Origin of the sequence: Pseudomonas sp. RGM 3321 (genome assembly GCF_022836805.1) — a bacterium.
Classification (GTDB): Bacteria; Pseudomonadota; Gammaproteobacteria; order Pseudomonadales; family Pseudomonadaceae; genus Aquipseudomonas.
Window position 1 is genome coordinate 1 of the sequence record NZ_JALHBH010000082.1, and the last position, 51382, is coordinate 51382.

The following is a 51382-nucleotide window of genomic DNA, read 5'->3' on the forward strand; positions in this document are numbered from 1 at the left end:
TACAACTCAAGCGCTGGTCATGCTCGCCCGAAAGTTAGCTCGAGTAGTCTTCGCTCTGTTAAAGAACCAGAGCGAATATCAAACAAAAGTGGCTTGAGGGCTTTCCCAAAACCATAGAATCTCCTACGTTTGGGCATGGGAGCCGGATGGCTTTTGTAGGAGCGAACTTGTTCGCGAAAGCTTTGTTTTCAACGCCAAATCTTCTGCGACTGTACGGGCCCTTTCGCGAACAAGTTCGCTCCTACGCTCGAGCACAGGCACAGGCTGATACACAAACAAAAACGCCCCGATCATCTCGGGGCGTTTTTCGTCGCCGGGTAGCCTTACGCGGCGATCGACGTCTTGAGCTTGTTCATCGCGCTTTTTTCCAGCTGACGAATACGCTCGGCGGAGACGTTGTACTTCTGCGCCAGATCGTGCAGCGTGGCTTTTTCTTCTGCCAGCCAGCGCTGGTAGAGGATGTCGCGGCTGCGTTCGTCCAGCACGTCCAGCGCCTGATGCAGATTGGCGGTGGAGTTGTCGGCCCAGTCGGAATCTTCCAGTTGCCGCGCCGGGTCGTAACGGTGGTCTTCCAGATAATTGGCCGGCGACTGGAACGCGCTGTCGTCATCCGCTTCGGCGGCCGGGTCAAAGGCCATGTCATGGCCGGTCAGACGGCTTTCCATCTCCCGCACTTCACGCGGTTCGACGCCCAGGCTTTCCGCGACGCGATGCACCTCGTCGTTGTTCAGCCAGGCCAGACGCTTCTTCTGGCTGCGCAGGTTGAAGAACAGCTTGCGCTGCGCCTTTGTGGTGGCGACCTTGACGATGCGCCAGTTACGCAGGATGAACTCGTGAATCTCGGCCTTGATCCAGTGCACGGCAAAGGACACCAGACGCACGCCCATTTCGGGGTTGAAACGCTTCACGGCCTTCATCAGACCAACGTTACCTTCCTGAATCAGGTCAGCCTGAGCCAGACCGTAACCCGAATAACTGCGCGCGATGTGCACGACAAAGCGCAGGTGGGCGAGGACCATTTGTCGGGCCGCGTCCAGATCCTGCTCATAGTAGAGACTCTCAGCCAGTTCACGCTCCTGCTCGGGCGTCAGCAAGGGAATGCTGTTGACCGTGTGCACATAGGCCTCAAGGTTCGCACCCGGGACTAAAGCATAAGCAGGTTGCAAAGAAGTGGTCATACGAAAAAACCTCCAGCGCACAGGTTATGTGCAGTTCAGCAATAGCCAGATTGACCCGGAACCGCTAACCAAGTTCCTTGATTTTCAGAAGCCAGTCTGGTGAACAAAAATTTGCCTCTAACGGGGCGCCAGCTCACGCAAGTGACGAGCGACCGCAATCCAGGCACCGATATACCCTAACAGAACAGCTCCAAGCAAGAGCGAAAGACCATCACCCATCGGAACACCTGCCAGCGCAAAGTCGCTTCCATAGAGACCTGCCAGCCCGACGACCGCACCGTTCAGCCAGTTCAGGCCATAAGCCAGAACGCCCCAGGACAGGATACCTGCCCCGAAACCGTACAGCGCGCCCATATAAAGGAAGGGTCTGCGCACGTAGCTGTCAGTACCACCCACCAGCTTGATGACTTCGATTTCGATGCGGCGGTTTTCAATATGTAGACGAATTGTGTTACCAATTACTAACAGCAAAGCCGAGACCAGCAAAACCGTCAAGCCGAAAACGAACCGGTCCCCCAGCTTGAGGATCGCGGCCAGCCTTTCGACCCAGACCAGGTCCAGCTGCGCCTGCTCGACTTTAGGCAGTTCTGCCAAGCGCGTGCGCAAGGCTTCCAGCGCAGGTTTGTCCACTTCATCCGGCGTTACCAGCACCACACCCGGAAGCGGGTTCTCTGGCAATTCCTTTAGCGCCTCGCCCAGACCAGACTGCTGCTTGAACTCGCCCAATGCCTGCTCGCTACTGATGTACTCGGCATCTGCCACGCCGGGCATCGACTTGATTTCATCACGCAAGCGAGTGCCATCAGCGGTGCTGGCATCCAGCTTCAGGTAGATGGAAATCTGTGCCGCGCGCTGCCACGAACCACCCAGACGCTCGACATTGCTCAGTAGCAATGACAGGCCCATCGGCAGGCTCAAGGCAATCGCCATCACCAGACAGGTAAAGAAACTGCCAATCGGTTGTTTTCCCAGACGTCGCAGGCTGTCCAGCAGGCTGGAGCGATGGCTTTCCAGCCACGCCGACAACAACGCACTGAAATCCGGGCCGTCATCATCATGGTCGTGACGCTGCTTTTTCTTTTTCGGCGGCACTGGATCGGCGGCCTTGGGCGCAACGCGTTCGGAAACCTTGGGGCTGCGTGTAGCACTCATACTCCGGCCTCCCCGTCACCGATCAGACGACCGCGCTGCAGGGTCAACATGCGATGGCGCATGCGGGCAATCAATGCAAGGTCGTGACTGGCAATCAGCACACTGGTCCCCAGTCGGTTGATATCTTCAAACACGCCCATGATTTCCGCCGCCAGACGCGGGTCGAGGTTACCGGTCGGTTCATCGGCCAGCAGCAAGGCCGGGCGATGGACAATGGCGCGGGCAATCCCGACGCGCTGTTGCTGACCGGTGGACAGGTCGCCGGGGTACAGCTCGGCCTTGTCGGACAGCGCCACACGCTCAAGCGCCGAGTCGACCCGCTTGGCAATCTCGGGCTTGGACAGGCCAAGGATCTGCAAGGGCAACGCAATGTTGTTGAACACCGTGCGATCGAACAGCAACTGGTGATTCTGGAACACTACGCCGATCTGACGACGCAGAAACGGGATCTGTGCGTTGCTGATTTGCCCAAGGTCCTGGCCGGCCAGCATCAGTTTGCCGGTGGTTGGACGCTCCATGGCCAGCAACAGGCGTAACAGCGTGCTTTTGCCGGCACCGGAATGACCAGTGACGAACAAAAACTCGCCGCGGCGTACTCGAAAGCTCAGTTCATGCAACCCGACATGTCCATTCGGGTAGCGCTTACCGACCTGCTCGAATCGAATCATGGACGCTCCCGCTCCGCAAACAGTGCCTGAACAAAGGGTTCGGCCTCGAAGGTACGCAAGTCATCGATACCTTCACCGACGCCGATATAGCGAATCGGCAAGCCGAACTGCTTGGCCAGGGCGAAAATAACGCCGCCTTTGGCTGTGCCATCCAGCTTGGTAAGCGCCAGCCCGGTCAACGTGACCGTCTGGTTGAATTGTTTGGCCTGATTGATAGCGTTCTGCCCGGTACCTGCATCAAGAACCAACAGAACCTCGTGAGGGGCATCCGCGTCCAGCTTGCCGATCACCCGGCGAACCTTCTTCAACTCCTCCATCAGGTTGTCCTTGGTGTGCAGGCGACCGGCGGTGTCGGCGATCAACACATCAATGCCACGGGCCTTGGCGGCCTGCACGGCATCGAAAATCACCGAGGCGGAATCGGCACCGGTGTGCTGGGCGATCACCGGGATGTGGTTGCGCTCACCCCAGACCTGCAACTGCTCGACGGCCGCAGCGCGGAAGGTGTCACCCGCTGCCAGCATGACTTTCTTGCCTTCCAGTTGCAGCTTCTTGGCCAGCTTGCCGATGGTCGTGGTCTTGCCCGCGCCATTGACGCCGACCACCAGAATTACGAACGGCTTGTGTTCTGCCTTGATCACCAGCGGTTGCTCGACAGGCTTGAGCATCGCGGCCAGTTCGCCCTGCAATGAGGTGTACAAGGCCTGGGCGTCGGTCAATTGCTTGCGGGCGACTTTCTGGGTCAGGCTCTGAATGATGACCGATGTCGCCTCAACGCCGACATCGGCGGTCAGCAGACGGGTTTCAATTTCTTCCAGCAGGTCATCATCGATGGCTTTCTTGCCCAGGAACAGGCTGGCCATGCCTTCGCCAATGCTGGCGCTGGTTTTCGACAGCCCCTGCTTCAGGCGAGCAAAGAAGCCGACCTTGCCGGTTTCAGGCTCTTGTACCGGAGCAGGGGCCAGAGCAGGAACCACTTGCGGAACAGGCGCTACCGGTTGTGGCACAGCCTGCGCTACGACGGGTTCTGGTTCTGGAACAGGCTGCACCAGCAGCGGCTCGGGAACACTCAGCGGCACGATATCTGCCACAGGTTCCGCTGCGACCGGCTCGGGCACGGCATGAGCCTGATTTTGCTCTGGGATTGGCGGGGTGATGTGCGGCTCGCGCTCGTCACTCAGTGCCACGGGCTCTTCGGTTACCGGCAAGGTCAGCCACGGCTGAGGCGACGGCGCACCTGGCTCAACGTGACCTTGCTGCGAATGCGCAGCCGGTTCGACGATGCTCTCGGGTACAGATTGCGAGGCAACAGGAGGCTCAACCTGCGGCGTGGTCACAACCGGGTCGTGGACCGGATCGGGTTGCGTCGGGGATGATTCTTGTGGCGCTGGCTCGGCTTGCTGCGGTTTCTTGCGCAGCCATCCGAACAGGCCTTTCTTCTCTCCAGCCTCGGCTGGGGTCTTCTTGTCGTCGTTGGAACCAAACATGGAGGACGGCTATCTCAAGGTTGCGGGGCGCCAGAGGGCGACCCGGAAAAATTCTGACATGCAAAACAGACTGCGTTTAGGACTTCTTGTTCACTCAACGGCCGCTTGAAGCGCTACCTTTACCTGCGTTTCAGACAGGTTTCACTCGCAATCGGCCAGTGAAGGCTGTCTCTGAAGCAAACGGATCAGTATCCTAACACCCCCGCGCCCGCCGACGCTAAGTTCACGCGGGCCGTCCTACAGGTTCAAACTACGAATGAATGCTCTAGCCCGCCGCGCCGCAGGCCTGCTGCTCAGCACAATTTGTCTGCCCTTGACAGCATTGGCTGCTGATCCGCAACCGACCCATGAATTTACCCTGGACAACGGCCTGAAGGTTGTCGTCCGCGAAGATCACCGCGCTCCGGTGGTGGTTTCCCAGATCTGGTACAAGGTCGGCTCCAGCTACGAAACACCCGGCCAGACCGGCCTGTCCCATGCGCTCGAACACATGATGTTCAAGGGCAGCAGCAAGACCGGGCCGGGTGAATCCTCGCTGATTCTGCGCGATCTGGGCGCTGAAGAGAATGCGTTCACCAGCGATGACTATACCGCCTACTATCAGGTCCTGGCCCGCGATCGCCTGAGCGTCGCGCTGGAACTGGAAGCCGATCGCATGGCAACCCTGAAATTGCCCGCCGACGAGTTCAGCCGCGAGATCGAAGTCATCAAGGAAGAGCGCCGCCTGCGCACCGATGACAAGCCGATGGGCAAGGCGTTCGAGCGTTTCAAGGCGATGGCCTACCCTGCCAGCGGCTATCACACGCCGACCATTGGCTGGATGGCGGACCTGGAGCGCATGAAGGTTGAAGAGCTGCGCCACTGGTACGAATCCTGGTATGCGCCGAACAACGCCACGCTGGTGGTGGTTGGCGATGTGCAGCCGGACGAGGTCAAAGCCCTGGCAGAGCGTTTCTTCGGCCCGATCCCGCGCCGCGACGTGCCGCCCTCGAAAAAACCGCTGGAACTGGCCGAGCCGGGCGAGCGCAAGATCACTCTGCACGTCAAAACCCAATTGCCCAGCCTGATTTACGGCTTCAACGTGCCAAGCGTTGCGACCGCTGAAGACCCACGTTCGGCGAATGCCCTGCGCCTGATTGCAGCACTGCTCGACGGTGGTTACAGCGCACGCATTCCCGCACGCCTGGAACGTGGCGAAGAGCTGGTCTCCGGTGCCTCGTCGCGTTACGACGCGTTCGCTCGCGGCGACAGCCTGTTCATGATCAGCGCCACACCCAACCAGCAGAAGAAGAAAACCCTGGCCGATGTGGAAGCCGGGATCTGGCGCCTGCTCGATGAGCTGAAAACCAAGGCACCGTCCGCCGAAGAACTGGAGCGCGTTCGGGCTCAGGTCATTGCGGGCGTGGTTTACGAGCGCGACTCGATTACCAGCCAGGCGACCATGATCGGCGAGCTTGAAACCGTCGGCCTGTCCTGGAAGCTGATGGACAATGAGCTGGAAGCCCTGCAGAGCGTGACCCCGCAGGACATTCAGAAAGCAGCCAACACCTATTTCACCCGTGAGCGCCTAAGCGTTGCGCACGTTCTGCCTGAGGAGAAAGCCAAATGATCACGCGCAATGCTCCACGTCATGCGCTGCTTGGCCTGATCCTGGCCGGTTCGCTCGGTGCCTTTTTCGTACTGCCGGCCCTGGCCGACGACGCCCCTGCCGAGCAGGGCCAGGCCGCTCCCGCGCTGGGCAGCAGCCTGCAGACCCTCAAGGAACTGGACGGCAAGGCTCCGGCCCGTCGCGCCCTGAATATCCAGACCTGGAATACCGCCGAGGGTGCCAGGGTCCTGTTCGTGGAATCGCGTGAGTTGCCGATGTTCGACATGCGCCTGACATTTGCCGCAGGCAGCAGCCAGGACCAGAAATCGCCCGGCATTGCCCTGTTGACCAATGCCATGCTCAATGAGGGCGTCAAAGGCAAGGACGTCAACGCCATCGCTCAGGGCTTCGAAGGCCTGGGAGCGGATTTCAGCAACGGTTCCTACCGTGACATGGCGGTCACGTCCTTGCGCAGCCTGAGTACTGCCGACAAGCGCGACCCGGCCCTGAAGCTGTTCAGCGAAGTCGTGGGCAAGCCCACCTTCCCTGCCGATTCTCTGGCCCGTATCAAAAACCAGTTGATCGCGAGCTTCGAGAGTCAGAAACAGAACCCCGGCGCTATCGCCAGCAAGGAACTGTTCAACCGTCTGTACGGCGACCATCCCTACGCTCACCCGAGCGAAGGCGACGCAAAAAGCATCAATGCCATTACCCTGGCCCAGCTCAAGGCCTTCCACGCCAAAGGCTATGCGGCAGGCAATGCGGTGATTGCTCTGGTAGGCGATCTGTCGCGAGACGAAGCGCAAGCCGTCGCGGCGCAGGTTTCCGCTTCGCTGCCCAAAGGTCCGGCGCTGGCGAAGGTCGCTGATCCAGTTGAGCCGAAGGCAGGCACCACGCATATCGAATTCGCGTCCAACCAGACCCACCTGATGCTCGCGCAACTGGGCATTGACCGTAACGACCCGGATTACGCGGCGCTGACCGTTGGTAACTCGGTACTGGGTGGTGGCGGTTTCGGCAGCCGACTGATGACCGAAGTGCGGGAAAAACGCGGCCTGACCTACGGTGTATCGTCAGGCTTCACCGCCATGCAGGTTGCCGGACCGTTCATGATCGGCCTGCAGACGCGTGCAGAAATGAGCGAAAACACCCTCAAGCTGGTGCAGGACATCGTTCGCGACTTCCTCGCCAACGGCCCGACCCAGAAAGAAGTCGACGATGTGAAACGCGAACTGACCGGCAGCTTCCCGCTCACCGCAGCCAGCAATTCGGCCATCGTGGGCCAGCTAGGTGCGATCGGCTTCTACAATCTGCCGCTGACCTACCTTGAGGACTACATGGCAGCCGCCCAGAGCGTGACCGTCGAACAGGTGAAAGCTGCGATGAGCAAGCACCTGAGTGCCGATAAAATGGTCATTGTTACCGTTGGCCCGACCGTGGAGCAAAAGCCACTGCCAGCGCCGACCGACAAACCCACCCGCCAGCCTGTAGGGGTCCCGGAACACTGATGGCCAATCCACGTCCGAAGGGCCACAACGGCCTGGGTCAGTTGCGTATCATCGGCGGAGAATGGGGCAGTCGTCGCCTGACCTTCCCCGACGCCCCCGGCCTGCGCCCGACGCCTGATCGCGTGCGCGAAACCCTGTTCAACTGGCTGGCGCCCTACATCGCAGGTGCCAGGGTGCTGGACGTTTTCACCGGCAGCGGCGCACTGTATTTCGAAGCCCTGTCCCGTGGCGCCAGCATGGGCCTGGCGCTGGACAGCAACGCGGCGGCCATCGCCAGCCTGCGCCAGAACCTCAACGCACTGAACTGCACCAGCGGCCAGGTCTCCCAGACCGACGCCCTGCGCCATCTGGAAACCGCCACGGCATCGCCCTTCGACGTGGTTTTCCTCGACCCGCCCTTCCATCAAAGCCTGCTGGCTTCAGCCTGCAACCTGCTGGAAAGCCACGGCTGGCTGGCCGACACCGCCTGGATCTACACCGAAAGCGAAACCCCGCCATCAACCACCGGTTTGCCGGGCAGCTGGCGATTGCACCGCGAGAAAAAGGCCGGGCAGGTGTATTACGCGTTGTGGCAGCGGGGCTAGGGCTGACAGCTCACGTATCAGTGCTCCGCGCTTGGCATGCAGCTCTGAAAGTTCCGCGTCCTGTTGACGACGCATAGCGTCATGAAAGGCATTCCCACCCTGGAGCAACTACAACTATCGTGCGACGCTCCGCGTCGCATGCAGTTCTGGGCGCTCCGCGTCCTCTTGACGACGCAGAGCGTCGTGAAAGGCATTCCCACGCTGGAGCGTGCGGAACGATAACCTCGACTATCGTGCGACGCTCGGCGTCGGCATGCCGTTCTGGACGCTGTGCGTACTCTTTTGCGATGCAGAGCGTCACGAAACGCATTTCTATACGCAACGACACCGTCAAGCCACTTACATCCCAGGCCACTTAATGGCAACGTACAGCTTCAGTCACTGCACCGATCGTTGAGCAAGCACGTGTCCACACGCCCTACCTTTCTATCCCATGCCAATCCATTCGTCCCGGCCGCAGGCATGGGCAATCCGCATTTGCAGACGCTGTGGGGGCCGCTGCTGCGCAAGCCGACGCTGCTGGCGCGCACTCGCGAGCGGTTGTGGTTGAAGGATGGGGATTTTCTGGACATGGACTGGCATGGTCCGGATGAGCCCGATAAACCCCTGGTTCTTGTACTGCACGGCCTGACCGGGTCGTCCAATTCGCCGTATGTAGCCGGTCTGCAAAAGGCCATGGCGGCGCAGGGATGGCCCAGTGTGGCGCTGAACTGGCGCGGGTGCTCGGGAGAGCCGAACCTGCTGTCACGCAGTTATCATTCCGGCGCGAGCGAGGATCTGGCCGAGGTGATCGCTCATTTGCGTTCGCTGCGGCCATTGGCTCCGATTTATGCGGCGGGGTATTCGCTGGGCGGCAATGTGTTGCTCAAGTACCTGGGGGAGTCCGGCGCCAGCAGTGATCTTCGGGGCGCGGTGGCGGTGTCAGTGCCGTTTCGGCTGGACGAATGCGCCAACCGCATCGGCCAAGGGTTCTCCAGGGTTTATCAACGACACTTCATGCGCGAAATGCTGGCGTATATCCGTGACAAACAGTATCGCTTCCAGCATGAAGGCATCAGCGAGGGGCTGGCCGAACTCGCCGCGCTGGGCTCACTGGAAAACATGCGAACGTTCTGGGACTTCGATGGACGGGTGACTGCACCGCTGCATGGTTTTACCGACGCCACGGATTACTACCGCAGGGCATCCAGCCGCTACTATCTGGGTCAGATTCAGACGCCGACACTGATCATCCAGTCCAGCGACGACCCGTTCGTGTTCCCCCACAGCCTCCCCGAACCGAGCGAGCTGTCGTCCTGCACCGAGTTTGAGCTACACGCCAGAGGCGGGCATGTCGGTTTCGTCGACGGCTCGCTGCGCAATCCGGGCTATTACCTTGAGCGCCGCATCCCGCTATGGCTAAGCGCTGCACATCAGCGCGAAAACGCCTGATCAGGCTGACGACGGATCAAGCGGCGCCAGTGGCAATTTCATGCTCAGGATCGTTGATCCACTCACTCCACGAGCCCGCATAAAGCGTTGCCAACGGGTATCCGGCAAGGCACAGGGCGAACAGGTTATGGCAGGCCGTGACGCCTGATCCGCAGTAGGACACCAGACTTTCCGGCGGACGACCCTGCAGTTTTTCAGCGAAACGCTTCCTGAGCTGCTCATGTGGCAAAAAGCGTCCATCCGGCCCGAGGTTATCGGTGCAGGCCGCACACTGGGCACCGGGAATGTGCCCGGCTACGGGGTCCAGAGGCTCTACGTCACCTCGAAAGCGCGCTTCGGCGCGGGCGTCGATCAAGGTCATTTCCGGGCGACCGAGGCGGCCATGCAGGCGACTGCCGCTGAGCACCATCGACATGTCCGGCTCACCGCTGAAACTGCCCGGTTCACGATTCGGCGCGTCGAGGCTCAACGGCAGCCCAGCAGCGTGCCAGGCTTTCAGCCCGCCATCGAGCAGGTAAACACCTTCGCGTTTGCCCATCCAGGCCAGCAACCACCAGGCGCGCGCGGCATACATTCCTGGTCCGTCGTCGTACAGCACGACATCGCTGTCAGCATTGATGCCCCATGCCTGAAAACACTGTAACAAGGCGTCGGGCTCCGGCAGCGGGTGGCGGCCTGTTTTGCCTTTGATCACGGGCCCGCTGAGGTCGCGCTTCAGATCGGCAAAGGACGCGCCCTCGATACGCCCCTGGGCGTAACTGCGCTGACCGTAATCGGAATCTTCGAGCGCATAACGGCAATCGAGAATCACCAGACCCGGGGTTTTCTGTCGTGCAGCCAGTTGCTCGGGGCTGATCAGTTGCGCAATGGACATGACACACTCCTGTGGCAGAGAACCGACAAGCGGGTCGCTCATCGGCTCTGAATTTCACATCAGAACCTCAGGCAACGGCGAATGAAACGTTTCGCACAGCGTGTCGAACGCTTCGCGAGCCTGAGGCGCGACAAACACAGATTCGAGCATAAGTACCTGATAGACGCCACGTCGAATCGCCGATTCGTTCAACTCTGTAGAGTTTTCCCGGTTGGTGCACAGAAAGCGCACCCACGACGTCAGAACGATCCAGGTGTTGAGGCTGGTCCACTCGATCTGCGATTCATCCATTTTCAGGATGCCGGCCTTGATGAACCCTCGATAGATGGTCATCGCCTGCATCAGGCAGCGATACGAAAAGCGCCGGTAACGCCTCGCCAGCTCCGTATCCGACGTCAACAGGTGCTCAAGGTCGCGGTGCAGAAAACGATAGCGCCACATGGCGCCCATTATCGCCAGAAAATAATCGCGCTTGTCCTCGATGGTCGGCGGGCGGTCGGCAGGCAGGGTCAGAAAACTGCCCACCAGCGTTTCGTACTCGGTGAACAGCTCGGCAATGATTACCTGCTTGTTGGCGAAGTGGTAATAGAGATTGCCGGGCGAGATTTCCATATGCGCAGCAATGTGATTGGTGGTCACGCTTCGTTCGCCCTGCTGATTGAACAGCTCCAGACTGGTTTGCACGATGCGTTCACGGGTGTTGGTACGGGGTGCCATGCGGGCAAGGCCACTCTAATTGCTAATCATATGATGGCAATCTTAGCGCAGGCAGGTGCTGCAATGGTGGCAGAATCGAAGCAGTGACAGTGGCGGGTCGACGCAGGCAAGTTGAACACACCGTGTCTTCGCCATTTGCTACGCGTCGAACATTATCCCCATTGCAGTAAATAGCCCCAAAATCGTGGGTTTGGTCTGAAACATGGCCGATAATCGGCGCAATACGACGCTTGGCGCCTGTCACACAGCTTGGCCCATCGGGAAGGCTGCGATACCATCCGAGTCCCACAACGGACTCCGACCAGGACGACGCGATGAACCGAGTGTTGTACCCAGGCACCTTCGACCCGATTACCAAGGGCCATGGAGATTTGGTCGAGCGCGCCTCGCGGCTGTTCGACCACGTGGTCATTGCGGTTGCCGCCAGCCCGAAGAAAAACCCGCTGTTTCCTCTGGAACAACGTGTCGAACTGGCCCGCGAAGTCACCAAACACCTGCCTAACGTAGAAGTTGTCGGCTTTTCGACGCTGCTCGCGCATTTTGCCAAGGAACAGAATGCCAACGTCTTCCTGCGCGGCCTTCGCGCAGTGTCGGACTTTGAGTACGAGTTTCAGTTGGCCAACATGAATCGTCAGCTGGCACCGGACGTCGAAAGCCTGTTCCTCACGCCTTCAGAGCGCTACTCGTTCATTTCCTCGACGTTGGTACGTGAAATCGCGGCGTTGGGCGGTGATATCACCAAATTCGTTCATCCTGCTGTCGCTCAGGCGCTGACCGAACGCTTCAAGCGCTAGACGCACTGCATGTGAAGGTGCATCCCGAAGCCTAATGCGGCACAATTCGCCGCATTGGTTTTAATGTGCCCCGGCGTCGGCCGCGGCAGGAGCAATTCATGTCCCTTATCATCACTGACGATTGCATCAACTGCGACGTCTGCGAACCCGAGTGCCCAAACGAGGCGATTTCACAAGGCGAGGAGATCTACGTGATCAACCCGAACCTGTGCACCGAATGTGTGGGGCACTACGACGAGCCTCAATGCCAGCAGGTTTGCCCGGTCGACTGCATCCCCCTGGATGAAAATCACGTCGAGAGCAAAGAGCAGCTGATGGACAAGTACCGGATCATCACCAGCAAAGCCTGATACAGCCTTTACTGCTGCTTGCCATACCCGTCACCGGTGCAACCCAGGCAACGCACAAAGGCTGCCTTGCCCGGATCGACCACTAGCGCCTTGCCCGTTGCGCCGAGGTTGCCGCCTGCCGCTGCAAAAGGCGCAGCAATCACGAACAGCCCTGTACCGATGACCGTTGCCGCGATCAACAGCGGTCGGGCGATCAGCAGATCGCCGATCATCGCGAACGCTGGCGGGTTCTGAATGGTGTAGACCGGATCGCCGCTGCCTGTGGAGACATCGGCGGCAATCGCAGGCAGTGCCTGCAGGCCGACAAACAGCGCCAGCGTGGCAGCAAGAATACGAAACGGGCTCATGGCTTGGTCCTTCAGGCATAGCAAATAATTAAGGTGCCATCACTATAAACAGGGGTGCAGCTTAAGCAAGTGGCCTCACGCTCTGCGCCTCTGGAATTTCAGCGCTGGCATTTTGGGCAGTAAACACTGGCGCGCTGGCCCAGCTTGATTTCACGCAACGCTGTACCGCAGACCTTGCATGGCTGGCCGCCACGCCCGTAGACAAATAATTCCTGCTGGAAATACCCCGGCTTACCGTCGCCGCCGATGAAGTCACGCAGGGTGGTGCCGCCGCGCTCTATAGCGTAGGCCAGAATGCGCTTGATCTCGATGGCGAGCTTGAGATAACGCGCCCGTGAGACTCCTCCAGCTTCGCGCCGCGGGTCGATACCCGCCGCGAACAGTGCTTCGGTCGCGTAGATATTGCCCACCCCGACCACCACGGCGTTGTCCATGACAAACGGTTTGACCGCAATCGACTTGCCGCGCGAGCGCTCGTAAAGGCGCTCACCGTCGAACAGATCGGTCAGCGGCTCCGGCCCCAGACGAATCAACAATTCGTGGTTATGCGGATCGAGGCTCCAGAGCATCGCACCGAATCGACGCGGGTCGGTATAGCGCAAGGCCAGCCCGGACTCCAGTTCGATATCGACATGCTCGTGCTTGAGCGCCGGAAGCCCGGCCTCGACAAGGCGCAGATTGCCCGACATGCCCAAGTGGCTGATCAGCGTGCCCACTTCGGCCTGAATCAGCAGGTACTTGGCGCGCCGGTCCACCTGCACGATACGCTGCCCGGACATACGGATGTCCAGGTCTTCGGGAATGGGCCAGCGCAAACGGCTGTCGCGCACGATAACGCGGCTGACACGCTGACCTTCAAGATGGGGCGCAATACCGCGACGGGTGGTTTCTACTTCGGGTAATTCAGGCATGGATAACTCGGTTTTACAGGGATTACAAGCCAGCGCACAGGCTCAACGTGCGCCCAGCTCGCGGATGCTTTCCCTCAGGTATTCAAAGTCATATTCGGACAAGCCCACGTAGTCCAGCACCAGCGCACCAATGCATTCCCATTCGTGATCTTCGTCCTGATTGCCCAGCACCTGGTAGGACTGGCAGATGTGCTCGGCCATTTTCAGGGGTGCCAGGAGGTTCTTGAGCGGGGCATTGCGACTGGTATCGTCCTGAAAAATCGCCAATGCGTTGTGATGATTGGCGATCGCGTCAGTCACGTGCGCAGGCAAGCGCCATGACTTGGCCGTGTAATAGCCGACCACCGAGTGATTGGTATCGAACGCGGCGTTTTCAGTATCGACGATGCGACAATCAGGCCCTGCGTTGGCGTAGGCTTCTTCAAGGACCGGCATGTAATTCGGGAAACGCTTGAGCATCAGCGGAATACCGCAGTCATGGAACAGGCCCAATGCGTAGGATTCATCCACAGTCTGCGAGCCGATGCGCTTGGCCAGCGTCAGACTGGTCATTGCGACATCCTGCGCGGTATCCCAGAAGCGGTTGAGCGCGACGATGGTCTCATCGGTCATCTCGCCCCTGATCGACTGCGCGTTGATCAGATTGATCACGGTACGACTGCCCAGCAGATTCACAGCCTTGTCAATCGAGGCAATCTTGTTGGACAGGCCATAGTGCGCAGAGTTGACGATCTTCAGCAGCGCCCCGGACAACCCCGGATCTTGAGCAATCAGCCGCGCAATCACACCCAGGTCCGGATCCGGCATGTACTGCTCCATCTGCAGATCCACCATGATCTGCGGTTGCGGAGGCACACTGATGCCCTGCAACGCTTGCTGGATCTGTTCTGGGCTTAGCTCTTCGGACATAGGAATTTACTCACCATAATGACTGGATTCTGACCCCTTGCGGGGAAACGGTCCATCACCCGAGACGAAGATATTCTCGGAACTTTGCCAAGTGCCAGGCTTCGGACCTTGTGTTGACGGCGTATATAGCGGCCTCAAAACGGCCGCCAGACGCCACCCTGAAAGCCCGACACTGGAGGATCCCATGTCTAAAGCACTGACTGGCAAACGCATCGCAATTCTTGTAACCGACGGTTTCGAACAGGTCGAACTGACCGGTCCGAAAGAAGCGCTGGAGCAAGCAGGTGCCACCGTGGAAATCCTTTCCACCGAAGAAGGCCAGGTCAAAGGCTGGAATCACGACAAGCCTGCCGATGATTTCAAGATCGACCGCACGTTCAAGGCGGCCAACGCCAGCGACTACCACGGCGTGGTTCTGCCAGGCGGCGTACAGAACTCCGACACCATCCGCATAGACACTGACGCGCAGAAGCTCGTCAAGGACATTGAGGGTTCCGGCAAACCAGTGGCGGTTATCTGCCACGGCGGCTGGCTGTTGATATCGGCAGGCCTGGTGAAGGGTAAGACCCTGACCAGCTTCAAGACGCTGAAAGATGACCTGGTCAACGCTGGGGCTAAATGGATTGATCAGGAGGTTGTCACCGACGGCACGTTGATCAGCAGCCGCCAGCCTGATGACATCCCGGCCTTCAACAGCAAATTGATCGAAGCGCTGTCGGCGTAACAGATTGCGATTATTGTAGTCATCCCGGCGCACTACCGGGATGACGCGCTATAATCCCGCTCTTTTTTCAGGAGCGACGTCATGTCCCTGCCTAGCTTGCGCCTCAAAGCCAACGCCGACCGCCGCCTGCGCGCCGGTCACTTGTGGGTCTACAGCAACGAAATCGACGTAGCCGCCACCCCGCTGCATGGTTTTGCAGCCGGTGATCAGGCAATCCTCGAAGCTGCTGGCGGCAAGCCGCTGGGCATCGTCGCCATGAGCCCCAACAACCTGATCTGCGCACGTTTGCTGTCGCGCGATATCAAGCTGCCGCTCGATAAGTCTCTGCTGGTCCATCGCCTGAACGTGGCGCTGTCGCTGCGCGAGCGCCTGTTCGACAAGCCTTTCTACCGCCTGGTCTACGGCGATTCAGACCTGATGCCGGGTCTGGTGGTGGATCGGTTCGGTGACATTCTGGTTGTCCAGCTGGCCTCGGCCACCATGGAAAACCACAAGGAAGACATCATTGCGGCGCTGGTTCAGGTCATCAAGCCAAGCGGCATCCTGTTCAAGAACGACTCAGCCGCTCGCGATGCAGAAGGCCTGAATCGTTACGTCGAAACCGTGTTCGGTCTGGTTCCTGAATGGGTTGCGCTGGAAGAAAACGGCGTGAAGTTCGAAGCACCAGTGATGGCCGGGCAGAAGACCGGCTGGTTCTACGACCATCGCATGAACCGCGCACGCATTGCCCCCTACGTCAAAGGCAAGCGTGTGCTGGACCTGTACAGCTACATCGGTGGCTGGGGAATCCAGGCAGCAGCCTTCGGTGCCAGTGACGTGACCTGCGTCGACGCATCGTCCTTCGCCCTTGATGGCGTGGAGCGCAACGCAGCACTAAATGGCTTCGCAGAAAAAATGACCTGCATCGAAGGTGATGTCTTTGAAGCGCTGAAAGAGCTGAAGGCCGGTGAAGAGCGTTTCGACGTGATCGTTGCCGATCCGCCTGCGTTCATCAAACGCAAGAAAGATATGAAAAACGGCGAAGGCGCTTACCGCCGCCTGAACGAGCAAGCCATGCGCCTGCTCAGCAAGGACGGCATTCTGGTCAGCGCTTCCTGCTCCATGCACCTGCCGGAAGACGACCTGCAAAACATCCTTCTGACCAGCGCCCGCCATCTGGACCGCAACATCCAGCTACTGGAACGCGGCGGCCAAGGCCCGGATCACCCGGTACACCCGGCAATTGCCGAGACGCGCTACATCAAAAGCATTACTTGCCGGTTGCTGCCTAATAGCTGATACCTCCAGCATTGGAATGCAGTACAGGACGCTCTGCCTCGCAAGAGGACGCAGAGCGTCCGGAACGGCATGCGACGCGCAGCGGCGCATGATAGCTGCGCTCCTGCGTCGTAACGTTCAGACACGCTCCAACACTGCCCGTAAACCCAGCAATACCAGAAAGTGCAGCGGGTAGATCGCATAGGCCCAGCGCCGCATCGGGATCACTGCGAACTTCGGTTTGGTGCGCAGTAGCGCTATGCCCAGCGCAGGTGCCACCAGGCAGGCGGCTATCGAGCCAATGGAAATCGGATCGCCCCAGCTCGCGCCGGCAATCATCTGCGGCCAGGCATTGGCTGCGAGACAGAAAACTGCCGGAAACACCGAATACCAAAGGCGCTTTTGCAGCACCAACAGAAAAACCAGCGGCAGCAACACACCGGCAAAACCAAACATCAATTGTTGCTGAAAGACCGCGCCCAGCAGCAGGGCCACGATGGCCATGATCCGCGTCGTCACGTTGCGGTGCTGCCAGCTTTGAGCAATCAGCAGCCCCAGCAACAGGGTCGGCATCACGTTCAGCACGGTCACGTCTGCCATGAATAGCCGATACGGTATTTCTGATAGCGCTGCGAATGCCAGCAGCCAGCCCAGATAGCGCCATTGCACCCGCGGGGCCAGAATGGCTGCGCTGCGCCGTGAAAGGTTTACGGCAATTGCCAGACAGAACCAGGGAAAGGCGAAACGCCCCGGCACGTAAAGAAAATCAACTGACCAGCCTACATAGCGAAGATGATCGAGCACCATGCTCAGCATCGCCAGCCACTTGAGCAGGTCCAGCGCCTTGTTGCGTCCGGGCAGAAAAGGCGGGTTGGACAGATCCATATCGCTCCTGAATGGGGAATTGCGTCATGCAGTCAACACATGACCGAACCTTATATTGTCGCTACAGTGCGCACCATAATCGCCCATAAGGAATCGGCCATGACAGACCAAAGCCAACAGTTCGCCAGCGACAACTATTCCGGTATCTGCCCTGAAGCCTGGGCAGCCATGGAGCAGGCGAACAAGGGGCATCAACGTGCCTATGGTGACGATCAATGGACTGCACGCGCATCAGATGATTTCCGCCGTCTGTTCGAAACCGACTGCGAAGTATTTTTTGCCTTCAACGGCACAGCGGCCAACTCGCTGGCGCTGTCATCGCTGTGCCAGAGTTACCACAGTGTCATCTGTTCGGAAACGGCTCACGTTGAAACCGATGAATGCGGCGCGCCGGAGTTTTTCTCCAACGGCTCCAAACTGCTGACAGCACGCAGCGCAGGCGGCAAGCTGACCCCGGAGTCGATTCGCGAAGTGGCGCTCAAGCGTCAGGACATTCACTACCCCAAGCCGCGCGTCGTGACGCTGACCCAGGCCACCGAGGTAGGCGGCGTTTATCAGCCCGAAGAACTCAAGGCAATCAGTGCGACCTGCAAGGAGCTGGGCCTGCATCTGCACATGGACGGTGCCCGCTTCTCCAATGCCTGCGCCTTTCTGGAGGCCTCACCGGCAGAACTGACCTGGAAATCCGGCGTCGATGTGCTGTGCTTCGGCGGTACGAAAAACGGCATGGCGGTGGGTGAAGCCATCCTTTTTTTCAATCATGACCTGGCTGAAGACTTCGATTACCGCTGCAAACAGGCCGGGCAACTGGCGTCGAAAATGCGCTTTCTGTCTGCGCCGTGGGTCGGGCTGCTGGAAAACGACGCCTGGCTCAAACACGCCCGCCACGCCAACCATTGCGCACAACTCCTGGCCGAACTGGTCAAGGATATTCCAGGCGTGGAGCTGATGTTTCCGGTACAGGCCAATGGCGTGTTCCTGCAATTATCGGAACCGGCCATCGCAGCATTGACCGCCAGGGGCTGGCGTTTCTATACCTTCATCGGCAACGGCGGCGCACGCTTCATGTGCTCGTGGGACACCGAAGAAGAGCGCGTGCGTGAACTGGCAGCCGATATCAAACTGGTGATGCAGGGCTGAAGCGTCTGGCTCAAAGCTTGCAGGTGCAGCCTGGCAATCGTGGGGGTAATCTCCCTCCCAAAAGCAATCGGCTCAAAAGGCCGCCCGGACCTCACTGACCACCCTCAAGAAGGAGCTTGTCTGCATGTTCGATTTCTCCGCCCGGCTCAAGCAGCATTTCGCTGCTCTGCAGAGTGAAGCGCAATTCTTTTCCGTACGTTACGTGCACCGCACCGGCCAACGCCTGTGCGTGCGCAAGAATGTGGCCGAGCCACCGTCGCTGAGCAGCGACGAGGGCGCAATGCTGACCGTGCGCCTGAACGGCGTTGAAGCCTACGCTGCCACCAACGACATTTCCCGCCAGGGTTTGCAGGCCGCCTTGCAGCAGGCCGAAGCGCTGGCCCGTCGCCTGGCACCACACGCGTTGCTGAACCTGAGCGAGCAAGCCGTCTCGACTGCCAAAGCTGACTATTTGTCGCCACACATGGATCAAGCCTTCCCACCGCTAGGCGACTGCATCGGCCTGCTGATGGCCGAGTCCAGCGCCGTCCCGAAAGACGAACGGCTGGTCAACTGGCAGGCCATACTGGAGCTGGAAAGCGTCGAGCAGATCTACCTGAACAGCGCGGGCGCAGAGCTTCGTCAGGCACAACGCTTCGTTTTCCCCGGCATGAGCGTGACAGCCTACGACGGTCGTGACAGCCAGACCCGCACGCTGGGTGGCCATAACTTCGGCCAGCAGGGCGGCATCGAAGTACTGAGCAGTTGCGGCCTTATCGGCTCTGCGGCCAAGGTCGCCGATGAGGCCTTGCAGCTTATCCTCGCACCCAACACACCGTCAGGCCCACGCGACCTGCTGCTGATGCCGGATCAGATGGTTCTGCAGATCCACGAGTCCATCGGCCATCCGCTGGAACTGGACCGGATTCTAGGCGACGAGCGTAATTACGCAGGCACCAGCTTCGTCAAGACGACCGATTTCGGCACCCTGCAATATGGCTCCAGCCTGTTGAACGTGACGTTTGACCCGGACATTCCTGAACAACTGGCCAGCTATGCGCACGACGACGATGGCACGGCCGCCAGCAAACAGTTCCTGATTCGTGACGGCCTGTTGCAACGCCCGCTCGGCGGTGCACTGTCGCAATACCGCAGCGGCCTGGACGGGGTCGCTAACAGCCGCGCCTGCGGCTGGAACCGTGCGCCCATCGATCGCATGGCCAACCTGAACATCGAACCGGGCGACCAGTCGCTGGACGGCCTGATCGGTAACATTGAGCACGGCATTCTGATGTCGAGCAATCGCTCCTGGTCCATCGACGACGCGCGCAACAAGTTCCAGTTCGGCTGCGAATGGGGCCAATTAATTGAAAACGGTGAACTCAAGGGCGTGGTGAAGAACCCAAACTATCGGGCGATTTCTGCACAGTTCTGGAAAAACCTCAGCGCAGTCGGTGATGCCAGTACCTTCAAAGTGCTGGGCACACCCAACTGCGGCAAGGGTGAACCCAATCAGGTGATCCGTGTAGGCCATGCCTCTCCGGCGTGTGTTTTTGCCAATGTCGATGTGTTTGGAGGGGATGCCTGATGTCGCACCAACAGCAGTTCGAGGCGCTGGTCGCCGTGCTCAAGGCTGCCATCAGCCCGACGGAACACTTCACCCTGGCCTACGACGCCGAAGCGTCCGATTTCATTCGTTTCAACCACGGCCAGGTTCGGCAGGCCGGGAGTGTGCAGCAGGTCATTGCGACCTTCAAACTGATCGACGACGGGCGTCATGCCAATCTGGAAGTAACCTTGTCCGGGGATCAGGAGACCGACACCCGGCGCCTTTCCAACGCCTTGCAGCAATTGCGCGAAACCCTGCCTTCGCTGGCAAAAGATCCGTATCTGTTGCCCGACACACAGGCCTGGCAAAGCAGCAACGTGCAAGACCTGCCGCTGCCGGAAAGCGCGCAGGTGGTCGAGCAGATCAGCGAACTGTCAGGCGACCTCGATCTGGTGGGCTTTTACGCGGCTGGCCCGCTGTACCGGGGTTTCGCCAGTTCGTGGGGCGCGCTGGGCTGGCATCAGGCCAACAGCTTCAATTTCGACTGGAGCCTGTTTCATGAAAACGGCCAGGCGGTGAAAGCCAACTACGCAGGTCACGACTGGAACAACGAAGCGTTCGTGCAACGCTTTCAGCAGGCCCGTGAGCAGCTCGAATTTCTCGGCCGCCCACTGCACACCCTCAAGCCCGGTCATTACCGCGCCTATCTGGCTCCTGCGGCGCTGGACGAAGTCATTGGTATGCTCAGTTGGGGCGGCTTTTCCGCGCAAGCGGTGGCCAGCAAGCGCAGCCCGTTGCAAAGGCTGTATGACGGCGAGACTCATTTCAGCCCGCTGGTCAGCTTCGACGAGCAAGTCAGTGGCTCGCTCTCACCAGCTTTCTCACGCGAAGGCTACCCGCGCAAGGACCTGAAGCTGATCGTCAACGGGCAGGCCCGCGAGCGACTGGTGGACTCGAGCAGCGCCGCTGAGTACGACCTGCCTGCCAACGGCGCAGATTACGGGGAATCGCCCAGCGCACTGAGCATTGCCGGCGGCGCGCTGGAGCTGGACCAGATCCTTGAAAAGCTCGGCACAGGCCTTTACATCAGCAACCTGTGGTACCTGAACTTTTCGGATCGCGCTGCCGCACGTCTGACCGGGATGACACGTTTCGCAACGTTCTGGGTCGAAGACGGCAAGATCGTCGCACCGGTCAGCACCATGCGTTTCGATGACAGCGCCTACAGCCTGTTGGGTAGCGCACTGGAGGACCTGACTCGCGAGCGTGAACTGATTCTTCAATCGAGCACCTACACTCAGCGCCAGACAGGGTCGATTCAACTGCCCGGAGCTTTGATAAGCCGACTCACCCTAACCTTGTAGCAGGAGCTTATGTCGAACTCAGCAGCGCCGATCATGGATGAAAAGACCCTGCGCTGGATGCCCTGGGTCATCGCCATTGCGTTCTTCATGCAAAGCCTGGACGGTACGATCCTCAATACCGCCCTGCCGTCCATGGCCAGCTCTCTGGCTCAAGACCCCCTGCGCATGCAGTCGGTGGTTATCGCCTACATGCTGACCATCGCACTGCTGATCCCGGCCTCAGGCTGGATTGCCGACCGGTTCGGGATCAAGCGCATCTTCTTCAGCGCCATTTTGCTGTTCAGCGTCGGCTCGTTGCTGTGCGCGCTGTCCTGGTCGCTCAACGTGCTGGTGGCGGCGAGGGTGATTCAGGGGTTGGGGGGCGCGCTGATGTTGCCCATCGGACGCCTGATCGTCTTGCGTGCGTATCCGCGGTCGGAGCTGGTACGGATCATGGGGTTTATCACCGTGCCCGGCCTTTTGGGACCGTTGCTGGGGCCGACGCTTGGCGGCTGGATGGTCGAGTACCTGAGTTGGCACTGGATTTTCCTGCTCAATATTCCGGTCGGGATTCTCGGCTGCTACGCCGTCAAACACTTCATCCCCGACCTTCCCGGAGGCGGCCGAACGCGTTTTGACGGCATCGGGTTCATCCTGTTTGGCGCAGCAATGGTGCTGATCACCATTGCTCTTGAGGGGCTGGGCGAGCTGAACCTGCCACACATGCGCGTGGTGCTTCTGCTGTTTGCCGGGATGGGCTGCCTGGCAGCCTACTGGCTGCGCGCCGGGCACATTGAATCGCCATTGTTTGCCCCTTCGCTGTTTCGCACCCGGACGTTTGCCGTTGGCATTCTGGGCAATCTGTTCGCCCGTCTGGGCAGCGGAGCCTTGCCGTTCCTGATCCCGTTGCTGCTGCAAGTGGCGCTGGGGTATTCGCCCTCTGAGGCTGGCATGAGCATGTTGCCGCTGGCGGCTGCAGGAATGTTCGCCAAGACGGTAGCGCGTTGGCTGATCGAGCATATGGGCTATCGCCTCATTCTGACCGGTAACACATTGCTGCTAGGCATCCTGCTGGCAAGCCTGGCACTGGTGGATGTGCAGACGCCATACTGGGTTTTGCTGGTGCATCTGGGCCTGCTCGGTGCGGTCAACTCCTTGCAGTTCACAGCGATGAATACCGTCACCCTGATCGATCTGGACGATGCCAGCGCGGCAAGCGGCAACAGCCTGCTCTCGGTGGTGGCCCAACTCTCGCTGAGCCTTGGGGTCGCAAGCGCTGCGGCGTTGTTGGGCGGTTTCAGCGAGGAAGTTGCCACCGGCGAGCTGAGCAGCGTGCTGGAGGCTTTCCAGCTGACGTTCCTGAGCGTCGGGGTTCTGGCCATGTTTGCCGCCGGGATTTTCCTGCAGTTGCCAGCGAAAGGGGCCAAGGCCGCGACAACCTGATTGACAACCCTTCTGGACAAGAGCAAACCTGCATGGCGAAATCCCCCTTTAAAACAGGGAGTTTGCCCGAAAAGCGAGCAGTTTCAAGTATCCGACCAGATACATTGAAGAACCTGGGCAACCGGCCGACACTTTTATAGCACTAAGCCACTGTAGTCTCTTGTAAGCACGAGCCGCATCATGCAACCTTGCCATACGCGAAAGAGGGGTTTACGCCCGTCGCGACTAGTATTTCGGAAGCGAGTTTGTTCATGAAAAGCCAAACCGATGCTGCCGGTAGATCCGCAGCCGAGGTAGTGACGCAATTGCCAGTGCCTTCGCGCCTGGGCATGCTGCGTTTCGAGCGGCTGAATGAAGCCAATTGGGCGCTATTGTTTCTCGATCCGAATTGCGAAAAGCAGTTCGGCCTGCCCGCCGTCGACCTTTGCGCCTTGATTGGATCCCCTTATGCCAGCCTCATGGAGCCGCAAGCACGTTATCAACTGCATGACGACATCCAGCAGCAACTGGCTTCTTCTCCGAATTACCTGATTCGCTACACCCTGCACAGCCCCAAGGGTACGCTCGGCTTGCTGGAAATCGGCGAAGCCTACAAGCAGCACAATCGTCATCTGCTGCGTGGTTATTTTCTGATCGTCGATGGCCTTGTCACAGAAAGCGAGAGCGCCACTGACTCCGATCTCGAAACCCGTAACCTACGCCTGCAAATTGCCCTTGAACTCAACCAGCGCGCCCAGCGTGACCAGTTTGCGCATCTGGAACGCGTGCGTGCCCAGCAGGACCTGATCCTGCGTCTGACCCGGCATCGTTACACCACAGCCAATACCCTGCTGGAAGCGGCAAAGCTGATCACCAAAAGCGCCTGTGACATTTACGACGTCGATCATGTCAGTATCTGGAACCTCACCGACAAGCGTCTGGAGCCGATCACCGACTATCGTCGGGAAAGCGGCGACTATCAGTCGCGTACGCCGATTGATATCAGCGCCTACCCCACCTATCTGCAAGCGCTTAATACCAGCAGGGCGATTGACGCCAGCAATATCCAGACCGACCCGCGCACCCGCGAAATGGCCGAAAGCCTGACGCCTGGAGAAGACAAGGCGGTCCTCGATGCGAGTATTCGTATCGATGGCCAGGTCATTGGCGTGCTCTGCCTGGAACAATCCGGCTCGATACGCGAGTGGCAGTCCGACGAGATAGCCTTTGCTGGCGAGCTGGCCGACCAGTTCGCCCAGGTCATCAACAACCACAACCGTCGGGCCGCGACCAATGCGCTGCACCTGTTCCAGCGTGCGGTCGAACAGAGCGCCAACGCCTTTCTGCTGGTCAACTGCAACGGCGTGGTCGAATACGTCAACCCAAGCTTCACGGCGATCACGCAATACAGTTCCGATGAGGTCTCCGGGCACAAGCTCTCGGAACTGCCCGCGCTGGAAAACCTCAACCAGTTGCTGCTGGAAGCCAACTCCAGCCTGACCAACAGCAACAGCTGGCAGGGCGAGTTCAAAAGTCGACGCAAGAACCTCGAACCCTACTGGGGCCAGCTGTCGATTTCCAAGGTGTATGGCGATAATCGCGAGCTGACGCACTACATCGGCATCTATGAAGACATCACCCAGAGCAAGCTGGCCCAGCAGCGTATCGAGCGCCTGGCCTACACTGACAACCTGACCAATCTGGGCAACCGTCCGGCCTTCATTCGCAACCTGGACGAACGTTTTGCCCGTGACACCGACACGCCGATGAGCCTGTTGCTGGTCGACATCGACAACTTCAAGCGCATCAACGACAGCCTCGGCCACCAGACCGGCGACAAACTGCTGATCAGTCTGGCGCGCCGCCTGCGTAACACCCTGAGCCCGTCCGACGTGCTGGCGCGCTTTGCCAGTAACGAATTCGCCGTTCTGCTCGACAACACGGATCAGGAAGCCGGACAGGCCACCGCCAGTCAGGTTCTGGCCACGCTGGACAAGCCGATGTTCGTCGACAATCAGTTGATCAGCGTTACCGGCTCGGTGGGCCTTGCCTGCGCGCCGCTGCACGGCCGTGACCCGCAGACCTTAATGAAAAACGCCGGCCTGGCCCTGCACAAGGCCAAAGCCAACGGCAAGCACCAGGTTCAGGTGTTTACCGAAGCCTTGAATGCCGAGGCGAGCTACAAACTGTTCGTGGAAAACAACCTGCGCCGCGCCCTGACCCAGAACGAGCTGGAGGTGTTCTACCAGCCCAAGCTTTGCCTGCTGACCGGTCGTCTGCTAGGCATGGAAGCGCTGCTGCGCTGGAATCATCCTGAAAAAGGCATGATCCGCCCCGATCAGTTCATCAGCGTGGCGGAAGAAACCGGCCTGATCATCCCCATCGGCAAGTGGGTCGCTCGCCAGTCCTGCCGCATGAGCAAGGACCTCACCGCTGCTGGTTTCGGCAATTTGCATGTGGCTATCAACGTTTCACCCAAACAGTTTTCCGACCCGGAGCTGGTGTCATCGATTGCCGCTATTCTCAGAGAAGAAGAGCTGGACCCTTCGCTGCTGGAACTGGAACTGACCGAAGGCCTGTTGCTGGAAGCCACCGAAGACACGCGCCAGCAGCTGGACTCGCTGAAGAAACTTGGCCTGTCGCTGGCCATGGATGACTTCGGCACGGGTTACTCATCATTTAGCTACCTGAAGAAATTCCCCATTGATGTGATCAAGATCGATCGCAGCTTCATCCGCGATATTCCGGATGATGAAGACGACATGGAAATCACCTCTGCGGTCATCGCGATGGCCCACAACCTCAAGCTCAAAGTGGTCGCCGAGGGCATTGAAACCGCTGCACAGCTGACGTTCCTGCGTCGTCATCGTTGCGATGTGGGCCAGGGCTATCTGTTCGACAAGCCTATCCCCGGCGAAGAGCTTATCGAAAAACTGAAGCGCTACCCGCGCCGTCCGTCCGCCTGACAACCTTCCCTGCACCCTGCTCTCTCGGGCACACTGTCAGGCTGTTATTACACGGCAGCACTTGTTTCTGCGTGTAACGGGACCTATGTAACTCTGCTCATCCGTCCTGGCCCCTGCTGCCTGTCTCTAAACGAGAGGATATGGTTCATGACTCTGCGCTCGGAAATTCTAGTGAACAAAAACGTACTGCCCACCGCCGAACAAGCACTGCCGGGTCGTGAAACGCCTATGGCGCTTCCGGAAACTCATTTCGTCAACGGCAACCCGCTGCTGGGACCGTTTTCGAGCAATGTGGAATTCGCCATCTTCGGCCTGGGTTGCTTCTGGGGCGCAGAACGCCGCCTGTGGCAACAGGAAGGTGTGGTGAGCACCGTCGTGGGTTATGCAGGCGGATTTACCCCGAACCCGACCTACGAAGAAGTCTGCTCCGGTCTGACTGGCCACACTGAAGTGGTGCTGGTCGTCTACGAGCCCGAGAAAATCAGCTATGAGTCGCTGCTCAAGGTGTTCTGGGAAGCGCACAACCCGACCCAGGGCATGCGTCAGGGCAACGACATCGGCACTCAGTACCGCTCGGTGATCTATTGCACCATTCCCGAACAGCTCGACGCCGCCAAGGCCAGTGCCGAAACGTTCCAGGCGGAATTGAACAAGGCCGGGTTAGGCGCAATTACCACTGAAATCGAAGAAGCCCCGACGGTCTACTTTGCCGAGGCCTACCACCAGCAATACCTGGCCAAAAACCCGCAGGGCTACTGCGGCCTGGGCGGCACCGGAGTTTGCCTGCCGGCTTGATTCGCGCCTAGCGGCCCGAAAACAGCGTTTTTCAGGCTTCTGCCCGCAGGGCGTAGGAGCGAACTTGTTCGCGAAGATAGTAGTTCAGGTGACGCATTTTCGCCGAATATACTGGCCCTTTCGCGAACAAGTTCGCTCCTACGACCTACGGTCAGAATCAAAAGCGGGCTTATGTATAACGCTGAGCTCCGCGTGGGAATGCAGCTCTGGACGCTCTGCGTCCGCTAGGCAGCGCAACTCGGCCTGGCTATGAACACGCCTACTCGGCAATCAACCAGTCCATCTTCCACCCGCCCTGGGTCTGGCCCAGCTTGTCAGCCAGATAAGGCATCAGCTCACGCAGCTCCTCTTCCAGGCCCCACGGCGGGTTGGCGATGGCCAGGCCTGAGCCGTTGAGGCTGGCCGGGGTGTCCAGCGGGTGGACGAACAGCTCGACGCGCAGCAATTTGGGTGCGCCAGTCTCGGCCAGGTCCTGATAAAAACGCCGCAGCAGGCGCGGGTCCTTGATCGGGTACCAGATAGCAGCCACCGTCTGACGCATGCGCCCGATGGTTTCCTTGAGCGCTACAGCGCAGCGTTTCATTTCATCGAGCTGCTCGAACGGCGGGTCGATGAGCATCACGGCACGCTTTTCAGCCACCGGCAGCAAGGCGCGTGGCACATGCCAGCCTTCCCCCAGATGCACCGCCACGCGGCGGTCGCCCTTCATGTTTTCCTTGAGCAGACGCCCGTCTTCGGGGTGCTTCTCGTTGAGCAGCACACGCTCGCGCTCGCGGGTCAGGCGGCGGGCCAGCTCCGGCGAGCCGGGGTAGTAGCGCAGCTCGCCGTCGGGATTCATGTCGTGCAGCACTTGCAGATAATCGGAGGCCAGCGCGGGCAAGTCCGGTGTATCCCAAAGACGGCCGATGCCCTCCAGCCACTCTCCGGTGCGGGTGGCCTGATCGCCCTTGAGGTCGTATAACCCCAACCCCGCGTGGGTGTCGAGATAGGCGAACGGCTGCTCCTTGCGCGCCATCAGGGCGATCAAGCGAGTCAGAGTCAGGTGTTTGAACACGTCGGCGTGGTTGCCGGCATGGTAGGCGTGACGGTAATTCATGGCAGCTCCTGGCAAGCTGCGCAGTTTAGCAAACCTGAGCAATGAACAAGAATTTGTAACGAATTTGCGGGACTCGTCCCTTTCGTTTGAAGGAAATTTCCGAGAAACTCCCGCCCCCTTGTGCCTGCCGATTTCGATCACTACTCTGCGCCCGTCGCTGCATATTCAGCGATGAGGATTAGTAGCCCTCGTTATCCAGGCGCATTGCGCCACCTTGTGCAGGTGCCCTTTCACGGCCTGCATTTTTTATGGTGGTCGTGCGTGGGGCATCTTCGGATGCACCGGGGTTCCTGGACCGGGCTACTACCTGCGCATGATCACCACCCTCGCTTAGTAGCCGACGGTGATGGTCTTCTAAAACCTCAGGAGATACATCACATGCTAAAAATCGTCCCCGACCCACCCCTCTTCAACGCCCGCCCCAAAGTCAGTCACGAAGATGCACTGATGTATGCCAGCGACCTGCTGCGCTGTGCTGCTACAAGCGCCTGTGAATTCAGCGACAGCATGACCGGCGCGCAGCGAGACATGACGCTCACCATCATGCACCTGGTGGACATGGCAAAGGTCATGGTCGACAGCACAATAGAAAACCTGCAAACCGAATGAGCGCGACCTGAACTGAAAACGACGTACCTGTAGTCAATCCTGCCATGCGCGACGCACAGGACTTGCCCTTGGCAGTCTGCCCTACCAGAATCGGAAAAAAGCCCGATCAAAGGAACAGAAGCCATGATGCACGCAGATTTGATTGACCAGGAAGACCTGCTCGGCCAACTCAGAGCCTTGGGCTTCGAAGCACCCGGCGGCGCAACCGCTGAACAAGCCTGCGCGCAAGCCGTTTGCGGCCTGAACGCCGAACGCGCTACAGCCCTGCGACGTCTGGTAGAGCAACTCCTGACCGGCAGTGCCACCCTCCTCCCTGCCGTCCGCCAAGCCATCGACCAGCAACTGCTGCCAGCGCTGGCGGCTTATAAGCAGAGTCATAGTGGAACGTAACCGATAGGTGCCCTAAAGAACGCCTATCGTACCCACGCTGGAGCGTGCGGAAGGATGACACCAACTATCGTGCGACGCTCCGCGTCGCATGCCGTTCTGGACGCTCCGCGTCCGGTCTTGAACCTGCAGCGCGGCGTAGATTTGTGACGCAGAGCGTCACCCACGGCATTCCCACGCTGGAGCGTGAGGAACGATAGTCGTCAGAGAGATCACTATCGTGCCCATGCTCCGCGTGGGTATGCCGTTCCGGACGCTCCGCGTTACACAGTTTCAGGCGTGCTCAATACTCAATCCGCACATCCCCCTTCGGTACGCTGCAGCAGGACAGAATGTAGCCCTCTGCAACATCCTCGTCGGTGATACCGCCGTTGTGCTCCATTTCTACTTCGCCGCTCAGTTTCATGACCTTGCAGGTGCCGCAAATGCCCATACCGCAGGCTTTGGGGATCATCAGGCCGAGTTTGGCGGCGGCGGCGTGAACGGTTTCGCCCGGTGCCACGCGAATGCTCTTGCCGGTGTCGGTGAATTCCACCTGATGCAGGTCGGCGGCGTCGACATCCGGCGCGTCGGCTGCGATTTCGGCCTGCTCGACTGCATCGGCCCGCGCTTCGGGCGGCGTCGCGCCGAACGACTCTTCATGGTATTGAGCCATGTTGAAGCCGTTTTCCAGCAGCAGTCGCTTGACCGCCGCCATGTACGGCGTCGGCCCGCAGCAGAACACCTCACGGTCCATGAAGTCCGGGGCCATCAGCTCGAGCATTTTCTGGTTCAGGTAGCCGCGATAACCGGCCCACGGTTCACCCAATCCATGCTTTTCGCAGACCAGATGCAGGCTGAAGTTGTCGATCCGCGATGCCATGTGTTCCAGCTCGCGGTGATAGATGATGTCCTTGGGCGAGCGGGCGCTGTGCACGAACACCATGTCGACATTGGCGTTGGTGTCATAGAACCAGCGCGCCATGGACATCACCGGCGTGATGCCTACGCCGCCGCTGAGGTAGAGAATCTTCGGGTTCGGAAAGTCGATGGCATTGAACAGTCCGACCGGCCCGTGCACGGCCAGTTCCTGGCCTTCATCGAGGGTGTCATGCAGGTAATTGGAGACCTTGCCGCCCGGCACACGTTTGACGGTGATCGAAAAACTGTAGGGCACCGACGGTGAGCTGGAGATGGTGTAAGAGCGCATGATCGGCAGACCGTCTATCTCCAGCTCCAAAGTCACGAACTGCCCTGGCTTGAAGAAGAACATGATCGGCTGGTCGGCCATGAAGCAGAAAGTGCGTACATCCCAGGTTTCCTGGATGACTTTGACGACACGTACCAGGTGGCGACCGTTGGCCCATGTCTGGGTCGTGACCGGGCTCAGGAAACTTTGCGACATACTCGATCTCCACGGCCGACTGTCGGCCTCTCATGCTGCGGATTCTGCGTAACGCGCGAGGCGGCCATTTACCTATCAACGACATTCACGTACTTACCGCGACCAGCCCCGAACAACAAGGGCTGTCGCGTCGGGAACGGATGCGGCCATGTCGCCCATGGATAAGGTTCACTCAGCGCCCGGCTCCACACTCGCCACCAAGGGTCATGAGCATGATCGACTGATCTATCGTCATGCGTGCAACGCGATCACACCCGTATCAGCCACATTCGCAGGCCGCCCATGCCGCGGTCATGAGGGATTTAATCGATGGACGTCACCGCAACCTTGAGCCTGGGCGATCCGCTGGAACCTGCACGCAAGGCCACTGCCGAGATGCTGCAGAATCGCGAGCGCACGTACTCGCTGCCGCAGCCTTTCTACAGTGATGAGCGACTGTTTGAAATCGACATGCAGGAAATCTTTCACAAGGAGTGGCTGATTGCCGGGATGACGTGCGAAATCCCGACCAAGGGCAATTACCTGACGCTGCAGATCGGCAAGAACCCGATCCTGGTGGTGCGCGGTCCGGACGGTGCCGTCAACGCGTTCCACAACGTATGCCGCCATCGCGGCTCGCGCCTGTGTACTGCCGAGAAAGGCAAAGTCGCCAAACTGGTTTGCCACTACCACCAGTGGACCTATGAGCTGGACGGGCGCCTGCTGTATGCGGGTACTGAAATGGGCGACGACTTCGACATGAAGCAGTTCGGCCTCAAGCCGGTGCACGTCAAGACCGCAGGCGGTTACATTTTTATCAGCCTGGCGGAGAACCCGCCCGCCATCGACGAGTTCCTGTCGACGCTGCGGCACTACATGGAACCCTATGATATGGAGAACACCAAGGTGGCGGTGCAAACCACCTTGATGGAAAAGGCCAACTGGAAGCTGGTACTGGAGAACAACCGCGAGTGCTATCACTGCGGTGGCTCGCACCCAGAGCTGCTCAAAACCCTGCTGGAATGGGACGATGTCACAGACCCGCGCGCTGATCAGGCCTTCAAGGACCACGTAGCTGCTTCCGCCGCCGCCTGGGACGCCGAGAAAATCCCCTACGCCCACGCCAGTTTCGGCCTGCGTAACCGTATCGTGCGCATGCCGCTGCTCAAAGGCACGGTGTCAATGACTCTGGACGGCAAGGTCGGCTGCAAAAAACTGATGGGCCGCATCCAGAATCCTGACCTGGGCTCGATGCGTATTCTGCATTTGCCGCACTCCTGGAACCACTGCATGGGCGATCACATCATCGTATTCACGGTGTGGCCGATAAGTGCGCAGGAAACCATGGTCACCACCAAGTGGATTGTCCACAAGGATGCGGTCGAGGGCGTCGACTACGACGTGGAACGCATGCGCCAGGTCTGGGATGCCACCAATGATCAGGACCGCCGTCTTGCGGAAGAAAACCAGCGCGGCATTAACTCTACCGCCTATCAACCCGGGCCTTATTCGAAAACCTATGAGTTCGGCGTGGTCAACTTCGTCGACTGGTACAGCTCGCGCATGCTGGAAAACCTTGGGGCAGAGCCTGCACCGTATTTGAAGGGTGTGGCGGTGAATCACGAGTAGAGATTGCCCCCGCCAACGCGATCCTACAAGGCAGACTCACTTCAATCATGAAGTGAGTCTGCCTTGGTCACACCGACACAAAAGCCCTCGCGCCGATACCGTCATTTCTGACAGTTACCTGAAAACTCCTCTCGTGATCAACTCCCGTTGCAGTCAATCCAACGGACGGAGACACGGACCATGCTCAACCCAAAAATCATTAATCAATATAAAAACAAGAAGGTCGACGCCGCATCGACCATGACGGATATATCAGGGAAAAACATCCTCATGGGCTTCTGGCATAACTGGCCGTCTGAATCAGGTCAGGGTTACCAGCAAGGTATGTTCAAGGAAATGGCGCTGACCGACATCGACAAAGCCTATAACGTCATTGCAGTGGCGTTCATGAAAGGCGCAGGCATCCCCACTTTCAAGCCTTACAATCTGACTGATGAGGCGTTCCGTGCTCAGGTAGCGGAGCTGAATTCACAGGGTCGGGCTGTGCTGATTTCGCTGGGCGGGGCTGACGCGCACATCGAGCTGCATGCCGGTCAGGAAGAAGCACTGGCGTACGAAATCATTGACCTGTGCGAAACCTATGGCTTTGACGGCCTGGATATCGACCTTGAACAAGCGGCCATTACCTTTGCCGATAACCGGACCGTATTACCCGCCGCACTGAGGTTGGTGCGCGAACATTACGAGACCGAAGGCAAGCATTTCATTATCAGCATGGCTCCGGAGTTTCCTTATCTTCGGTCGGCTACCCGCAACACACCGCTGCTGAAAGAAATCACCACCGACTTTCCGTTCCTGAAAGAGGCCGTCGCCTTCCTCTCGTCCTTCAGAAGTGGTGGCGCTTACCTCGCTTATATCGAGGCGCTTGAGGACCTCTATGACTTTATCGCCCCTCAGTACTACAACCAGGGTGGCGACGGCATATGGGTCGACGAGCTCAGCCTGTGGGTGACGCAAAACAATGATGCCCACAAGAAGGAATTTCTCTATTACCTGACCGACAGCCTGATCCACGGCACGCGTGGCTTTACCAAAATCCCGGCGAACAAGCTTGCGATCGGCTTGCCCACCAATAATGACGCCGCCGCGACAGGTTATGTGATCAACCCGGACGACGTGAAATACGCCCTGGACAAACTGCAGTCCGACGGCAACCCGATTCGCGGGCTGATGACCTGGTCGGTCAACTGGGACGATGGCAAGCCCAAGGATGGCGCCGCCTACGACTGGGAATTTGCCAAACGCTACGGCTATCTCACCAGCGGCGAAACGCCCGTACCTGACAAGCCTTCAGTGCCCACTGACCTCAGATCAACCGAGCAAACCCCAAATTCGGTGAAGCTCGTCTGGTCGCTGTCGGTAGGCCAGAACCCGGTGCTGCGCTATGAGCTACGTCGCAACAACAGCGTCTCCTTATTTGCGGACAGCCCGTCGTATAACGATACCGGCCTTCAGCCCGACACCACTTACAGTTACGAGGTACGTGCCATTGATGTCATGGGCAACACCTCGGCATTCTCCACAGCGATCAGCGTGAGTACACAGGCAGGAAGTGGCGGTGGCGCGAAACCGACAACACCGGTCTTGAGCCTGTCAGGCGTCACCGATAAAAGTGTGTCGCTGACATGGACGGCGTCTATCAGCCACATCGGACTCGAAAGGTATCAAATTGGCCGGGATGGCTGGCCTATTGAAGCGGTCAATCGTGAAACCACCCACTACACCGATAACAACGTCACTGCCGATACCGAGTATGAGTACTACGTCGTGGCACAAGATTCCAACCTTCAGTGGTCAGAGGTCAGTAATCTATTAAAGGTCTCGACGACTGGCGAAACACCTGTACCTGGTAAACCTTCAGTGCCTGTTGGTTTGCGATCAACCGAACAAACCACGTCATCGGTGACGCTCGACTGGAGTCTTTCGACGGGCCCCGGCGGCCCATTCAAGTATGAGCTCTTCAGAAATGACCTCTCGTTGGGTAGCGACGCAACCCCTCCCTTTACCGACGATGGTCTTTCGCAAGGCAACCTTTACGGCTATCAGATCAAAGCCATTGACAGCCAAGGGAACAGTTCCGAGCTTTCTGAAGAAATCCTGGTAACGACAAAAACCGAGGCATCACCTGATCGACCTACGCCACCCGGCAACTTGCGTCAGACCGGCGTAACGGAGACCAGTGTTTCGTTGGCCTGGGACAAGTCTGACAGTGGTCCAGGCATCAAATCTTACTTTGTGTATCGGATTGGCGCGGACCGGGTGCCTGTCGGGCCAGAGGTACTCGCGTGCACCATTGAAGGCTTGACCCCAGACACCACGTATCACTTTATCGTCGGCGCATACGATACAGAGGACAAACTATCTGGCCCGAGTAATGTTGTACAGGCGTTCACCACCAGCGCAGCGTTGCGTGAATGGAAAACAGATACCGACTACTTGAAGGGGGATAAAGTAACCCATGGTAATGCGACCTATATCTGCCTTAATCCTCACCACTCACAAATAGACTGGCGGCCGGGCAACGCGCCGACGCTATGGGCGCTTTGGACAGAGCAGGAAGGCGCCTGGCGTTTTCGCGACTTTCCGAAAGAATGGCAGTGATTCTCGTAATGTCGTGTATCTGCTGTCATAGCCTCTGAAAAGGGCTCGTCAACGTAACGACCCATCGACTTATCCACAGCGCTTCTTAAACGTTTATGGATAAGTCGATCCGACGGCTATAAATACTAGACTTCGTGAGCACCTATCCAGCGTTCACCTCCAGCACGACACCTGTATATTTTTTGTTCAACCCCCTGTAACCCTTGTGTTCATTGGGATACAGAAGAGCACAAACACCTTATCCACAGAAGCGCCAACAGACTTTGGGTACAACTTCATCCACATCAGCTTGCCTACTGTGGACAATGTATGAAATGGCTGAAAAATCACCCGAATGATCCGCCACTGCACGCAAAACCCTGCTTTGATCACTTTTCGTACAAAACCTCAAAAGCCTTTATTTACAAGGCTTGCAGGTAATCACAAACAACTTGTCCACAAGCACGCTAACAGAGATTGTGGGCAAACCCAGTGGTCGGCAGATGGCAGTGCGGATTTATCCACAAAAAAATGCGATAAAAATAACGAGTTAGATTGATCGTTTTTTGATCACCACTCCAAAAGCCACGTCCTACAAGCCCTTCGGACGTTCACGAACACATTATCCACAGGCACACGCACAGGGATTGTGTGTAAGTCTTCCCGAAAAGAACATTTATGCACTGACCTGTCAGGTTTGATAGGTATCTGAACGCCTGTTGTGCGTATAGGATTTTTCAATGCATTGCCATGGATGGGGAGTGCATTACCAACTCACTGTGAATGGACTCGGGTGTGGCGTGAAAAAATATCAAAGGATTGTGATGTCGGTGGCATTTTCCAGCGGCCTTCTGTTGGCCTGGCTGGTCACCGCGGCCCCTGGCGTGAGCCCTTCTGAATCATCTCCATCGGCCTCGACTGTTCCCGTCTGGGCAGCCGGTGAAGAAGTGAATGCGGGCACTTTCGAGCAGCCACGACGGGCAGGAGAACCTGCTTTCAAAGGCGCGGTATTCCTCGACCTGACCGGGAAAGGCAGCGTGTTCTATACCGCTGCATTCGACAGTCAGCCTGGTCAGCCTGATCCGGCCTTTCCCGATACGCCACGTTCAACCGAATTCTGGACCTACGCCGGCCAGCACTCAGGTCTGGGGCCGGACCTAAAGACGTTCGAGGAGCCCACCCGCATTGGTGCTCTGCACATGGGTCTTATTGATAACAAAAAGGCCTTGTTAAGCTCGAAACTGGACGCAACCCCCAGCGCCGAAACGCCTTATCCCACCACAGCGCAGAGCAATGATTTCTGGGACTTCATCGGGTTCTTTGACAAGCCCGGTACGCCTGAAGCAATGAAAACAGATCAGGATCTGGTATGGCCTGGCGTATTCGTATATTTCGAGCAGACCAAAACCGTTTATCTGGCACAGCACACCGGACGCCCAAGCGTCGATACATGGCCTGCACCCGGCACAGAGCAAGGCGCTGGGTACTGGAAGTTTGCGGGGACCCTGTCAGGCATCCTGGTCCCCCTTCCCAAACCCTGGACCGACATGAGCACGTCGAAGGGCTCTTATTATCGCAACCCGCTCACCCCGCTACGCAGTCACTACTACGCATCCACATTTATCGGGTTTGCGCCCCTTCTGAATGCAGAATTCCCCGATGACGCGCAGAGCAATCAGAACTGGGACTATCGCGGCGTACATGAAGGCTCATATACAGACCTGAAAGCCTTCGGAGAAAATACGGCGCTCGACAAACTGCATCGCGCCAAACTGCAGGGCAAGTGGGTTTCGTTCGCGGCGCACTTCGCGGGGGCAGTTGAACAGCCTTACCCAACCTCGCCTACCAATACCACTTATTGGGGAGTGCGCCGCATCACCCAGGATGCCGGAACCTGGTGGGACCCCAGAACCGATCTGGACACCGAGACCTGGGTCGGCGCTATCCATTCAGCTCCGCAGGGCCAGGGGAAAGCGCTGTACCGTTCGCTGACATCCTGGACCGCGCCGGCAACCGGCTGGGATTACAGCCAGACCGACGAGTTTCAGTCGTTGGGGACTTCCCTCCATGCAGGAACAGTGGCCGACCCCAAGACCCAACAGGAATTTACCTGGCCCGGCGCGGTGCATAAAACGCTGATCGACGGCACTCCCGTTTATTTCGTATCACTGGCAGAGGGCTTTCCCTCCGAGCATGACTGGCCATTGCCGACGACACCAGAAAACAACGAGCACTGGTCGTATATCCCAGAGATACCACCGCTGGGTACTTTCGAAGCTCCGAGGCAATTTGCTGACTACAGCCAGGCAGGTTCGGTCTACGTGGATGGCACTGTTCCGGGCTCGCGCACGTTCTATGTTTCCAATTACGAAGGCTATCCCGCCAATGATCTCGACAACTTCTCGACTGTGGGCATCGTCGATCCGTACTGGGTCTACGCCGGCAGACACGCAGGCACATGGAGTGACTTCAAGCCCTTCGATGACTTCACCCGGATCGGCGCACTGCATGAGGCCTCGATAAAAGGTCAGCGTGTAGTACTGCGCTCACTGTTCGACGGCATGCCCTCCGCAACGACGCCCTACCCGAATGATCTCGCCAGTAACACATACTGGGAGTTCGTCACGGTGTTCAAACATGCCGGCACGGCAGACGACCTCAAAGACCGTGATGACGCCACGTGGCCGGGCGCACTTCACCTGGATGACAATCAGCACATCATTTTTGCGGCCCGACAGCAGGCTCAACCGGTTGCAGGGGGCTGGATTTATCCGGTGGGCGAAACAAGCGATGATCAGTGGAGCTACGTGACCTCACTCAACGGCGGCACCGCCGAAACGCCACGCGAACGTAACGACATCAACACGCCCGGCGCCATCTTTGCCGACCAGCTTGGCCTGACCCGTCAAAAACTTTTTCGCTCCAGATTTGCCGGATTTGCCCAGGATGTGGATGCCGTCTATCCCTCAGGTGAAGAATCCAACACGTTCTATGAGTACGCCGGAGAACATGCCGGCACCTTCTCGGACCCAAAACCCTTCACCGATCCTACCTGGCCGGATGCGATACACGTGGCCACCATCAATGGCCAACGGGCGTTCCTCAAATCGAAGATGACCGGAAAGCCCACTTCGCAAACACCTTACCCGCAAGCCCCCACAAGTACAGACTTCTGGGAGTTCATGTTTACCTCAGATCAGGCGGGCACTTACGCCGACCCCAAATCAATGAGCGGCCAGACCTGGATTGGCGCTGTCCACGAGTACAGCTCATCAGGCAGGCGCCAGCTTTACATCGCTCAGCAGTCGGGAAACCCGATCGCCGACAATTGGCCTCTCCCGACTTCGGGCGACACTCAGTATTGGAAAGTGCTGGGCCTGGTCCGGCACAAAGGCACGTTTGCCGATCCGAAAGACTTCGATGAAATGACCAGCCAGGGGCTGATTCACGCCACTATCGTTGACGGGCAGCGCGTCTATTATCGCGCCATCGCACGAGGCGTTCCTCAAGCCAATGACTGGAGTTACCCTGCGCTCGGGACCGACAACGAGCACTGGGAGTATCTGGGCACAAACCTTCCCGAGGGCACCTGGGCCGATCCGAAAGGCGACTCCGGCTTTACCACGCCGGGCAGCATTCACGCGATGCAAGCCAGAGACCGTACTCTGTATCTGCTTTCCAAGGTCGATGGACTGCTTGCCGAGCACGACTGGCCGATTCCGCTGGTCGGAGAAAATGATTACTGGACAGTAGTCGGGGAATCCCGGCATTCGGGCGAGATTATCGACCCCAAGGATCAGCAGGAAGTGACCTGGACCGGGGCGATTCATATGCGCCAGGTCGAAAACACCAGGCGTTATTACCGCTCGAAGATTACGGGCAATCTCGCGGTCATCGGCATCGATCACCCGCTTCCGCTGGAGGCAACCGACAACGCCTGGTGGGAGTTCGCGGGGCAGGCCTCTCACCAAGGCACACTGACTGATCCAGTGCAGATGGGGGAGATGATCAGGCCCGGAGACACTGTCAGGGTCATCCATACCACGGACGAGTATTACCAGGCTCGCTTTGCCGGTGTTTTCAATACCGAGCATCCGCTGCCTGACTCACAGCAAAGCAATGACAACTGGTTTTATGTAGGTAAAAGTGCCTTTGCAGGCACCTTGCAATCGCCCAAGGACGCTTACGAAATCACCTGGCCCGGTGCGATTCACCGCTTTGAAGTTGATGGAAAGGCTTACTTCGCAAGGTCCCTCATCGATGGCGCTCCCGGCCAGGAAGGATGGCACTATCCGGCACCGCCTGACAGTAACGAGCAGTGGTCTTACCTGGACATGGGCATTCACGCGGGCAGTTGGCTCGATCCGAAACCTGAATCCGATGCGACCTGGCCAGGCGCGTTGCACGTGGTGAAGATCCCCACCGGCATTGGCGAAAGTTGCGCCCGATGGTTCTACAGATCAAAAATCTGGGGGCATGTAGCGGATGATAAAGAGGGTTACGCGAACGAAAACAACTTTGATCGTGTGGGGTTTTCGATTTACCAAGGCACGCTGAACAGTCCCAAATATTTCGACCAGCCAACCTGGGCGGGTGCCATCCATCTGGACCGGGAAACGCGATTTATGTTTGAAGCCAAAAAATCCGGCGAGATGAACGTTGATGTAGGCGAGCGGCCAAAGACCCCCACCGATAACGACTCCTGGCACTTTCTGGGCGTCAGCAGGCACTCCGGAACCGAAAACGATCCCAAGGAATGGGATGAATACACGTGGCCCGGACGTCTGCATCGCTATGAGTATGATGGCAAAACACTCTACTTCCGTGCACAGATGACAGGGACACCTTCAACACATAACTGGTACTACCCCACCGATGAAAGCAGCACCGAGCAGTGGGCCTATTACGGTACAACGTCCCATGCAGGCACTTTTGCCGACCCTCATATACCTGACGAAGTTACGTGGAGGGGAGCGATTCATCGCGTAGAAAAAGATGGCATACGGTTCTATTTCAAAGCCAGAAGCGCTGGCATACCCGAGCAGCAGAAATGGACCTACCCCACGGACGCGACGAACAATGAGCATTTCATCTACGTAGCGACCGAAAGACACGCCGGCACGCTCAGCGATCCCAAGGATGAGAAGGAGCCCGTCGTACCGGGCGATTATGTAAAAACACCCCATGAGGGCATTGATCTTTATTTCATTGCAAAAAACAGCGGCGTTCCTTCATTCAATGACTGGCCGTTCCCCTTCGACCTGCGAGACACCGAAAACTGGGTTTTCTATGGCATCTCCAGAAACGCAGGCACCCTCGATGCCCCCAAGGAGTGGGACGAAGTCAGTTGGCGCGGCGCCGTGCATGTGCGCAACGTCAGCGGGATGCGTTTATTGTTTAGCGTGAACTCCGACAAGGAGGGCATTCCAGAACAGGACAAGTGGACGCTGCCTCCGAACGCGCCACTGGATGCGGACGAAGAAAAGAAGCCTCCGGCTCTCGTCGAAAAGTCGCCGGCCTGGAAGTTTCTTCAGGTCACGCACCTCAATGGAACACGCGATCAGCCCAAAAGCCTGGCTGACTGGACGCAGAATGGCCTTGTCCATCAGACAACCATCGACTATCAAAGCATGTTGTTCAGGTCGAAGTTCACAGGCAAGAACGACTACCCCAAAGAGCAGCCCGCTAAAGGCGACCCTGTTGCCGACAAGAGCTCTACATGGTGGGAGTTCTTCCGCAAGGGACGAGGCACGTTCGAAGTGCCCAATACCTGGAACGACTACGCGTACCCGGATGATATCTACAGCTACGACTACCATGGCGAACGGTTGTTGTTCCGTGCAGAAAAAGAGGGTCGTCCGTCCGAAACGGGCCGGTACTTTCCAACCTCGGAGTACAGCACGTCAGACTGGACATATCTCTACAAAAATGAAGGTAACTACGCCGATCCCAAAACATGGAATGAATTTACGCGTGTGGGGGAAATCCATCGTCACGATCACGACGGCCAGACGTGGTTCTTCAAGGCCTTGCAGGAGGGCAGCCCTGCCAGACACAACTGGTATTACCCTGCTGGTGCCGCAGACAATGTTTTCTGGACCTATGCCGGCAAGCATGCAGGCACCTGGCAGGACCCGAAGGAATGGAACGAGCCTACTTATCCTGGTGCCATTCACTCGCTGAATAACATCACTTTTTACCGTTCGAAATTTTCCGGTAACGCGGCGACGCACTATTGGTACTACCCGACCTCCGAAACAGAAAACGCCTACTGGATCAAGGTCAGCAAGGACGCTTATGCAGCGCCGGGCATCAATGATTTTACCAGGACATTCGATCAGTACACCTGGGTCACCGCGCACAACGCTTATCTGGACGCCATTACCCCGCAATTAGAACGCGGTATCAGGGGGTTTATGCTGGATATTCACATGGATGTGGGCGATAACAACGGGCAAAAACGGGTTCGGCTATGCCATCTGCCGGCGATCGGTGCATGCTGAGCGGACGCCCCCTTGTTAAGCGACGTGCTCAGAGAGTTTGTTGCCTATATGCAGAAAGACCGAAATGCCGTCATTTCCCTGCTGTTCGAATCGACGCTGAGCTCAGACGAACTGCTTCCGGTGCTGGAGCAAGTGCCGGAATTGGCAGATTACAGCCATGTGTCCAATGGATACAGCTGGCCAACGCTTAGGGAAATGATCGACAGTAACAAACGCCTCGTCATGTTATCGAACGGAGAAGTGGCCAAAAGGTACACGCTGGCCGGCAAGCAGGCCGAGGTTCTTTGGGCACCCAATACAGAAGTCGAGAACACCTATAACCTGGGTATAACGTCGCTGGTTCATGACTGGCAATGCAAAAGCCGCTACGGCTCCATGGACCTTTCATTGCGCACCCGTGACGGTGGTTTGCCGCGGCTATTCGTTCTTAATCAATTCCATGCCTGGGGCAGTACTACGCTGCATGCAGGAAACATGGACAACAACCTGACCTGGTTGCAGCGCCGGGTGGAAAACTATTGCGGCGAAGCAACCGGTTGGCGCAAACCCAACTACCTGGGCATTGATTTCAACCAGGTGGGTGACGCGCTGCCCTATGCTGCGGCGCTTTCTCAAGGCGGTCTCTATTTCTACGAAGACAACCGGGCCAACCGTGCGGGGGACACCTCCTGCGTATTGCCGGTGAATCAGGGTGGCGGCACCAGCGGCGTTCAATATGACATGAAGCTTGCCTCACGCGGGTGTGAGAACGACGAACTCCGGTCAATGGAACTTGAGGGTGTTCGAGCGGGCACGCGTATAGAACTGTACGACAACCCCGACGCAGATAAGCAGGATGACTTCACACTGATAGACGTCAAGCAATCGATTCCCATGGGCAAAAGGGTGCGAATCGATTCATTCGAGGGCTCGGCCGATACGTTCTATTACCGCAAGGTCGCCTCTCACAATAATGGGCTTGACGGTAAGGTTTCACGAATAAAAGTGCTTAACAAACCAGACGATAACGACATAAGCGACGCAAGCATTGTGTTCTATGAGGGCAATGGGGCAACACAGAATATTGTCTGCACGGTGCCCTTCAATGTGGACAGACAATTCAAAATGGGCAGTGGCAATAACAGCTATGGCTGCGACAACGATGAAATACGCTCTGCCAAAATACTCAAGGCCGGCAAGGGCTCGTGGTTCTCGGTGACTGGCAGGCCGGACGGAGGCTATGGTCAAGGCCTTACAACCGTGACGTTCAAACGAGCCATCTTGCTACCCATCACGATTTCGAGTTTCAACCGAAGTTACGAAAACGCGGATATCAAAGTTGAGGTCAGCAATGGCGGTGGTCTGGACGGGAGTATTTCCTATGCCTACTTCCGGCCTCTCTCCGGGCAGAAAGGCAAACCGCCCATCAAAAAGGGCAGCACAAGACCATAGCCTTACTTTACGACGCCCTCATCGATCAACAGCTTCAGAATCGCGGCTGCGCCCTCTTCCGGGCGCAGCCCCTTCAGCACTTGGCCTGCGCCGCCGCTTGCCTTGGCAGTGGCGGCTTTCATGCGATCAGCGCCGCTCTTGGCCTTGATGACCTTCAGGCGTTTGGGCCGCGGTCTGGCTGGCTGCAGCGATTGGTTCGTCAATAACTCATCGGCAACTACCTGAACTCTTTCGGTGTACAGCGTGCCACGCTGTGCGGGCCCGAATGCGCTCTGTCGAGGTTTGGGAGCCGCGTTATCCACAGTGGCCAGAAACGGCAGGCGGACCTTCAGCCGGCGACGCTGGCCGCGAGGCAGAGCCTGCAGGACCACTGCGGTACCGTTGTTCAGCGACTCGACTTCAGCCAGACCGGTCACCAGTGGCCAGCCCAGCCTTTCAGCCAACAGAAAGGGCAGCATGCCCGACCCTTCACCGGTTTCAGCCTGACTGCCGGCCAGCACCACCTGTGCGGCAGAACCCCGGAGGTAGTCAGTCAGAGCGACCAGCGCATCAGCGCCCTCGGGTTGCTCCAGCACATGCAGCTCGCTGAGCCCCATGCCAAGGTAGGCGCGCAGCGCCGGTTCTTCGGCATTGCCGGCGTGCAGTACCTGCAAGTTATCCCCAGCCAGCTGCAAACCAAGCTCGACGGCTCGTGCATCCTGTTCGGCGCGGCGCGCACGACCTGATGTCGGGTGCGCCCCGATGGACACCAGACTGATGATCTGTACCGCATGCTTATCCACATACACTTCAGGCTGCATCGCGCTTACCTCCGCTGCGCCAGGCTTCCACCGCAGCGATCAATGCCGTGAGCACTTCGGCGCTCTCGCCGATGACCGATAGATCAGCGCGTTTGACCATGTCGCACCCCGCATCCAGATTGATCGCAATGACCTTGTCGCAGGCGCCGATACCCTGCAGATGCTGGATGGCTCCGGAAATACCGACGGCAACATACACCCTTGCGGTAACCCAGGTGCCACTAGCGCCCACCTGTCGCTCGCGGCCCATGAAACCATCGTCCACCGCCACCCGCGACGCCCCTTCGGTGGCCCCGAGTGCCGAAGCGGCGTGATGAAACAGGTCCCAGTCTTTGACACCATTGCCGCCAGACAGAATGAATTCGGCTTCAGCCATGGGGATAACGCCAGGATCGACGGCTACCGCCCCCAGGTCTTCGATACGCGGCAGGCTGCGTGCTACGCCTGTGGACAACTCGACCGGCACTACCTCGTGGCGGGTTTCGCTGACCGGTTCGGCGCACTCTACAGCGGCCAGAATCAGGCGCGCCAGAGGCCGAACCAAGTCTTCGCGTCCTGCGCCTGCCCGACTTATGCACAGCTGGTGCTTGACCTGCCAGACCCGCGTTGCAGGTCGCTCGCCGATGCTGGCGGCAAGACGTCTTCCCAGCTCGCCACCGCCGGTACGGCTGTCCGGCAACAGCCAGTGGCGCGGGTTGAACTGGTTATCCACAGCCCGCAAACCCTGTACTCGCTGTTCCGGTGAATAACCGTCGAACCCGGCACCGTCGATAATCAACAACCTATCCACGCCAGCAACGTCGAACGCAGTTTCCTTGTGCTCACCGAACACCACTGCCAGCACGGCACCCTCGGCACCCGCCAGCTGACGCGCCAGCCCCAGCAAGTCGCGGTCGTGGCTGCTCAGACGGCCGCCGACCATATCGGGCACCACCGTGATATAGAACGCTGGCTCGGCGATGGTATGCAGCGGCAACTGCACGTCGGCGACGGCTGAACGCTTGACCGCGCCACCCTGCTGCGCGCCGCTACGGTCGATACGCTTGATACCGTTGGGGCCGATAAAACCCACACTGTGCACATTCTTTCGCATCAGGCCATTCGGCCCCATCCAGCTGCTCTGCGCCGGCTGCATGGCCGCATGCAGTGGGTGCAGTCGATTGCGGGCAATCCAATCGGCGCGTGGATCACGGCGGATAATGTCACTCATCAGAGCACCTCCGCGGGTTCACGTTTGGCAGGCGCTGGCGTGTTGGGGATAACTTCCTCAATCAGCGCATCGGCCACCAGTTCGGCAATGTCCTTGATCAGCGGTCGCGGTTCAACCACGCCTTCAAGCATGGCCGTGCACTGTGGACAACCGACTGCTACCACTTCGGCAGCGGTTTCACGAATGTCGTCCATGCGCATGTCGGGAATCCGCTGCTTGCCGGGGATATCGGTAATCGGTGCGCCGCCACCACCGCCACAGCAGCGGGAACGAAAGCCCGAGCGCTGCATTTCCCTGATCTCGATACCCAATGCGCGCAGCACTTCACGCGGAGCCTCGTATTCACCGTTGTAACGGCCCAGGTAACACGGATCGTGATAGGTCACGCTGGCACCTTTGTGCTGGCCCAGATTCAAGGCACCATTGCGCACCAGTTCAGCCATGAAGGTGCTGTGATGCTGCACCTGATAGTCGCCACCAAACGCGCCATATTCGTTTTTCAGCACATGAAAACTGTGCGGGTCGCAGGTCACGATGCGTTTGAAATCGTAACGGGACAGGGTCTGAATGTTGCGTCGGGCGAGCGTCTGGAAGGTCGCTTCATCACCCAACCGCCTGGCCACATCACCGCTGTCGCGTTCTTCGAGGCCCAGCACGGCGAAATCCACCCTGGCCGCCTTGAGGACTTTGACGAACGCGCGCAGGGTGCGTTGATTACGCATGTCGAACGCGCCATCACCGACCCAGAACAGCACATCCACGGTTTTTTTCTCGCTGAGCAATGTCAGGTTCAGATCGGCCGCCCAGTTCATTCGCCCGCCCGGTGCAAACCCGCCGGGGTTGTCGGTGGCGATCAGGTTGTCCAGCACCTCGGCGCCCTTGTTTGGCGTAGCGCCCTTTTCGAGGGTCAGGTGGCGGCGCATGTCGACGATGGCATCGACGTGCTCGATCATCATCGGGCACTCTTCGACACAGGCCCGGCACGTGGTGCAGGACCACAGCGTTTCGGCGTCCACCAGCCCGTTGACGATGGGCTGATGCGGATTGCCGCCATGCTCGCCCAGCGGCTTGCCTTTGCCATCCAGCGATGGATATGGACTGCCCGCAAATTTTGCGTCGGTGCCACCGGCAAGGCCGACCACCATGTCCTGAATCAACTTTTTCGGGTTGAGTGGCTGGCCTGCCGCAAACGCCGGACAGGCCGCTTCGCACTTGCCGCACTGCACGCAGGCGTCGAAGCCCAGCAGTTGGTTCCAGGTGAAGTCCTGAGGTTTCTCCACACCCAGCGGTGCGGTTCGATCGTTCAGGTCCAAAGGTTTCAGGCCCGTGGAACGTCCGCCAGCAAAACGCTCGGCACGCCGGTGCCAGGCCAGATGCAGCGCTCCGGCGAAAGCATGCTTCATCGGCCCGCCCCAGGTCATGCCGAAGAACAGCTCACTGATGCCCCACAACACGCCCAACCCGAGTATCACAACCAGCACCCAACCACCAAAATGCTCGGGAAGAATGCCCGCTACCGGCAACGTGACCAGAAAGAAACTCGCGGAAAACGCCATGAGGCTTTTCGGCAGGCGCATCCACGGCCCTTTCGACAAACGCGCGGGCGGATTGAGACGACGCTTATAGACAAATACCGCGCCGACGAACATCACCGCTGTCATTAGCAATAGCGCGTAGCCAAGAACACGGTTATGCAGGCCGAAACCGTGCACCAGAATCACCAGCCCGATTGAGGCAACCGCCCCGCCTGCAGTGGCAACGTGGGTGTTGGCGATGTATTTATCGCGTGCGACTACGTGGTGCAGGTCGACCATGTAGCGCTTGGGCATGGCCAGCAGACCGCCGAGCAAGTCCACTTTCGAGAACCGTCCGTTGCGCCACATGCTCACCCGCCGCCATGCACCCAGCGCCGCAAGGGCCAGGGCACTGAACAGCAGGATGGGAAGAAGGGTGTCTAGCATCACGTTGCCCTCAAGGTGCAAGCTTTAAGCTGGAAGCCTCAAGCTACAAGCTTCAAGAAAAAGCACCGAGCAAAGGCTTCTACTTGCAGCTTGCGGCTTGCAACTTGTAGCTGTTCTCAAAAATCCTTGCACAGGCGCAAGCCGTCATAGATCGCTGCATGGGTATTGCGCTGCGCCACGCAGTCGCCGATACGGAACAGCAGGTAACCGTCGCCCGGCTGGCTCAATGAAGGCTGAGGCTGAATGGCGAACAGCGCGTCGATGTCGATCTGGCCTTTGTTGCGCGAGCCTTCCTTGAGCCCGTAATAGATCGCTTCGTCCGGACGCACGCCGTTTTCCACCACCACTTGATCGACCACTCGCTCTTCCTTGGCGCCGGTGTATTCGTTTTCCAGCACCGCCACCAGCTTGTCGCCCTCGCGATAGACCTTTTCCAGCATCATGTCGCCGGTCATAATCACTTCCTTGGGGTACATGCTGCGGTAGTAGGTCGGGAACGATGTTCCGCCAATCGCCACTCCCGGCTTGATGTCATCGGTGACGATTTCAACCTGGCTGCCCTTGTCGGCCAGATAGTCGGCTACAGACATACCGGTGAACTCGCAGATGGTGTCGTAGACCAGCACGTTCTTGCCCGGCGCAACCTTGCCATCCAGCACGTCCCAGCTGCTGACCACCAATCCCTCGGCAGCGCCCCAGTGTTCGTTCTGCTCCAGAAACGGATGACCGCCCACCGCCAGCACCACGATGTCCGGGCGCAGGTCGAGGATGGTTGCTGCATCGGCCGCAACCCCCAGACGCAAATCTACTTTCAGGCGCGCCAGCTCCAGCTGGAACCAGCGCGTAATACCGGCAATCTGGTCGCGCTGCGGAGCCTTCGATGCCGTGGTGATCTGCCCGCCAATGAATTCCTTCTTCTCGAACAGGGTCACGTCATGACCACGCTCGGCAGATACCCGAGCCGCTTCCATACCGGCAGGACCGGCACCGACAACCACGACCTTGCGTTTCGGCCCGGCTGATTTTTCGATGATGTGCGGTACGCCCATGTATTCGCGGGACGTCGCAGCGTTCTGGATGCACAGCACATCCAGCCCCTGATACTGGCGGTCGATGCAGTAGTTGGCACCGACGCACTGTTTGATCTGATCGATCTGGCCCATCTTGATCTTGGCGATCAGGTGCGGGTCGGCAATGTGCGCGCGGGTCATGCCGACCATGTCCACATAGCCGCCTTCCAGAATGCGCGTTGCCTGGTTCGGGTCCTTGATGTTCTGCGCATGCAGCACGGGAGCCTTGACCACTTCCTTGATTCCAGCAGCCAGGTGCAAAAACGGCTCCGGTGGATAACTCATGTTCGGAATGACGTTGGCCAGGGTGTTGTGGGTGTCGCAACCCGAGCCCACAACACCGATGAAATCGATCATGCCGGTGTCGTCGTAATACTTGGCAATCTGCTTCATGTCCTCGTGACTGAGACCATCGGGGTGGAACTCGTCGCCACAGATGCGCAGGCCCACACAAAAGTCGGGGCCGACTTCCTTGCGCACCGCCTTGATGACTTCCAGACCAAAGCGCATGCGGTTCTCGAAACTGCCGCCCCATTCATCAGTGCGCTTGTTGACCCGCGGGCTCCAGAACTGGTCGATCATGTGCTGATGCACGGCGGACAACTCGACGCCGTCCAGCCCACCGGCCTTGGCGCGGGCCGCTGCGCTGGCGTAGTTGCCGATCACTCGCCAGATCTCTTCCGGCTCAATGGTCTTGCAGGTCGCACGGTGTACCGGCTCACGAATGCCTGACGGCGACATCAGGGTCGGCCAGTGATCGCCATCCCAGCGCGAGCGACGGCCCATGTGGGTAATCTGGATCATGATCTTGGCGCCGTGCTTGTGCATGGCGTCGGCGAGGTTCTGAAAGTGCGGGATGATTCTGTCGGTCGCCAGATTGACCGATTTCCACCAGCCTTGCGGGCTGTCGATGGCGACACTTGATGAGCCGCCGCAGATGGCCAGACCGATGCCGCCCTTGGCTTTCTCTTCGTAGTACTTCACGTAGCGGTCAGTGGTCATGCCGCCGTCTGTGGCATAAACCTCAGCGTGCGCGGTACTCAGCACACGGTTACGAATTGTCAGTTTGCCAATCTGGATCGGCTGGAACATCGCTTCGAAAGCCATAACGCGATCCTCGATTTACAGCGGCTTGACGACAAACAGTCCGTCGTCGTGACCTTCTTCGGAGCCACCGTAAACCTGCTCGGCTACGGTACGGATCGAGCTGCCGCTGGCGGCGAGTATCTGGTCCATCGCCCCGGCAAACCAGCCGGTGAACATGTAGTCGACCTTGCGCCCGACCTTGCCGTAGACATACACGAAACAGGAGTGCTCAAGCTTGACGCTGGCGGTGCCTTTTTCGATATCGATATCCTCAATCTTGAACAGCCCCCAGCCGCGTTGCGACAGACGCTTCATGTAGTGCTCGAATACGGCAACACCTTGCAGGCCGTGGCATTCAGCTTCCTTTTCACACCAGTGCCAGGCGGATTTGTAACCGGCTTTGTAGAGAATTTCAGCGTAGGCATCGGCACCCAGCACTTCTTCGATGCCCATGTGGTTGTTGACGAAAAAGTGCCGCGGCACATAGAGCATCGGCAACGCATCGGAGGTCCAGACGCCGGTTTCGCTGTCGACTTCGATAGGCAGTTGCGGGGCGATTTTAGCCATGGGGGTCAAACTCCAGATGATTCGGGTTACACCCACCGCCTGAAGGGCCGCGGGGGTTCAATTCGATAAGGTGTGGCTGGCGGATTACTCGCCCCAGACGTCGGCCAGTACGTTGACCCAGTTCTCGCCCATGATCTTGCGCACCACGCGCTCGGAATGACCGCGCTTGAGCAACGTTTCAGTCAGATTGGGAAACTCGCCCACGGTGCGGATGCCCAGCGGGTTGATGATCTTGCCGAAGCTGGTCAGGCGGCGGGCGTAGCCCTTGTCGTGGGTCAGGTATTCGAAAAACTCCTGACCGTGGCCCTGGGTAAAGTCAGTACCAATACCGATGGCATCTTCACCCACGATGTTCATCACGTATTCGATGGCTTCGGCGTAATCGTCGATGGTCGAATCGATACCCTTGGCCAGAAACGGCGCGAACATGGTCACGCCGACAAACCCGCCATGATCGGCGATGAACTTCAGTTCGGCGTCGGACTTGTTGCGCGGGTGTTCCTTGAGGCCGGAGGGCAGACAGTGGGAGTAGCAGACCGGCTTTTTCGATTCGAGTATGACCTCTTCCGAGGTTTTCGAACCAACGTGGGAAAGGTCGCACATCACCCCGACGCGGTTCATTTCAGCGACGATCTCACGTCCGAAACCTGACAGCCCTCCGTCGCGCTCGTAGCAGCCCGTGCCCACCAGATTCTGGGTGTTGTAGCACATCTGCACGATGCCGACGCCCAGTTGCTTGAAGATCTCGACGTAGCCGATCTGATCTTCGTAGGCATGCGCATTCTGGAAGCCGAAGAGAATGCCGGTCTTGCCCAGTTCCTTGGCCTTGCGAATATCGGCGGTGGTGTGCACCGGCATGACCAGGTCGCTGTTCTCGCGCATCAGTTTCTGGCTGCTGCAGATGCTGTTGATAGTTGCCTGGAAGCCTTCCCATACCGACACAGTGCAGTTGGCCATAGTCAGGCCGCCCTTGCGCATGTCTTCAAACAGCTCGCGGTTCCACTTGGCGATGATCAGCCCGTCAATAACGATGCTGTCGGCGTGCAATTCGGCTGGGCTCATCAGGCTGTCCCCTTTTTTGATTCCGGCGCGCCGAATCGGCTGTCGGCGCTAATGGGGTCAGCATATGCCGGAGGGTCGCGTGAACCGGGTGCAAAAACGACAGAGGGTTTGCCGAAAGCGTCAAGATGCGACAAAGGGGGACGGCGAGTCGTCGCTCGATGTCGTAAACCTGTTCAATGTCTCACGCTTGAGACAGAATCTAGCCTATCAATGGATCGGAGCGACTCGATGAAAACGTTTTTGCTGACCCTGGCCCTGATGGCAACGGCTGTGACAGGCGTACAGGCTGCTCAGAACCCGGATGTCTCGCCTTGCGACGGTGTTGACGATGACAAGCAGACTCTGGAGTGCTCGGTTTACAGCCGCACGACTGCAGAAGAATTGCTAAAGGAAAACTTCGACAACCTGCTCAAGCGCGTTCAGTCGCAGTTCGTCGCCAATAAGACGCAGTTCAACGACTTTACCAGCAAACTCAAGACTGCCCAGCAAGCCTGGGAGAAGCTGCGTGACGCAGACTGCGCCGTTGAAGTCTTCCCTTCTGCGGCAGGCAGCAAAGCTTTCACCATCAGTGAAAACGACTGCATTGCGCGCATGAGCGACGAGCGCTCGGAGTACCTGGAGTCGATTGCACAGGAATAACGTCTACGATGAGATAACCTGCTTCTTTATATGAACGAGCTCATCAGGTTTTCTCATGATTATTTGCGGTGTAGAAATCAAAGGCAGCGAAGCCATATTCGCCCTTGCCACTCGGCAGAGCAGCGGGCTCGCTCATCTGCCGCTGGCCACGAAAAAGATCGCGCTGGAGGACGATGAAGAGCCTGCCAACGTCAAGGCTTTCGCTACGCAGCTCGCCAGCTTCGTACGCGAAAACGGCGTCAGCCACATCGCCATTAAAAAACGCAGCAAGAAAGGCGAATTCGCCGGCGGCCCGACCACATTCAAGATCGAAACCATCTTTCAACTGATGTCCGATTGCGATGTAGCGCTGATCTCGCCGCAAACCATCAACGCGCAGAACAAGAAACACGCTTTCGCCCTGCCCGATACGCTTAACAAGTATCAGCACGAGGCTTACAAGGCAGCGTGTGCGGGGTTGATGAAGAGCGTTTAAGCGCTTCAAGAGCTCCCGGCACCGCATGCCCACGCGGAGTACCCATCGTTACACACAAGTCCGCTTTTGATTCTGGCCGAAGGCCGTGGGAGCGAACTTGTTCGCCAAGACGGTCGTTCAGAAAATGCATTATCGGAGAATGTACCGGCCCTTTCGCGAACAAGTTCGCTCCTGCGCCCGCCGGGCAGAAGCGAGATGTTCAGGCTCTTCAGCTTCAAGAGCTTCCGGAACCGCATGCCCACGCGGAGTACCCATCGTTACACACAAGTCCGCTTTTGATTCTGGCCGAAGGCCGTGGGAGCGAACTTGTTCGCCAAGACGGTCGTTCAGAAAATGCATTTTCGGAGAATGTACCG

The 51382-nt window shown here is 58.4% G+C and carries 40 protein-coding genes and 1 pseudogene; 23 read left to right on the forward strand and 18 right to left on the reverse strand.

Features of this window, described 5'->3' with window-relative positions; genetic code table 11:
- Positions 1-97 (forward strand): annotated as a pseudogene (locus RGM3321_RS01950) (IS110 family transposase); the annotation flags it as partial.
- Between the two features lie 226 nt (positions 98-323).
- Here the strand turns inward: RGM3321_RS01950 and rpoH are convergent.
- The 4 genes from rpoH to ftsY all read right to left on the reverse strand — a co-directional run bounded on the left by rpoH (position 324) and on the right by ftsY (position 4485).
- Complete coding sequence (rpoH, locus tag RGM3321_RS01955) at positions 324-1178, reverse strand: RNA polymerase sigma factor RpoH (protein WP_244391308.1); 855 nt, start codon at positions 1176-1178, stop codon at positions 324-326.
- 117 nt (positions 1179-1295) lie between these two features.
- On the reverse strand, positions 1296-2330 hold the full coding sequence (ftsX, locus tag RGM3321_RS01960) for a permease-like cell division protein FtsX (protein WP_122281760.1): 1035 nt from the start codon (positions 2328-2330) through the stop codon (positions 1296-1298).
- A complete protein-coding gene (ftsE, locus tag RGM3321_RS01965) occupies positions 2327-2998 on the reverse strand; it encodes a cell division ATP-binding protein FtsE (protein WP_002555631.1) in 672 nt (223 codons plus the stop codon). Before ftsE ends, ftsX begins: the two co-directional genes overlap by 4 nt.
- Entirely contained in the window at positions 2995-4485 is a 1491-nt protein-coding gene (gene ftsY / locus RGM3321_RS01970; protein ID WP_244391309.1) for a signal recognition particle-docking protein FtsY, read from the reverse strand. Before ftsY ends, ftsE begins: the two co-directional genes overlap by 4 nt.
- Before the next feature lie 256 nt (positions 4486-4741).
- Here ftsY and RGM3321_RS01975 point away from each other — a divergent pair, with 256 nt between their 5' ends.
- The 4 genes from RGM3321_RS01975 (at position 4742) to RGM3321_RS01990 (ending at position 9596) form a co-directional block, all read left to right on the forward strand.
- Positions 4742-6094, forward strand: coding sequence for a pitrilysin family protein (locus tag RGM3321_RS01975; RefSeq protein ID WP_244391310.1), 1353 nt, complete (start codon positions 4742-4744; stop codon positions 6092-6094).
- On the forward strand, positions 6091-7581 hold the full coding sequence (locus tag RGM3321_RS01980; protein ID WP_244391312.1) for a pitrilysin family protein: 1491 nt from the start codon (positions 6091-6093) through the stop codon (positions 7579-7581). Before RGM3321_RS01975 ends, RGM3321_RS01980 begins: the two co-directional genes overlap by 4 nt.
- Complete coding sequence (rsmD, locus tag RGM3321_RS01985) at positions 7581-8165, forward strand: 16S rRNA (guanine(966)-N(2))-methyltransferase RsmD (RefSeq protein ID WP_244391317.1); 585 nt, start codon at positions 7581-7583, stop codon at positions 8163-8165. Before RGM3321_RS01980 ends, rsmD begins: the two co-directional genes overlap by 1 nt.
- Positions 8166-8570: 405 nt before the next feature.
- Complete coding sequence (locus RGM3321_RS01990; RefSeq protein ID WP_244391319.1) at positions 8571-9596, forward strand: hydrolase; 1026 nt, start codon at positions 8571-8573, stop codon at positions 9594-9596.
- 16 nt (positions 9597-9612) lie between these two features.
- Here RGM3321_RS01990 and RGM3321_RS01995 read toward each other — a convergent pair whose 3' ends face one another.
- Positions 9613-10470 (reverse strand): sulfurtransferase, encoded by an 858-nt coding sequence (locus RGM3321_RS01995; RefSeq protein WP_244391320.1) that lies wholly within the window; start codon positions 10468-10470, stop codon positions 9613-9615.
- 54 nt (positions 10471-10524) lie between these two features.
- Positions 10525-11187: a TetR/AcrR family transcriptional regulator gene (locus tag RGM3321_RS02000; protein ID WP_244391321.1), complete on the reverse strand. Its 663-nt coding sequence runs from the start codon at positions 11185-11187 to the stop codon at positions 10525-10527.
- 314 nt (positions 11188-11501) lie between these two features.
- On the opposite strand from RGM3321_RS02000, the gene coaD reads away from it, so the two are divergent.
- Both coaD and RGM3321_RS02010 read left to right on the forward strand, forming a co-directional pair.
- The gene (gene coaD / locus RGM3321_RS02005) at positions 11502-11981 is read left to right on the forward strand and encodes a pantetheine-phosphate adenylyltransferase (RefSeq protein ID WP_002555639.1); all 480 of its coding nucleotides are present in this window, start codon (positions 11502-11504) and stop codon (positions 11979-11981) included.
- A gap of 98 nt (positions 11982-12079) precedes the next feature.
- Positions 12080-12331 (forward strand): YfhL family 4Fe-4S dicluster ferredoxin, encoded by a 252-nt coding sequence (locus tag RGM3321_RS02010; protein ID WP_003316325.1) that lies wholly within the window; start codon positions 12080-12082, stop codon positions 12329-12331.
- Positions 12332-12339: 8 nt separating this feature from the next.
- Here the strand turns inward: RGM3321_RS02010 and RGM3321_RS02015 are convergent, their stop codons facing one another.
- From RGM3321_RS02015 to RGM3321_RS02025, 3 genes are all read right to left on the reverse strand, one after another.
- Positions 12340-12678, reverse strand: a complete 339-nt coding sequence (locus tag RGM3321_RS02015; protein ID WP_004663352.1) for a hypothetical protein — start codon at positions 12676-12678, stop codon at positions 12340-12342.
- Between the two features lie 98 nt (positions 12679-12776).
- Positions 12777-13589 (reverse strand): bifunctional DNA-formamidopyrimidine glycosylase/DNA-(apurinic or apyrimidinic site) lyase, encoded by an 813-nt coding sequence (gene mutM, locus RGM3321_RS02020; protein ID WP_244391322.1) that lies wholly within the window; start codon positions 13587-13589, stop codon positions 12777-12779.
- A gap of 42 nt (positions 13590-13631) precedes the next feature.
- Positions 13632-14444: an HDOD domain-containing protein gene (locus tag RGM3321_RS02025; RefSeq protein WP_172680529.1), complete on the reverse strand. Its 813-nt coding sequence runs from the start codon at positions 14442-14444 to the stop codon at positions 13632-13634.
- Between the two features lie 238 nt (positions 14445-14682).
- On the opposite strand from RGM3321_RS02025, the gene RGM3321_RS02030 reads away from it, so the two are divergent.
- Together RGM3321_RS02030 and RGM3321_RS02035 are read left to right on the forward strand one after the other, a co-directional pair.
- Positions 14683-15222 carry a type 1 glutamine amidotransferase domain-containing protein gene (locus RGM3321_RS02030; RefSeq protein ID WP_244391323.1) on the forward strand — a complete coding sequence of 180 codons (540 nt, stop codon included), beginning with the start codon at positions 14683-14685 and terminating at the stop codon, positions 15220-15222.
- An 81-nt stretch (positions 15223-15303) separates the two neighbouring features.
- Positions 15304-16500 carry a class I SAM-dependent rRNA methyltransferase gene (locus RGM3321_RS02035; protein ID WP_005744093.1) on the forward strand — a complete coding sequence of 399 codons (1197 nt, stop codon included), beginning with the start codon at positions 15304-15306 and terminating at the stop codon, positions 16498-16500.
- Between the two features lie 117 nt (positions 16501-16617).
- Here RGM3321_RS02035 and RGM3321_RS02040 read toward each other — a convergent pair whose 3' ends face one another.
- Complete coding sequence (locus RGM3321_RS02040; RefSeq protein WP_244391324.1) at positions 16618-17364, reverse strand: TraX family protein; 747 nt, start codon at positions 17362-17364, stop codon at positions 16618-16620.
- 99 nt (positions 17365-17463) lie between these two features.
- Between RGM3321_RS02040 and RGM3321_RS02045 the strand changes: the two genes are divergently transcribed.
- From RGM3321_RS02045 to msrA, 6 genes are all read left to right on the forward strand, one after another.
- The gene (locus RGM3321_RS02045; RefSeq protein ID WP_058408322.1) at positions 17464-18504 is read left to right on the forward strand and encodes a low specificity L-threonine aldolase; all 1041 of its coding nucleotides are present in this window, start codon (positions 17464-17466) and stop codon (positions 18502-18504) included.
- A gap of 124 nt (positions 18505-18628) precedes the next feature.
- A complete protein-coding gene (locus RGM3321_RS02050) occupies positions 18629-20071 on the forward strand; it encodes a TldD/PmbA family protein (protein ID WP_244391326.1) in 1443 nt (480 codons plus the stop codon).
- Positions 20071-21396: a metallopeptidase TldD-related protein gene (locus tag RGM3321_RS02055; protein ID WP_244391328.1), complete on the forward strand. Its 1326-nt coding sequence runs from the start codon at positions 20071-20073 to the stop codon at positions 21394-21396. Before RGM3321_RS02050 ends, RGM3321_RS02055 begins: the two co-directional genes overlap by 1 nt.
- A gap of 9 nt (positions 21397-21405) precedes the next feature.
- On the forward strand, positions 21406-22818 hold the full coding sequence (gene mdtD, locus RGM3321_RS02060; RefSeq protein ID WP_244391330.1) for a multidrug transporter subunit MdtD: 1413 nt from the start codon (positions 21406-21408) through the stop codon (positions 22816-22818).
- A gap of 251 nt (positions 22819-23069) precedes the next feature.
- Entirely contained in the window at positions 23070-25763 is a 2694-nt protein-coding gene (locus RGM3321_RS02065) for a GGDEF and EAL domain-containing protein (protein WP_244391332.1), read from the forward strand.
- Between the two features lie 147 nt (positions 25764-25910).
- The gene (gene msrA, locus RGM3321_RS02070; RefSeq protein WP_244391333.1) at positions 25911-26558 is read left to right on the forward strand and encodes a peptide-methionine (S)-S-oxide reductase MsrA; all 648 of its coding nucleotides are present in this window, start codon (positions 25911-25913) and stop codon (positions 26556-26558) included.
- Positions 26559-26817: 259 nt separating this feature from the next.
- Here the strand turns inward: msrA and rlmJ are convergent, their stop codons facing one another.
- Positions 26818-27654 carry a 23S rRNA (adenine(2030)-N(6))-methyltransferase RlmJ gene (gene rlmJ, locus RGM3321_RS02075; protein ID WP_244391335.1) on the reverse strand — a complete coding sequence of 279 codons (837 nt, stop codon included), beginning with the start codon at positions 27652-27654 and terminating at the stop codon, positions 26818-26820.
- 378 nt (positions 27655-28032) lie between these two features.
- Here rlmJ and RGM3321_RS02080 point away from each other — a divergent pair, with 378 nt between their 5' ends.
- Positions 28033-28263 (forward strand): DUF3077 domain-containing protein, encoded by a 231-nt coding sequence (locus RGM3321_RS02080; protein ID WP_244391336.1) that lies wholly within the window; start codon positions 28033-28035, stop codon positions 28261-28263.
- A 123-nt stretch (positions 28264-28386) separates the two neighbouring features.
- Positions 28387-28653 carry a hypothetical protein gene (locus RGM3321_RS02085; RefSeq protein WP_002555654.1) on the forward strand — a complete coding sequence of 89 codons (267 nt, stop codon included), beginning with the start codon at positions 28387-28389 and terminating at the stop codon, positions 28651-28653.
- A 280-nt stretch (positions 28654-28933) separates the two neighbouring features.
- On the opposite strand, the gene gbcB is transcribed toward RGM3321_RS02085, so the two are convergent.
- A complete protein-coding gene (gbcB, locus tag RGM3321_RS02090; RefSeq protein ID WP_244391338.1) occupies positions 28934-30034 on the reverse strand; it encodes a glycine-betaine demethylase subunit GbcB in 1101 nt (366 codons plus the stop codon).
- Between the two features lie 309 nt (positions 30035-30343).
- Here gbcB and gbcA point away from each other — a divergent pair, with 309 nt between their 5' ends.
- The 4 genes from gbcA to RGM3321_RS02110 all read left to right on the forward strand — a co-directional run bounded on the left by gbcA (position 30344) and on the right by RGM3321_RS02110 (position 42156).
- Complete coding sequence (gene gbcA, locus RGM3321_RS02095) at positions 30344-31642, forward strand: glycine-betaine demethylase subunit GbcA (protein WP_244391340.1); 1299 nt, start codon at positions 30344-30346, stop codon at positions 31640-31642.
- A gap of 180 nt (positions 31643-31822) precedes the next feature.
- Complete coding sequence (locus RGM3321_RS02100) at positions 31823-34243, forward strand: fibronectin type III domain-containing protein (RefSeq protein ID WP_244391342.1); 2421 nt, start codon at positions 31823-31825, stop codon at positions 34241-34243.
- 803 nt (positions 34244-35046) lie between these two features.
- Positions 35047-40725, forward strand: coding sequence for a PI-PLC X phosphodiestherase-like domain protein (locus RGM3321_RS02105; protein WP_244391343.1), 5679 nt, complete (start codon positions 35047-35049; stop codon positions 40723-40725).
- A gap of 12 nt (positions 40726-40737) precedes the next feature.
- Complete coding sequence (locus RGM3321_RS02110; RefSeq protein ID WP_244391345.1) at positions 40738-42156, forward strand: hypothetical protein; 1419 nt, start codon at positions 40738-40740, stop codon at positions 42154-42156.
- 2 nt (positions 42157-42158) lie between these two features.
- On the opposite strand, the gene RGM3321_RS02115 is transcribed toward RGM3321_RS02110, so the two are convergent.
- The 6 genes from RGM3321_RS02115 to RGM3321_RS02140 all read right to left on the reverse strand — a co-directional run bounded on the left by RGM3321_RS02115 (position 42159) and on the right by RGM3321_RS02140 (position 49912).
- Complete coding sequence (locus RGM3321_RS02115) at positions 42159-42956, reverse strand: electron transfer flavoprotein subunit beta (RefSeq protein ID WP_244391347.1); 798 nt, start codon at positions 42954-42956, stop codon at positions 42159-42161.
- Entirely contained in the window at positions 42946-44166 is a 1221-nt protein-coding gene (locus tag RGM3321_RS02120) for an electron transfer flavoprotein subunit alpha/FixB family protein (protein WP_244391349.1), read from the reverse strand. The genes RGM3321_RS02115 and RGM3321_RS02120 overlap by 11 nt, the downstream gene beginning before the upstream one ends.
- Positions 44166-46127, reverse strand: coding sequence for a dimethylglycine demethylation protein DgcB (dgcB, locus tag RGM3321_RS02125; RefSeq protein WP_244391351.1), 1962 nt, complete (start codon positions 46125-46127; stop codon positions 44166-44168). The genes RGM3321_RS02120 and dgcB overlap by 1 nt, the downstream gene beginning before the upstream one ends.
- Before the next feature lie 116 nt (positions 46128-46243).
- The gene (dgcA, locus tag RGM3321_RS02130; protein WP_244391353.1) at positions 46244-48304 is read right to left on the reverse strand and encodes a dimethylglycine demethylation protein DgcA; all 2061 of its coding nucleotides are present in this window, start codon (positions 48302-48304) and stop codon (positions 46244-46246) included.
- Positions 48305-48319: 15 nt separating this feature from the next.
- Positions 48320-48850, reverse strand: coding sequence for a DUF5943 domain-containing protein (locus RGM3321_RS02135; protein ID WP_244391354.1), 531 nt, complete (start codon positions 48848-48850; stop codon positions 48320-48322).
- 84 nt (positions 48851-48934) lie between these two features.
- Positions 48935-49912, reverse strand: coding sequence for a dipeptidase (locus RGM3321_RS02140; protein WP_004663330.1), 978 nt, complete (start codon positions 49910-49912; stop codon positions 48935-48937).
- 228 nt (positions 49913-50140) lie between these two features.
- Here RGM3321_RS02140 and RGM3321_RS02145 point away from each other — a divergent pair, with 228 nt between their 5' ends.
- Both RGM3321_RS02145 and RGM3321_RS02150 read left to right on the forward strand, forming a co-directional pair.
- A complete protein-coding gene (locus tag RGM3321_RS02145) occupies positions 50141-50551 on the forward strand; it encodes a lysozyme inhibitor LprI family protein (protein WP_244391355.1) in 411 nt (136 codons plus the stop codon).
- 55 nt (positions 50552-50606) lie between these two features.
- Positions 50607-51026, forward strand: coding sequence for a DUF3010 family protein (locus RGM3321_RS02150; RefSeq protein WP_003382376.1), 420 nt, complete (start codon positions 50607-50609; stop codon positions 51024-51026).
- The last annotated feature ends 356 nt before the right edge of the window (positions 51027-51382 follow it).

Excerpts from the sequence above, each read along its gene's own strand:
- rpoH (WP_244391308.1), bottom strand. The coding sequence starts at position 1,178 with ATGACCACTTCTTTGCAACCTGCTTATGCTTTAGTCCCGGGTGCGAAC.
- ftsX (WP_122281760.1), bottom strand. The coding sequence starts at position 2,330 with ATGAGTGCTACACGCAGCCCCAAGGTTTCCGAACGCGTTGCGCCCAAG.
- ftsE (WP_002555631.1), bottom strand. The coding sequence starts at position 2,998 with ATGATTCGATTCGAGCAGGTCGGTAAGCGCTACCCGAATGGACATGTC.
- ftsY (WP_244391309.1), bottom strand. The coding sequence starts at position 4,485 with ATGTTTGGTTCCAACGACGACAAGAAGACCCCAGCCGAGGCTGGAGAG.
- RGM3321_RS01975 (WP_244391310.1), top strand. The coding sequence starts at position 4,742 with ATGAATGCTCTAGCCCGCCGCGCCGCAGGCCTGCTGCTCAGCACAATT.
- RGM3321_RS01980 (WP_244391312.1), top strand. The coding sequence starts at position 6,091 with ATGATCACGCGCAATGCTCCACGTCATGCGCTGCTTGGCCTGATCCTG.
- rsmD (WP_244391317.1), top strand. The coding sequence starts at position 7,581 with ATGGCCAATCCACGTCCGAAGGGCCACAACGGCCTGGGTCAGTTGCGT.
- RGM3321_RS01995 (WP_244391320.1), bottom strand. The coding sequence starts at position 10,470 with ATGTCCATTGCGCAACTGATCAGCCCCGAGCAACTGGCTGCACGACAG.
- RGM3321_RS02000 (WP_244391321.1), bottom strand. The coding sequence starts at position 11,187 with ATGGCACCCCGTACCAACACCCGTGAACGCATCGTGCAAACCAGTCTG.
- coaD (WP_002555639.1), top strand. The coding sequence starts at position 11,502 with ATGAACCGAGTGTTGTACCCAGGCACCTTCGACCCGATTACCAAGGGC.
- RGM3321_RS02010 (WP_003316325.1), top strand. The coding sequence starts at position 12,080 with ATGTCCCTTATCATCACTGACGATTGCATCAACTGCGACGTCTGCGAA.
- RGM3321_RS02015 (WP_004663352.1), bottom strand. The coding sequence starts at position 12,678 with ATGAGCCCGTTTCGTATTCTTGCTGCCACGCTGGCGCTGTTTGTCGGC.
- mutM (WP_244391322.1), bottom strand. The coding sequence starts at position 13,589 with ATGCCTGAATTACCCGAAGTAGAAACCACCCGTCGCGGTATTGCGCCC.
- RGM3321_RS02030 (WP_244391323.1), top strand. The coding sequence starts at position 14,683 with ATGTCTAAAGCACTGACTGGCAAACGCATCGCAATTCTTGTAACCGAC.
- RGM3321_RS02035 (WP_005744093.1), top strand. The coding sequence starts at position 15,304 with ATGTCCCTGCCTAGCTTGCGCCTCAAAGCCAACGCCGACCGCCGCCTG.
- RGM3321_RS02040 (WP_244391324.1), bottom strand. The coding sequence starts at position 17,364 with ATGGATCTGTCCAACCCGCCTTTTCTGCCCGGACGCAACAAGGCGCTG.
- RGM3321_RS02045 (WP_058408322.1), top strand. The coding sequence starts at position 17,464 with ATGACAGACCAAAGCCAACAGTTCGCCAGCGACAACTATTCCGGTATC.
- RGM3321_RS02050 (WP_244391326.1), top strand. The coding sequence starts at position 18,629 with ATGTTCGATTTCTCCGCCCGGCTCAAGCAGCATTTCGCTGCTCTGCAG.
- RGM3321_RS02055 (WP_244391328.1), top strand. The coding sequence starts at position 20,071 with ATGTCGCACCAACAGCAGTTCGAGGCGCTGGTCGCCGTGCTCAAGGCT.
- mdtD (WP_244391330.1), top strand. The coding sequence starts at position 21,406 with ATGTCGAACTCAGCAGCGCCGATCATGGATGAAAAGACCCTGCGCTGG.
- RGM3321_RS02065 (WP_244391332.1), top strand. The coding sequence starts at position 23,070 with ATGAAAAGCCAAACCGATGCTGCCGGTAGATCCGCAGCCGAGGTAGTG.
- msrA (WP_244391333.1), top strand. The coding sequence starts at position 25,911 with ATGACTCTGCGCTCGGAAATTCTAGTGAACAAAAACGTACTGCCCACC.
- rlmJ (WP_244391335.1), bottom strand. The coding sequence starts at position 27,654 with ATGAATTACCGTCACGCCTACCATGCCGGCAACCACGCCGACGTGTTC.
- RGM3321_RS02080 (WP_244391336.1), top strand. The coding sequence starts at position 28,033 with ATGCTAAAAATCGTCCCCGACCCACCCCTCTTCAACGCCCGCCCCAAA.
- RGM3321_RS02085 (WP_002555654.1), top strand. The coding sequence starts at position 28,387 with ATGATGCACGCAGATTTGATTGACCAGGAAGACCTGCTCGGCCAACTC.
- gbcB (WP_244391338.1), bottom strand. The coding sequence starts at position 30,034 with ATGTCGCAAAGTTTCCTGAGCCCGGTCACGACCCAGACATGGGCCAAC.
- gbcA (WP_244391340.1), top strand. The coding sequence starts at position 30,344 with ATGGACGTCACCGCAACCTTGAGCCTGGGCGATCCGCTGGAACCTGCA.
- RGM3321_RS02100 (WP_244391342.1), top strand. The coding sequence starts at position 31,823 with ATGCTCAACCCAAAAATCATTAATCAATATAAAAACAAGAAGGTCGAC.
- RGM3321_RS02105 (WP_244391343.1), top strand. The coding sequence starts at position 35,047 with ATGTCGGTGGCATTTTCCAGCGGCCTTCTGTTGGCCTGGCTGGTCACC.
- RGM3321_RS02115 (WP_244391347.1), bottom strand. The coding sequence starts at position 42,956 with ATGCAGCCTGAAGTGTATGTGGATAAGCATGCGGTACAGATCATCAGT.
- RGM3321_RS02120 (WP_244391349.1), bottom strand. The coding sequence starts at position 44,166 with ATGAGTGACATTATCCGCCGTGATCCACGCGCCGATTGGATTGCCCGC.
- dgcB (WP_244391351.1), bottom strand. The coding sequence starts at position 46,127 with ATGCTAGACACCCTTCTTCCCATCCTGCTGTTCAGTGCCCTGGCCCTT.
- dgcA (WP_244391353.1), bottom strand. The coding sequence starts at position 48,304 with ATGGCTTTCGAAGCGATGTTCCAGCCGATCCAGATTGGCAAACTGACA.
- RGM3321_RS02135 (WP_244391354.1), bottom strand. The coding sequence starts at position 48,850 with ATGGCTAAAATCGCCCCGCAACTGCCTATCGAAGTCGACAGCGAAACC.
- RGM3321_RS02140 (WP_004663330.1), bottom strand. The coding sequence starts at position 49,912 with ATGAGCCCAGCCGAATTGCACGCCGACAGCATCGTTATTGACGGGCTG.
- RGM3321_RS02145 (WP_244391355.1), top strand. The coding sequence starts at position 50,141 with ATGAAAACGTTTTTGCTGACCCTGGCCCTGATGGCAACGGCTGTGACA.
- RGM3321_RS02150 (WP_003382376.1), top strand. The coding sequence starts at position 50,607 with ATGATTATTTGCGGTGTAGAAATCAAAGGCAGCGAAGCCATATTCGCC.